Genomic DNA, 57,671 nt, shown 5'->3' with positions numbered 1-57,671 from the left:
TTTTAGGGAGGCCACTTCACTTAGACGTAGCCCAGCACCATATAGAGTCATAAGGATGCATTTATCTCGCAAGTTATTGCAGGCGTTAAAAAGGGTTTGTATCTCTTCTTTGGTAAGGATGTCAGGCAGTTTGTGTGGTTTACGGTGGCGAGGGATTTGCCTATGGTTTAAGCTGGCATTCAAAGTTACACCATACAAAAAGCGGAGACCGCTATTGTAGGTATTTACCGATTCAGGAGCAAGCTTCTTAACTGTAGTGAGATAATGAAGAAACTTTCTAACATCTTCAATACCAAGCTCGGTTGCAGGTTTATCAAAGTGATCCTGAAATAGTTTAGCTTTTGTAAGATACTCATCCTGAGTGGACTTGCTTAAACCCCTAAGTTCTACGTCGAATTTAAGCTTGGCTAAAACTTCTTCTTTAGTCATGGTACAAACATCTCCTTTAAAATAAAGTAGCTATATTGTAAAGGAGACCAATAAAAAAAACTGAATCTTTACAGATCAGTTCGGGAAAAGCCGATTTGGGAATATTGGAACCACCGCGACAGCGGTTTAGTGCTATGTCTATTAGCGGAAGTTAATTATATAGTTATTTAAACAAGTACCCCGGAGCAAATCTGAATGATGTGAGGTAAACATGAAACCAGAACTTGAGAGCTTAGTTGACAAAGCGATTGGGTACTATAATGCAGGTGACTTCGAGAAGGAAATTGAACAATGGAAATTAGTTATTAAGCACGACTCCAAAAACCCTCTTTGGGTACATAATTTAGCATTGTCCTTAATGAATAATGCAGATTATAACGGATCATATATCTTATTTGAATATTTACTGCAAAACTATCCTGATCTGTCACGCGTACATAATAATTTTGCAGTATTACTAATCCGTATGGGTGCTGATAAACAAGATCTTATTCCCGTATTAAAGAATGCCCTAATCCTTTCGGAAGACGTAGAAGAGTTCATTTCGCACTTTATGAATTTGTGCAACATTATAGCATATGGGTTTGAAGGCGATGCATCTATACTATTTGATGAAATAGAAACATTACTTCCAGAAATAATGGAAAAATTATACGAACCTAAGCGAGTAGATCAAAATTTGATCTCTATGACGCAAGTATTACAGGGAATGCGCATAGTTTCAACTTATAGAAGAAATTTTGCAAATAAGAAATGGAAAAGTGCTGAAGAATCCTTACAGCAAGCAATATGGGTATTTTCAAATCTTGGTTTAAATAATTTTGTAAATGGGATAAACCACTATGTTAAGCCTCTCTTCCAATTATGTAAAGAAGTAATGCTTTTATTAGAGGAAATAGGAACAAATACGGAGCTTTCACCTGATGTTGCTTTAAACAAATTTAAATGTTTGTTGGAATTAGCACAATCATCTGAAAGACGTCAGGATTCTGTTAACGTAAGGTTATTAGACATGTTGGGATGGTTCATGACTAGTTTTGTAAATAATCTTGTATTTATAGCTGATCCTAAGACACCTTATAATCAAGATACCTCCCCACAACAGGCTATTATGTATTTATCTGCTAACTACTTTAATAAATTGGGGAGTGATTTAATTTCTATTCTCAATTTTGTTAATAATCAATGTGCAAATTTAAGTGAGCATGCAGACAGAGTGTTTAGCAAGAAATTGATAGAAGAATATAGAAATACTGTCTGGAGTAAAATATCACTTTTTTGTAATGGTTTGGTTTTGGATTTTTGCGATGTTGATTTAAAGCTGTCTCGAAGTATGTTGGGATGGGATAAAGACCCAATTAATGTTTCTATGAAAGAGATTCAGGAATTTAAATCTTTGGTTGAACGCCAAACATATGCTGATATATATGTTAATGGCAAACCTCAGGAAAATATTGCACGAGCCCTTTTACAAACTTTTTTAACATCTAGGAGTTATAGGGAAGTTTTAGTTCGAGGTGGGAGGTCGGATTTACTATCTTTTACTAAGAATGGTCGATTTTTATATGAAACTAAAATTTGGCGAGGGCAGGATTATTATATTCAAGGCCTAGAAGAGCTAGAAGAATATATTATAGGAGAAGATGATGAAAATTTATTAGGTGTATTTTATGTTATTTTTGACCCTACAAAATCAGGAAAGGCTAAAAAACATATTAATAGTTATATTAAAACTGTGGGTAGATATCATGTAAACGTAATAATTATACATATAAAACCTCAGGTTCCCAGCAAGAAGGGAAAAGATAGTTTGTAAAAGAGATAAGAGATAGTATTTTAAAAGGGTAGTGGTATGTGTAATTATTAATTTACCTTCCTATTATCCATAAAATATACTCATTAGGCTAATAATGGGCAGTTACGAATTATGTGTGTTATAGCAATTAGGCGAAGTTCGTATGGGCTCAATTATGGCTATAATGTCAAGTTTTTAAAAGCGGCAGATAATGATGATAGTGTGATTGGTTATCGTCGAAGGTGAGGCAATAAATGAACCATAGTAACCTTTCCGCTCATAAATTTAAAAAAGGTAAGTTTGTAACACCGTGGAATGAGATTATGGATTCATTAAGCCGTGAAGAATCTTGGTTTCATGGACGCTTGCCTGAGTATATATGGCTCGGATTAATTATAAATGAATACGGGCGTGAAGACGGGTTCAAAAAATGTCATGACATTTTGAACAAACTGCATAATCTACTGCCTACACAATATGTCCCTCGATTTTCTTCTGTGCTAAATATGGAAGAGCAGAAACAAAAAGAATTTTATTTATATATTATGGAAATAATCCCTGCTACAGTAATATCTCCATTAACTACAATATTTACTTTCAGTCAGTTCCCATACTTTTCTACAACTTTCGCATTAGGACGACAAAGTATCAGTGAACGGCATAACAAAATAAGCTTAGTTCTGGATAAAGCAAGTGATCATCAAACACATTTTTCTACCGATATTCGATTTTTGGTATTGTACTTTCAACTTTTATCTGGAAGATTGCATATGCCAAAGGAGATATTAGAGCTTATTTTGGAATACCCCCACCTGTCCCACGAGGATAAAAAAATGCAAATGGTCCGTCCAACGGTACGTTCAATGGAAATGTCACACAACATGATTGAACCACCTGATGCAAACTATATTGATATGTTTTGGGAGGCCGTCAGTCGAATGAGCGATTGCAAAATCATTAAGCTTGATTATGAGTTGGAAAAGAGTGATACAAATCTTTATATAGATAAAGTTGAAGCAATTCTACGATACTATTCGGAATTGCTTAAATCGAGCAGTCCTTTAGATAATAAAATGCTTGTACTGTTTGGAATCACAACATTCTCTTACAAGCGTCTGGTTGAAGTGGTTAAGCACAATTTATATAACGCCATTGCAGCCAGGAGTGTTGTTCGTGTTTTGGTAGAAGACTACATAATGATTAAATACTTACTCAAAGAAGAGACGACACACACAGATATTTGGACAGAATATCAGTATTACGGTATCGGTCAGTACAAATTAGTTGTCGAACGAATTTTGGAATACGGAAAAGATGACGGTGACAGCCATGTCAATGTCAAATACCTCGATGCACTTGTTAATGAGTACCGTGATAAAGAATTTATAGATATGGATACATCTTATTTTGATAAAAAGAATGTGCGGGAAAAAGCCATCTATGTGGGTGAGAAAGACCTGTTTGGTCATTATTATGACTATGACTCGGCTTTTGAACATGGGCTTTGGGGGGCAATAAGAGAAAGTTCTTTGCTAAAGTGTATGTCCCCTGCGCATCAGTACCACTGTGTTCCTGATTATGAGGGCACACAGAATATGAAAAGTGTATGGCACGACTGTGTTCAGGTTATGAATAAAACCCTATCCGTTCTGGAAAACACATATGGTCTACCTAGCTATTTGAAAATTGAGGATCAGTAAAATGCAATACGCCGATTGTGCAATGGCCGAATTAGAAGAACTACAGAAAAAATATAAAGATGTTCTTGTGAAAGCGAAAGACAGCATTACACAATCGCGCTCGTCGGCGGCTGTGGACGAAATTGGTGTCTTTTGGTTTGAAAATAAAAAGTTTGTTGAATTTATTTTGGCTCAATATTTTGCGCCATATAGCACATATGTCTTTACTGCCGTTACGATGATGGATATTAATGATAATGAACATTATCCCTTTTCTGTGTTGGGTCTACACCATGTTTATGACGACCCACTCTATAAATACATTAATATTGCGAATCAGATCGAGAATCCCAAATTTGATGAGGAGTTGCAACAGCATATTAGCAATGCTATTGAGGATAACATTAGAATTATCGATTCTTGCTCCGGCATTATTTCAGTTTTACCTGTTCGCTACTTTGCTAATCAATCAAGTGATCTGGCGTACAGAGCTGCGAAACAGGCTTTTTTCAGCATGTTTAGCGATAAGACTGACCAGAAAACATATAAGGACAATTATATTACTATAGAAGATGTAGTGGCTGGATTAGCACCCCATGCAAAAGATACAATTATATTTGATACATATGATGAGGAAAATCTTGACTTACAGAGCCGGTTTCTTAAATACAAACAAAACACTGTACTTCCCATTTCAAAGGACATGAATGATGCTCAAATTTTTCAATTTGCAATGCAGGGATATTTTTATCAGGCTTTTGAAACCCTACTTATGTGTGCAGAGAATCGGTTAATTCCATATATCAGATTTGATGCAGCTTTTCACTATATGCATATGTTATCCGGTAATTTAGGGAATAGCCCTGAATCCCTTGATATGATTTACAAAGGCATAGTTGCTCATGTACATCATAATATTTTTGATAAAGAAAGGTTTACGAAATTGAAATTTAGAGAGTATCACACGGTCATGCAAGAAAGTAACTATGATGCTCGTCTTTTTGAATCATTAGAAAAACAGGGTGTGAATAAGCGTACCCCATCTGTGAAAGCTATTGCCGAAACTTCGGAAGCCATATTGGAGTCTATATTACTTAAGTATAAGATATAGACTACTGATTGTCCATATAACCTAAACTTAAGGCAAGATTTCGAATTGCACGTAATGTTTATTATCCAAAGAAGTGAATTGTGCATCATATGCCCATTAGGCTAATAAATCGGAAACTTATCGATGGTATTAATCTGCTGATGATTTCGTCTGACAATTGAACTACTATCCCAGCAAGCGGGATTATTGGTTGTGTCATATGTCATAAGGTAAGATATTCTGATATGTTTTACTTAATGGAGGGCGATTTTATACTGCCGGACGTTTTAAAACCAAATCTCAAGGTGGTTTTTTGTGGTACAGCGGCAGGAGATAAATCCGCCATGAGGAAGGCTTATTATGCTGGACCGGGGAACAAGTTTTGGCCCATACTATATCGTATTGGATTGACCCCAGTCCTGTTTGAACCAAAAGATTATCAAAGACTCTTGGATTATAATATCGGACTCACTGATTTAGCAAAGGGAGTTTCAGGGGCTGATTCAAAACTCAAGAAATCAAATTTTGATGCTGAATCTTTAAAAGACAAAATATTAATGTATGAGCCAAATGTATTATGTTTTAACGGAAAAAAAGCTGCTCAGGAATTCATGGGTAGAAAAGATATTGATTATGGTTTGCAGAATAAAAGAATAGGAAAAACTCTGTTGTTTGTTGCCCCGTCAACTTCCGGGGCTGCGAACGGTTTTTGGAATGAAAAGTACTATATTCAGTTAGCTGTTATGCTTCAGTGTTGATTAGATCAAAAGTTTTTCAGATGCCAGCAAAGGTACCGAGTAGGCTTTTTGAGTCCCCCTTGATTTCTAAGGCCGCCGAATAAAGAACAATGATTAAAAATATGTAAAACTATTTATTACGAGTAATAGCAATTACTGTTGACAAGCCAGGATTTAACCTTCTTTTTTGCCGGGTGGTGATATTCTCGTGAAGATGTATGTTGGAGTTACAGATTATGATTGGTTTAATATTTTAAAACGGGCCAATTGTGAGGAGGTGAATTTTTGGAAACCTGGTGGCCGTACAAATTTTAAGGCTTTAGATGAAGGCAACCTATTTCTTTTTAAACTACATAGTCCAAAAGATTATATTGTAGGTGGAGGGTTACTCCTAAAATATTCTATTTTACCCTCCTCATTAGCTTGGGATGCTTTTGGTATTTCCAATGGTGCAAATAGCCTTTTGGAACTCAACAACCGGATTTATAAATACAAAAAAACCAATCGCTTGTCTGATCCTGATCCAAGCATCGGATGTATTATCCTATCCACACCTTTTTATTTTGATGAGCAGCATTGGATTCCGGTTCCCCGGGACTGGAGCAGCAGTATTGTCCAGGGTAAAACTTATGACACTGAGGAAACAACTGGACTGGCACTTTATAAGCAGGTGCAAGAAAGGCTCAGGTTGCAAAGTGTGTTGCAGTTAGGGGTTAGAGAAAACAGTCAAAAATATCGTTATGGGAAAGAACAAGTTGTTACACCAAGGATCGGTCAGGGTGCTTTCAAAGTGTTGATCACAGACGCATACCATAGGAGATGTGCAATCACGGGAGAAAAAACCTTACCAGTTTTGGAGGCAGCACATATAAAACCATACAGTTTAGAAGGACCACATGAAATTAGTAACGGGTTGCTGCTTAGAAGAGATTTTCATACTCTGTTTGACAGGGGTTATATCACGGTCGATAAAGATCTTACCGTAGAAGTTAGTCATCGTATAAAACAAGACTTTGGCAATGGAAAAGAATATTATGCCCATCATGGGAGCAAATTGGTTATTTTGCCGGAGCGGAAAGAACAGCTTCCAGACACACGTTACCTGGAATGGCATAATGAGAATGTTTATCTTGGGTAGAATATCTAAGAATATGTAGATACAATACCATGATTTGCACAACCCATGTTTTTCTTTGAAATACAGCTGACATCAAGAAGAGGAGCAAATATCTCGTGTAGTATCGGTGCCTTGATACTAGGTTCGCTCAGCTGTTTATGCTTACAGTGGCTGCGGGATTAGATATAAACAATGCTGCCGGGGGATTGAATATGTGGGGTTTAAAAGGCATGTTGCATTGTGACAGTAAATTGGAGGAGCATTACCGGAGAAAGTAAGACAGTTACTCCAGCGCTTATTATATCAACTACCTTAGATATGGGAGGGGTTTGATATGAGCTTTAAATTTTCGGTACTGGATATTGAAACAACTGGGTTATTCCCTGCCAAACATGATAAGATCATCGAAATAGCAATTATCAATTTGGATTCGAAAGGAAATGTGCTCAGTGAATTTGAGACCTTGATAAATCCAGATAGAGATCTTGGACCAACTAATATACATGGTATCTCAGGAAGAATGGTTCGAAACGCCCCGCGATTTGAAGATATTATTGGAGATATTTTTGATAACTTGGCAGGAAACATACTAGTTGGTCACAATATAAGTTTTGACATGAGATTTATTAAATATGAATCTGAGAAAATGGGTTTCAAGATACCGGATGCGCCACAAATATGCACTATGCGGCTTTCAAAAATTGTTGATCCTACTGTTCCTAGCCTACAGCTAGGCTCCCTTTGTAACTATTTTGGCATCACCACCGAGAAGCATCATGCTGCCTACTTTGATTGCCTTCATACGTCAAGACTATTCATGAAGCTTTTACAAGATTTTGGTTCAGACAATTTACCAAATTTGACTTGTGCTCCTGTAGAAAAAGACTGCTGGCCCTATGTTCCTAAATCAAATAAATATTATAAGCGTGAAAATTATAGCCTGCAAAAAGAAGACGATTTTATAAGCAAAATTATTAATCGTTTACCGAATCTAGCTGAAAGCGGAGAAAATGGGTTTATTGAGTACCTTGGCTTACTGGATGAAATTCTGGCTGATAGAAAAATTACATATGACGAATCCGAATCTCTTTTTGAGTTAGCCAGTCAATATAATATAACCAAGCCACAGGCTATTTCCTTACATAAACGCTATTTGGTAAATGTCACCCGCATTGCGTTAATGGATGGTATAATAACTGATTTTGAAATGAAAGATATTATGCAACTAGCTAAACTGCTTCATATTGCCCGGGATGATTTGGATGTAATAATTCAAGAAGAACAAAAAAATATAGTTTCCAATGGTGTAGTGAAGCCTGAAATAAAAAACGACATTGTAGGAAAATCTGTTTGTTTTACCGGAACATTAACTGCTTTATATAATGGGAATCCCATGGCACGCGAGATGGCGCAGAAAATGGCAACGGAGCATGGGCTGATTGTGAAAAAGAGTGTAACCAAAGATTTAGATTATTTGGTAACTGCTGACCCGGATTCAATGTCCGGAAAAGCGAAAAAGGCCAGGCAATATAACACGAAAATTCTTGTCGAGCAGGCATTTTGGAACTTACTCGGCTTAAATTCTAAGGCTACTTCTATACATAATCTTAATTAATTGCATATTCCGTTACCTGAGTGAGACTTGACCGTTTGATGTTTGGCATGGTTCCGCGAAGATTGTGTATAGCTTGTTATTTCCTAATCCTGTCCACAGAATCAGCGGCCTTGCTTGGTGTACTATACCTAACTCTTTATACTCGAGCCTCCAACATTGTCGCATCACTTGTGAAGCACGACCAGAAGTCTAATCCCACGTTATTGTTAAAAGCATAAAATGCATCCGAATAGTGCATTGAAACGGTGTTTTCGCTCCAGCCCGGGTGAGCAGCACTTAGATATGCTTTAAATTCACGACGTAACTTTTCAATTTGCTGTAAAGGTATTGTTGCATCCATCTTTATCTCCTTCAAATCATTCTATATCAGGCAAACCCAATTTATTAATAACTTTAAGAAATTTCTTCCAGTGGGGCGGGAACATATTGCTGCCATTGCATTTCAGAGGTTTTCTATCAATGAAAGTGATTTCAAGTCCCCACTGTGTCCCATCAAGTATACCGGGATCAATGTAGTGTTTTTTCCAGTCGGGAATGTAACAACGATATAATCCATGTACAAACTCAAGCCATTCTTCTGTACTTAACTGCTTTTCAATTGACTGCATATAAGAGACACTTAATGGAGGGGTATAGGTAGCAACAGCACCTGTTTCGGCTTTAGCTATTGATAAGGAGTGGTATCCACCGAAATAGCCTCCAAGGCTGAAATTGAAACCGGTAGTGGCAAGTTCCATATCCGTTGTCAGATAACCAAAATCTTTTTTACACTTATTGCAGTGGTGGGTAGGGGCGTTCCCTGTGATGCAGCAGCCACCAAAAACAATTTCTTTTTTATTGAGTTTTTCCTGCAACTCTTCGGTAAAAGCAGGCATACCCCATAGGATTTTTGCTGTATTTCTGGAGCCGCAGCGTGGGCAAATTCGCCTTGGCATAATGATCACTCCCTACCAATGCTATGAGAACCTTTGTTAATGAGCATCTGGTAAATTGTTCTTTATATATTTGATACATCCTCCTTTAAAAGTGCCCTGTAGCTATTTTTCTAAGTGAAATATATTTACTATAATACGTTAAGTTGATACCTGGTAAATATTAAGGCATCGTTTAGACAATAAGGGTTAGATAAGAATATAATCAACTCAACTTTTGGCCTGGGATAAGGATTGGATAAAACGCGTGGATGTTATCATTTCATTAGGCCAAAGCGACTTAGCGAACCTTTCCTCATGTAAGCCCGTCTAAGGATATGAAGAGCTTAAAGAAAACAATAACAACATGAGGTGAAATGAAATGAGCATCAAATCTAAAATGGTTTCACTTTCCGCGGCAGCCGTACTGACACTAACATTTGCAGGACATAGCTTTGCAGCGGCAAATCCATTCACAGATCTGACGAATGTAACTGCAAAAGAAAAAATAATTGCACTTCAAGAACAAGGATATGTAAAAGGCGTCGGCGATAACCTATTTGCCCGGATGATCCAATTACAGCGGCTCAAAGCATTCAACTTATTGTTAATTCGCTAGATTTAAATCTTGATCTGGTAAGATTCTTTAAAGAGCCTAAAGCGACTGATTATTTTGCCAAGGCTGATAATGATGCCTGGTATGCAGATGCTCTAATTGTTGCTTCTGTAAACGGGCTTGAACTTCCGGCTGATTTAGACCCGAATCAAGAATGGACACGTGAAGAGTTTACTTATCATCTTATTCAAGCGATAGAAAACCATGGCAATCTGCCAATGATCAATCTTGTTCCGGTTGAGATCGCCGATCACGATCAGCTGACAATTAGTTATGATGGTGCTATTCAACGCGCGCTCTTTTATGGCGTTACTAAGCTGGATGCTGAAGGTAAATTCAATGCGAAAGGTAAGATTTCCCGTGCAGAAGCGGCAGAACAAATCTACAATGCACTTGAATACCTTAAGGCACATCCGGCGCCGGCTGCAACTGAGTAAATGATCGTGTTATGTTACTGTCTAAGTTTAATTAATAAATCTCGCCTCAAGTTTCAAAAAACTGATCAATTTGTGCTCCTAGCTATCCAGAGATTGAAACCTATATTGAAGAATAGAGGTTTTGTGCTTCTGTTAGTTAATTCAGTTGTAAAATTGTAGTACAATACCATTGTCTCTTTCCATAAATAATAATCAAACAAATCGCAATTAAATGGTGTGGGGATAACGGAATCAGGTAATAATTCAGCAGGTTAATCGGCCGTCTTGATGACAGTAAGAACTTTTAAAATGGAGGTCTACCAGGTGAAAATAAACATCACTAAGAAAGAATACGTTAAACTGCTAGACATGTTCTATATTGCAGATTGGATAATGCATGCATTTTGCTCTGAGGAAAGAGTGGAAACAAAAGAATACAGGGACTTGGAACAAAAGTTTTTTTCGCATGCTAAGGAGTTTGGTGTTGATGACCTAGTTGAGAAGTACCCTAGTGAAGGAGAGTTTTATCCAGCGAGGAAGTTTGAAGATGAAACTCCGGCAATGGATTTTATTGATGAATACAATGAAGAGTCATTTTGGGACGAATTGATTGAGCAGCTCGCCCGAAGGGATATGATCGAAAAACATGGCCTTGACAAAATGAAATCTATTTTCGAGGACGAAGATATTTTCAACGAGTTAGAGGATCTCAAAGATAAATATGCTAGAGAATTTGAAGAAAATGGAATACGGCGACTACGGTTGTCTTAACTGGTACAGCAGTCAGGCTGTGAGTTATTTGACAGAATAAAACTATGCAAGCTATCATAACAGCTCATGTAATTCCTGTGGTATGTTAATATGAAAACTTATAAAACTTCACAAATCGCAGAAAAATGCAGAGTTCATCCCAATACGGTCAGGCAGTACGAGGAACTTGGCTTCCTGCCGCCGGTGCCAAGAGCGGATAACGGCTATAGACAGTACGGCGAGCTGCATCTTGAACATGTGCTCCTGGTAAAAACGGCTTACAGAAGCACATGGCTCGGGGGTGTCATACGCCAAAAAGCTCTGGCTGTTCTCAGTCTGTCGGCTGCCGGCAGCTATAAAGAAGCGATGCGGGCGGCGCAAGAACACCTGGCATTGGTAAGTGCAGAACGGGAGAAAGCCGAGATTGCGGCCTGGTTCCTTGAGGAATGGGCGGCCGTAAGCGATAACCTGACCGGTTCAGACTTGCGGTCTTGGAAAACAAAAGATATAGCCAATCGGTTGGATATTACCCTTGATATGCTCAGAAGCTGGGAGAGAAACGGTTTGATTTCCGTTCCACGTAACCAGGACAACGGGTATCGTTATTACGGGGAGCATGAAATCCGGCGGCTATATGTGATCCGGGCTTTACGCAAGGCCAGGTTCAGTCTGATGTCTATTTACAGTATGTTTTGCCATTACGACAGGGGTATAAGAGAAGGGCTGACCGGTATACTAAATGAGCTGCCGCCGGATGAAGAAAACATTTTTTACAACACGAATGAGTGGCTTACCAAGATTAGAAGCATCGAGCAATCAGCACATGAGCTAATCAGCCGGTTGACTGTTATTAAAAATTTGTGTTCATTATAAAACCCTCCATTAGTGCACCAGGGTTTAAAGTCTGATGTATTATTGGACTGGAAAACGTCAGGTACAAGGAGGGTTTTTTTATGGCCAATTTCAATCAGAAAGGGTATGTGGAACATTGCATTAACAGGCTGTCTGTTGAGATCGGGGCACGTCCCGCCGATTCTTTAGGGCACCTGGCGGCAGCGGATTTCATTGCCGGGGAAATGAAAATGGCGGGGTTTGATGTGGTTTTACAGAAATACCCTTGTCCTGATTGGCGGGATTTTTACAGCGAATTGACAGTGGGGGGAAAAAGGGTACCTGCGGCGGTGAATACTTTCTCGCCTTCATGTGATGTGGAAGCCAAACTGGTTCCGGTTTCGTCAATCGAAGATCTCAGCCGTCTTGATGTGACAAATAATAGTGCGGTTGTATATGGAGATATAGCTTCTTCCAGTTTTTTGCCCAAGAACTTTGACCGCCGTTATTACGTGGTTGAAAGCCAGGACCGCTTTATGGAACTCCTGGAAAATATGAAACCCGGCGCGATTATTACCGTAAACCACTATGACAGACCCCGCCCGGTACTGCTTGAAGACAGTGAATTATCCATTCCGTCCGTTACGGTATCCAGGCAGGACGGGCTGTTCGTGGTACAAAATGCCGGCCTCAAGGGCAGGCTCAAAATAGTCAGCGCCAGAAGAGAAAGCTACGGTTCCAACGTGATTGGACGGCGGCCCGGCAATAGTGGTAAAAAAATTGTGATCTGCGCCCATTATGATACAAATCCCGCCACGCCGGGAGCTATGGACAACGCTGCCGGTATTTCGGCCTTGCTGTTAATCGGCCGGTATCTAAAACAGGTGGAAACCAAACACAATATAGAATTTGTGGCCTACGGCGGCGAAGACAGCTGGTTTCCGGGAGACGCTTTATACACCAAGGAATATCCCCCGCAAAACACTGCCGCGGCGATTAACATTGACGGCATAGGATTTAAAGAAACACAAACCTCCATAACCTTTTTCGGATGCCCCGAAAAACTGCAGGATAACATAATGAATACAGCCAAAAGGTATGGAGACTTTGTTAGCGGGCAGTTTTACGAAAGCGACCACGGCTTTTTCTGGCCGCTGGGAATTACGACCCTGGCTTTTACAAGTAATGAGGTTATGGGGCTTTTAGGTAAGATTACTCACACCGAAAACGACACCCCGGATATCCTGGACAACCGAAAAATTGAACAAACGGCAACCCTTATACGTGATGTTATTTTGATGCTGGAGCAAAAAAGGTAGGCGTGCAATATATAGACGAGGCTGTAAGAATGCTTTTGGATAGCAACAAGAATACCTCGCCTTTGGTTTGCCTCACTAGATTCTTGGCGCCACCTCAAATACTGGGTGCAGTGCATCTTCTGGATACTCAAGTTCGCGAATTGCAAGAGCCACGCCGAGCTCACCCTTATATAGGCTGTTCTCAAAAGCTCGATCACCGTTCAAATTTACTTGCGAGACGGCGCGCATGGCGCGCTCCTTCGCGCGGTACAACCATGCCGGGTCTCCCGAATGACGATACATGCTAAGCAGGGCAAAAACGCGACCTGCCTCGCCACAACAGATACTCGCGCCTCCGCCCGCGAAATCGAAGGTGCTCCAGGCGGCCTTGATCGCCATGTCATAGTATTCTCGCGAACCTAAGATCCGATGGGCGGCATTCCACAAATGAACATGACCTGGGGCTCCATGGCACCAGCCTCGCATAACCTCCCGGTATGTGGACCTTCCCTCTATAGGCCAAACTAACCCCCGACCTTCCGGGAGGCATAGCGACGCAAGTTCGAAGAGCCGCCGCTCAACACTTGCTGGTAGAGGCGCTCCGGCCACTTCTGACCACATCAGAGTTGCATACAGGAGTCCGGCCCATCCGTGAGCAACTCCTGTATATCTCACACTTGACTCATGTCCGACTGGACCACAGCGATCTAGCTTCTCCCATACGTAGCGCAGAATTTTGTCCGCATGAGTATCTAAATCGCTCGATGCTTTAGAGGTAATATCGGATTTGCCCTCGGTGTTTTGGAGCGCGCGGGCTAGAAGCGCCGATCCAATCAATACACTTGCACACCCCAGCGTCGGGTCAATAGCCGCGCATGGTCGGCCTGTGAGCTGGATAAAGGCACGAACGGCCATTACGAGTCCGCTTAAATCGTTCCGCGCTTCCGCGACCAAGCCGCGCATCAGTGCGATACCGGCGTCCGTATGGAATGGTGATATTTTGCCAATCACGCCTTCTGTTGCTCCGGAAGAAGGGTCGTAGATTCCGCGTTGGTGTGCCGCCAACTGGCCAGCTCGTTCCGTCCACTGATCGGCAGCAGCCAACAGGTCAGGGCTGGCGGACAATATCGCTATGCGGAGTAAATAATACGCAATTCCCGCCGCTCCGGTCATTATTGTCGCGCGTGGTCCTGCTGCGACGCCCTGTGAGTAAATTCGTTGACCGACATGCAGTCTTCGTTCGACCTGCGCCACAAATGGTGCAGACGCGCAGGCCGAACTCCGGGACATTTCCGGAACTGGTAGTTTTGGGAGAATATTGAGTTGAGCGATGCGCGTGGCCATATCGGAGGTAGAGGTGAATCTCAAGGCTGGGTCTTTCGACAGCGCCTTGACGAGAATCTCTTCGAGTTCAGGCCAAGCTGGAGTGCCGTGCGCTGTAAATGGAAGTGGAGTTAGCTCGACTACAGCTTTCAGGAATTCGCCTCGCTCCTTTGGAAAATTCAGGTAAGCGCAACCTGTTGCTAACTTATAACATAGTGCCGCCAAAGAATATTGCTCGGACTGTATTGTTGTCTCTGGACGAGGCCCATCGTCGAGGAGCGCCTGTGCAAGTTCCGGGTCCATGTACTCGGGCACACCACCGCGAAGTAGCTTCTCCCTTGGTTTGCCAATAAATTGCGCAAGGCCAAAATCGATTAGGCGAGTACGCCCATCGCTGTCGACAATAGCATTCTCAGGATGTACGTCACCGTGTAGTACCCCACTGCTGTGGATCGATGTATAGGATTCCAGCAGGCTGACCAGCAGCTGGTGAATCTGACATCGTGCGACCTTGGCCGGCCCCTCATAGTGTGGTCGGGCCGCCGCCGTAATGGGCACGCCGATGCACCACTCCATCATCAATACGTGTCGGCTACCTTGCGCCGTTAAATCGATGAAGGCTGGACTAGGTGAGCCGCCGAGGTGCTGCAGGATGCAAGCCTCAGCGCTTAGGAGGGCGCCAGCGTTCGGAGTAGAACGTTCATCAAGTATTTTCACCGCGAGGTATTCGCCAGCGCTTGAGCGAGCTTGATAGACTTGAGAGTCCTCGCGGACGCGCAGGCAACGCAGCAGCGTCAATCCAGCCAAGTTTGCGCCGTTCGAATACCAGGGATTCAGCGGCGTTGCCAATAGCGACCCTTCGGGAACTAACCATTTTGCCTGAATGAAGCGGTTGAGCGGAGGCCAGACTTCGTCGAGCAGCTCTTGCGAGTCCTTTTCCGCGCGCTTTCCGTAAGCTATCACTGCATCCACGATGCGTGTTCCGCCACGGAATTGATCGAGTAGTTGGGCTAGGGCGTCGCTGACGACCGATGAGGGGCTCCTCGAGCCTGGACGGGTCAAGATCCAGTCGTCTTTGTCAAACGCGATGCCAGTAAGGCGTTCCTGGTTGATATCTGTAACTCGCGTCAACTCGACGTCAGACGGAAGTATCAGCTTTTCCGTTATGTCCACATCAATCACCTGGTCCTGTTTTCCCGAATAGGGGTTCAGTCGGCATCCAGCGGTCAATATCCACGCCGGTAGTCTGGAGGCGAAGAAGAGCCGCTTCACATGCGCGTTCGCCACGCAGTCCTTGTTGCCGCGACTGCCAAAGTGCTCCAGCAATCCTGTCTGCGAGCCACGTACGCCAACTTTCCGATAAGGATGCCCCCGGACCACCTGAGAGTCTTGGGGGATCCAGCCCCCAAGACAGGAGCCCATTGCCGCCAAGCTCGGCTGTGAACGGGACTCCGTGACTTGGGACTCCGTCCAACCTCTCTTGAAGCCGGTCGCCAAGTGAGAACAGGGGAGCCGTGGACTCAAAGTACACAATGAACTTGTCAGGGCGGAGAAGACCGGAGAGGTCATTGCAAACTTTCCAGCCTAAAGCGTCTTCGAGATTTAAAATGTCATTGAGTCCGCTCTCCAGACAGTCCACAAAATATTCTGGCTTTGGGCTAATGTACAGCTTATATACTCCGAAATCATCCGCGCTCTTTGACGTGAGAGTAGATCGAGTATAGGTCGACCACGTTGGCCCTAAAATCGAAGCGTTCCACGTATGAGGGGGAACGAGAGCAGATTGGATGATAGATTCAATGCGTGCCTTAATGTCCTGCCTAGTCCAGCGTCGACGCCATCTTGGCCCGACCGGGATTCGGTTGTAGGCGTATAGCCGATTAGATATCATTACCGGGCTCGAAAGCTGTAGGGCTTCGGCATACGCGATCGCGTCGAGAGACATACGCATCAAATTACCTTGCGGTAGGGATGGCTTCGAACGCTTACGCATAGGCATTGCTGCCAAGCCAGTTCTAAAGGTCCCGTTCGCCTTGACCTCCAGTATCTCTGCGGCGACTAGATCCCAGAGCTGAAGCTCGGCAGCTCCCGAATTGCATTCACTCGGTAGGGGGCGCCCTATCGCAAGATCTCGGAAGAGCTCGGCCGTTTCGTGGCCTACTAGCTTGATCGTTAAAGTGCCTGGCGCTTTCGGGACAAGGACGCCATAAAAAGAAGGGTCGGCCACGACTGAACCGAGCTTTGCACGCTCATCCTGATTTAGTTCGTCAAAACTAAACAGGGCGTAACGCGGGTTCGACCTATAGATCATATCTCCGCTGTTCCAGACCTGCCCAATTGGAGTCGCTCGTTACCCCTCCTCTGAAGTCCCCGAACGCAGGAGCGTGCTCTTCTGTTGCCGCACAGTCTCGAGTGCTTCAGCCAGTCTCCGCTCGACGAACTCTGCCTCTTCAAAGCTCTTCGGTTGGTTCTGTTCTCGCGTCGCGGCCTCCACCGCCTCAACCTGGGCCAAAGCAATCTGAAGCTCGCGCTTCAACGAGGCTAAACTTTCCGCGCTAGCAGCAAGCTGCATTACGGATGTTAGAGGACACGTGAGAGGACCACAATTGACTGTGGGTAGAGGACAGGAGATAATAGAACAAGAGCCACAGTGAGGTCCGGCCATAACATCGTCGCGGAGAACAGTGATCATAAGGTCTTTAAACATGAAACGCATCGTAATCCTCCTTATTAGTAACGTCCTGTGGCAGACAGTCTTTGGTCTGCCAAGCTGTGACCTACGGGTCTTAACTATTCTGAGCAATGCTGTATAGAGTTCCGAGAGGATGACACGACAGTCCGTGTTACGTCAATTGCGATTTTGGAGAATGGTCCTGCGTCTTGGAATAGCCGGACAGTTTTTGTGCGCAGCCAGCCTCGATGATTGATGCAGGGGCGGCGTAAGTGGGGAGGGCCAAGCTGTTCGGCTCGTCCGACTCGGTGCGACCCCCTGGCCAAGCGCTCGCGGTGGCCCGCGTAGGCCGGACTAACCTCCGGGAGCGGCCGCATCATTGTCCGATGTTACCCAGCGGATCGCCTCGGAGACCGCTTCCTCGCCGAGTCGTCGAGTTGAGCGCCGATGTCCGCAACGGCCTGCCTCTCTCCACGACGCGACTAGAGCCACGGGTGGCGCACTACAGACTGGTGGCAACCGTTTGAACTAGTTGCAGAAACGGTATCGCGCGCGGCCCGCATCAAATGACCGGAAGCGCTGAAACTGCCCAAAGTGAGAATTGGCTCGCCCTCTATGACTCGGTATAGCCTTAATAGGGTTAGAGCAGGCTCAATAGTTCATCAGTAAAATTGTCTCCATTTTAAACTGGGATATGCACTATTCTGTAATAAAAATTATACTACAGCTTATAAGCTGCCCATGATTCCCTACTTTCTCGGGCTAAATGGATTGGATGACCAGTATTGATGCCTTTAAGCGTTTTGTTAACAGGGATCAAATCTGCTTTGGAGCAGATGTAGTAACGGAAAAGAATTGGCTAAGAGTATATCAACAGCGCATGCGGGGATAGGAACCAGCTTGCCACGAATTGACGCGCGGGAAAAAGTACTGGGAACAGGCCAGTATGTTGATGATATGCATTTTAAAGATATGCTGTACGGCGCCATGCTGCGGACGAAATATCCCCGGGCTTTGGTAAAGAGCATTGATGTGTCGGCGGCCCGTGCCTATCCGGGAGTGGAAGCAGTGCTGACGGCGGCAGATGTGCCGGGTGAGCGCTACGGGGGGGGTATTTTTAAGGACTGGCCGGTCTTGGTGGCCGCCGGCGAAGAAACCCGATGCAGTGGCGCTGGTGGCGGCCCGCTCCAGGAAAATCGCCCGCGAAGCGCTGGCATTGATCAAATATGTCTAATAACTTACACTTTTCTTTTATCTTCAAGCCATGCCGCTTCAATAGCGGCCGGAAGATGGTTATGAAATCAGGACTTTCTAGTATGAGTATACGCAAATAAACCGGGACTCTACTTAATTAGACTGAGCATGGCAGTAGTCGCAGCCAGTGTAATATAGTTTCGGCGGCCAGCCACTGTAATAATTCACCGTCGAACTGCGTCTGCCCGAAAATCTTGACATATTGGATACCATGAACAACGCTGACCGAAGATAGCCATTGTTATGTTGCGTATGGCGCAGGTTTGCCTTTGTTTAATTCAGGCCGTAACTGAAAGTGCAAGAGAATACTTGGGGAGCTAATGAATAAGGCCTTTATGGAACTGGTGAACATCTTTGTTGGACATGCCGGTGATGACGCTTTAGTCCTGGTAACTGGTTATTCATATTTCTTGGAAAAGGACGGTTTGAAGAAGACTTCTACCCTACAATAATGGTTGATTTTAGCCTTCTTTAAAGGTAATATTAACTAAAGGAGGTGTTTTTATGGATCAGGTTGAAAGAAATTCTATCAGAATTATTGAGACCTATGTCAAAAAACATCCTGCTAAGAGCAAGCAGACGGTAGAGGCGTCCCGTCCAAGTTTAAAAAAATCGCCTGAAGGGATAGTTTCTGACCCCAAAAAGACTGCTAAAGCAGCCGGATAAAAACATGTCAGAGATTAAGCTGGATTCTTTATTTTTTAGCCTGTTGCTGGTAATACCTGGTTTGCTGTCACAATTAGTATTTAACTCAATGGTGTCAAGAGGGAAAAAGCCGGATAGCCGTCAGTTGGAGTTGTACCAAAGCTTGCTCCATTCGATGGCTATTTACGTGATAATCTACCCCTTGATTGTTTTGTTTTTAGGGGCTGATGCAGTTAATATCCAGGCGTTAAAAAGATTGGCGTTGAAAAATAACTGGACTCCGTTATTATCCGTATTAGCGGTTGCTGCTGTTAGTATTTCCTGGGGGTTGGCTTATTCCAAGTTTTACCGCAGCAACATGCTTGACAAGTTTTTACGACGCTTCGGAAAAGCTGTTGTATAATGCCCCCCGTGTCAAGAACACAGATATAAAAAATTAAGTTTTCTCCTTCCCATGTTGATATGTATCAAGCAGCTTCATTGAGCTTGCTTTTGAGGTAATAGGATACTGGGCTGGCGCCACCCAGCGAAGAATGAGGCCGGCGGGTGTTGTAAGTCTTCATGTAGTCATTCAGCATAATTCTCAACTCTCGAGGTGTTTCGTACTCACTTATGTAGATTCGTTCATATTTCAAGGTGCGGAAGAATCGTTCCGTTCTGGCATTATCCAGACATTGGCCCTTGCCATCCATAGAGATCTTTACTCCATTATCTTCCAACAACTTGATGTAGTCTGGATTAGTAAAATGGCTGCCCTGGTCAGAATTGATAATTTCTGGCTTCTGGCAACTTAGAGCACGCTTTAGACATCTCAGGACAAAGGATTTATCCAATGTACTTGACAGCTCGTAATCTACAATATAGCGGCTATACCAGTCGATGATGACAAACAGATACATGAACCCTTTCTTCATGCGCAAATACGTTATATCCACACCCCAGACCTGGTTTGGCCTGATGATTTTAAGGTTGCGCAGCAGATAGGGGCGGATATATTGAGCATGGTAGCGTTTGCTCAGATTGGGCTTGGGATACAACGTATAAATACCCATATCACGCATAATTCGGCGAACTCGTTTTTTGTTAATCACAAGTTTATGTTCTCTTCTGAGAATGGCCGTGATGGTACGGTAGCCCCAGGTCGGTTCATCTGTATGAATTTTATCAATCAACCGCATGATTAATAACTCCTCATCACTAATTGTCCTGACGGGAGGTTTCCTATATGCGCTACTCCGATTGAGCCCCAGCAACTCAGCCTGACGCTTTACCGTGATATTTTTATGGCTAAGCTCAACAAAGGCCTTACGGTCGTTTACGGTTGAGGATTTCGTCAGATTTTTTTTTAAGCCAGTCAACTTCATATGTTAACTGACCAACTTTACGCTCCAGTTCTGCCACATGTTGTTGCTCTTTTTCAAGAGCCTTTTCGGCTTCTGAGGGGCCTTTCTTGAACACCTCCGAAGCTCGGTCTACAAATTCCTGCTTCCAGCGATTGACCATCACAGGATGAATGCCATATTTAGACGCTATCTCATTGACAGTGGCTTCTTCCCGGAGAACTTCCAGGACTACCTTGGCTTTAAACTCGGCTGAATACTGATTACGCTTTTTCATGCTCCCATTGTAACTTATTTTTATTATCCTGTGTCTCACCTCTTGGGAGCATTATATTGAACCGCCAAATATCTTCTTTCGGTTGTTTTCAGGGGAGATAGCCAACAGTGGTTACTGGCTTACGATCCGGATCGACAGTAACACCTACCTGGAAGGGTACCTCGACATGGATTCAGTGGGTACCAGTCCCCGGGAAGTATACCTTAAAAATGTAGTATATTTGGACTCAGAGAGGAACGAGAAGCTAAGTTTAGGAGAGGATACCGGTGTTGTTGTAAACCTTGATGAGTATAACCTGGTAGAGATCACCGAAATACCATTGAATAATTAGCAGTTGATTTGGGAAGAAATACTTATTGGTGATCTTCTATGGACGAAAAAAACGATAAAAAATCAGAAGTAAAAATCATTGATACATACGTTAAAAAGCATGAGCCTCCGCCTGAGGGTACTCGTCCATCGAGCCAGGACAAGGGGCAATGTTATCTATAAAATGGTTTTGTGCCTACTGGTTCACTATGCAAATAAACCGGCATTCACGGTGTTGGCCTGCCCTTTAATCCACATAGGCTGCTCTATACTAATATTGTTGCCGGAGTTCTACTGCCAGTTGGACAATGTTTTTATAACGGTTAATATCGCCGGCTTCAAGATAGCGTATAAGTTTTTCTTGCCAGTAGAGTTCATTTTCTGTGCGGTGTAGATGATCAGTAGATAAAACTTTGTCATTTGATAAAGGCGAATCATTTAATAGGAATGACGAGAGAATTGCCAGCTCATAATCTCCCATCCGTTTAAAGATGGCTGTATATTCATGGCCAAAAATACAATCAGCACCGAATACATCTGTCAAATCTTCAATATTATGAATCTCCCTTTCAATTATATCAGCCTTGCCTTCACCATCTTGACATTCCATCAGTTTGTCAATCACTGCCCGGAGCTGTTCGTCACTGAGTTTTTCCCCTGGTTCATAATATAGCGTGCTGGAAGTAAAGGTTTCTATTGTAAGTACTATTAGAACTGAAAGGGAGTTTTCTTTAACAGCCTTTATTAATTGCGGGCAGAACACATCGGTAAATGGCTGAAAATACTGCTGCACAGCAGGATTTGTAATATCAAGCTGGGTAAAAACTGTATTCATAGCTCCCTGCAGCATTTCGGGAAATTGTTCCTCAGTTAACATTTGCATGCGGCTTTCGAGTAAGTCACAGTCATCTTGGTTAATAGTCAGAATATCTGCTCTCCTGCCGCTTAAAACTAAACACAGCGCGTTTTTCAAGATTAACTCAGAAATATTGATAAGCGGCTGGGTGCAATCCAAGCCGTATTGCCGGCCATAGCCTTCTAAAAGCAAGTTAATATCTTCCGGATTAAAATGGCTGCACAGTTCATTTTCAAGTTTCAAATGCTCCAAATACCGTTTAATATAATTTATACCTGTCCAGCCAAAATCATCAAACAGCAAAGGATAATCGATAGAAGCTGCCGTATTCTGGGCATCAAACTTAACGTCATAACTCTGGAAAAACTCCCCAAGGCCTTGATTGATGGTATCATTATAAGCAATGATGGATACTGGAAGTCTTGTATTTTGCACTTCCTGCAAAAGATTCTGTGCTAGTTCTAAATCACATTTCACAAGTTCTAAACCCTGTTTATATATCTCAACTATATTTATTTGTTGTATAGCCTCAATAGACTGTTCAAGGGATGAAAGCTTCATGAGATAATAATCAATACTGTAGAGTAAGGATTGCAAAATACCTTGGGCTGTTTCAGTTCTTACAGAACTACTTTCGTATTTGGTATATTGGGAAATGGCTTCACCTAACATGGCGATAATTTGTGCCTGTATTTGTTCAACTTGAGCCCCTGTCAGCATTTTTGTGCGCAAACCTTCGTTTAAGAGAGATAATGTTAGTTGATGGTAATCAATATTTTCCGTTTTAATCTGATTATTTTTGATTTGTATAAGGCTACGGTTTTCCATTTAAAACTCCTCCTCATCTAGAACTTCATCATCAGATTCATCCATATTGGCATAATCAGGCACACCAAAACGTAAATTCCTGGCCAACTTTTCTAACTCTCTGTGTTTTAAAAGTTCTAATGAGCCTCTGCAGCGGTTTTCATAATAATTTCTCATCAACTCAATTAACTCATCATCGGAGATTAAATCCAGCGTCTCGTTTTTCATGTAGTAAAAGATTTCCAAAAGTTCATTTAGAGTATCTGCATAATCTTGCTGATTAATATAGGATGAGTGGTAAAAGGTGGTAATCATTTTTCTTATGGTCTCACTGCCAATTTCTATTCTCCCGTTTTCCCGAAGGGCTTCGCTTCGGGTTTCTACTAATTGGACAGCGTCATTATATGTCAAGACAAGTCCATATTGGGTTGAATGTTCATTGCACTTTATAATTTGCTCAATTTCTGTTCGGGTGGAAAGTATATCAAATGGCAAAAGCGAGTGTAGAACCATTGAAAATCCTCCTCAACAAAAAATTCTATACAGTATTGACAGCGGCAACAAATTGTGATATGATTATATGGGATTTTATAATTAAATCTATTATACTCGCAAATTTTATTGTACCGCTGATCCGGCAATAAGTCAACGGTATTTTATTTATGCATTTTTGTATGATAATGGTGTACTGTTTCCGGCATAGTAACCATTTCTGCTCCAAAACTATAGCGAGGCAGCTTGCTTGACGTTGTTTGATTTGAATAAGGCGATTAAAAAAGGTTGGGTGCTTTGACTCTCAACCTTTTTCAATAATTTTTTATGGATATTTGCCAATTGCCTAACTCTGGCCGAGTGTAGTTTGCAGGAAAATTATTATCTCCATTTCATACTATCGGGTCAATGAGTTCTTTAAATTGCTATGGTATCCCACTGATATGGTCTTGCCGGCAAATAATATAAACCCGTAACAACAAAAAAGGGATTGTTGCAGGTCTTTTAAATGTCCTTTATAATTATTTTAAAAAGACTTTGGAGGCAATCTTATGGAAACCCTGGATTTGACTACTGATATTCAGCCAGTTACCGAATTCCGCGCCAATACTTCTGAAATTCTTGAAAGCTTAAAGAAAAACCGCCGTACGATTATTTTGACGCAGCATGGCCGGCCCGCCGCCGTGCTTGAGTCTGTGGAAGAGTACCAGCGAAAATTGGAGGAGTTGCGCTTTATGAAGGGACTTGTGGCGGGGTTGCGGGACATTGAGTCCGGGCAAGTTGTAGAAGGGGAAGATTTTTTCCAGGGCTTAAAAAGCAGAATGGCTGATGGTAAATAGCAAATGTTTCAGAAAAGGTTTTTTCTTACTAAACAGGGTGCTTTGGATATCCAGGAGATAACGGAGTATATTGCCCGGGATAGCATGGAAAATGCGATTAGGTTTGCGGATGAGCTTCTCGCCGTATGCCGGAGTATACCGGATTTCCCGGATAGGGGCAGGATAGTACCGGAAGTAGGGCATTCCCAAATCCGGGAGATAATCCACAAAAATTATCGTCTGGTTTATACGGTTCGTAAGGAGAAAGTATTTATTCTGCAAATTTTTAATGCTGCTAAGCTCTTTCGTATGCAAGACATTGATTTTGAATAAAGCAACCCGTACTTTCTTATATTTACAAAAAAAGGAGGAGCGATTTTAGCTGAAATATTCTGCAACTCCTCTTTTCATGCAGGTTTTTACTTTTTTGAGCCCGAATAAAAATAAGAAAGGCAACAGGGAAGTGAATTGTCGACAACTTAACTTTGGAGGTCAGTCATGGAATACGAAAAGATACTTGCCAGGATCACCAGCGGGTTGACCGGAAACAGTGAAAAAGATGTACCATATTTAAGGGAACAGGCTGATATCTACAAGTCTCATGAGCTGTCAAAGGATATTTTGCGCGCCATAGGAAGGCTCCTGTACGATACTTTGCCTGAAGAGCAGAAGGTACCGGTCGCATCAGATTTCTACAAAGATGGTAAACGCATAGACGTATTGTATGATGAGGTTAGATACCTGGTTTCAACAAAACAATATAAAAAAGCCACAGTCATGATGGACTCTTTGATCCGGTTCTGTGAGGATTTTCTTGAGGCAGATCAAGAGAATGATTATTTTAGCTTTAAAAACATGTTTCAAGCATATCTTTATCAGCATTTTTTCAAGCCAACGAAAAACTTTAAACCGGCGCCCTATGATTTCAGTGATATGTATATCATCCGCGGATTCCTTTATATGCAGGAACATAATATGAAGGCTGCCATACAGGCGCTGAACCAGGCGGTCAGGTGCAACCCGGTAAATTTATATGCATATTTTCAGCTGGCAGAAGCCCATAAGCTGACCGGTGATCTTGATGAATATCTTAATTTGACCAGGCAGGCGCTATCCTTTGCCACCACCAAAAAAGAGATAGCCAGGTGTTACCGAAATATGGGCTTCTATTTTATTGAAAAAGAAAACTATGCTGATGCCATCAACATGTACCATTTGAGCAGTGATTTTGAAAAAAACGATGCGGTGGCCTCCGAACTGTTCTATATTTCTCAAAAAACCGGCAAAAAAATAGAGTCCCCTGATCAAGAGGCGGTGCTTAAAACCATACAGGAGCACTTCATCCAAGTCGGCGCCAGCGAGCCCGTGCTGGGAATTGCGGCAGCGCTGGGCAAAAAGGCTTTTGAAGATAAGCAGTTCGATATGGCAAGGTATTGCCTGGGATTGGTCTATGACCTGAGTGAAGATAAAGAGGCTAAAGATTTGCTTGATAAAATAGCGCAATTAAATTAATAGACTTCACGAAAGAGATTCGGGCCGGGGAAGGGGGATAATCCCCTTCCTGTGGGTACCGGCTGATTATTGATAAATCGCATAAGTTTTAATAAGCATTAATGGCCGCAAGACCTACGGAGGCTTCCCACAAAGTTCCATGACGTTTTTAATGAGGATTGCGTTTATCTGCGCTAAGCGACAGACCCGAAGACAATTTAGATTCAGGACTGTTGATAAAAGTATATACATAGTTGTATAATTTACTAAATATTTTCGGAATAATATACCAACTGTTTTTAAAGGACAGTCCGCTCCGAAAGGGTGGGACGCAAAGCTATGAGTCTCTATCATTTTTGGCTGAGGTGATTGTCTGGTTGCAAGAAATGGTCTGGTAATTTCTTTTTTTTTACGCCCTTTTCTAGAACAGCTCAGGAAGGGGTATGTCCTTTGCTAAACGAGCTTAATAAGTTGATGAAGGAATTAAATACTTTGTTTAAAAATAAGAGAAAGGGGGTGTTTGCAACTTGCATACTGAAACTGTTGATCCCGGAAGAAAAGCACTATTTTCAATGAAGATAAGCGAGTTTGAGATTCCACCAATTCAGGATGTGTTGCTGATCGGGAGGAGGGCTCCCATAGGCCCGGAAGCTGTAAAGAGAACGGTAGATTTAATGTGTCCTGGTCAGTACGAAATAAATATTATTGAAGAAGGGCCTCTGGAAGCGGTAGTTGTCCGCAAGTCACTATCAAGAATGATCAGTAATGAAAGATTACTGGATATTATTTTAGGTGAAGCAAATAAGGTCGCATCTGAAACGACTTTATTAAAAGCGCATGTTGACATTGTACTTGCAATTAATCTAGAGGTGGAACTCTGATGTCCGGCATTTCTAATTATATGAGGACCCCTGTCATTACGGTTGATATTCTGGACAGTGTCGCACAAGCCGTCTTATTAATGGAAAAAAACTGTGTTGGCGGACTTCCGGTTTTGGAGGACGGTAAACTGTGTGGAATTATTACCTCAAGAGATACCCGGCGTTCTCATATGAACCGTATTGTGGCAGACGCTATGTCCAAAAACCCGGTATGTATTTGTCCAAACACTTCACTTTGGGATGCAATTAATCTAATAGAAGAAAAAAAGGTTGAAAGGTTGCCTGTAATAGAGAACGGCAAACTAGTAGGGATTGTCACTAAAAAAACCCTTCTGACTGAGGCAAGTAAGCATGAAGATACGTTAACCGGCCTTAAAAAAACAATTTATTTAAGGTACCTTGTGGAAAATATTATTAAATATGGGAAGGAAGCAACAATTATCTTCTTCGATATCAATAATTTCGGAGATATCAATAAAAAGTACGGTCACGTCAGGGGAGACACCTGCCTGAAGATTATAGGAAGATTACTTTCGGAAAGTACGGAAAATGGTGTTTACTTTCCCGGGCGTTATGCGGGTGATGAATTTATGGCGGTTACCACGGAAGATATTGAATGCTCTAGAGAATGGGCCATTAAGATAATTAACAAAATAGAAGTATCAACAAAAGAGCGTGGAGTACCGATAACCATTGTTGCCGGTATAGCAAGAGGACATAGGGTCGGTACATCAGACTCTTATCTTACTACTGCTGTTGATAATTTAATAAATATGGCCAGCCTGGCCAGTACCCTTTCCAAAGAGAAGGGTATACAAATCACATACGTAGAGTAAATTGAACCCGATAATCCTTATCTAAATAAAGCCCTTTTATTTTTAATGTTTTGGCTCGTTTACCAGTTCCCTGCGATCTACAGTTCTGGGCGGCTCTTCGTACCAGCCGTTGTCAATAAGGATATTGATACCGTCTTCAAGATAATTGGCCACTTCAGCCAGAGCTTTTGTGTAATGGCCCGCTAAGTCATGCCGCGGGCTTGTTGCCATTGACGCGGCGTAGTTTAATATACCGGCGGAAATAATCAGCGTGGTATGATACATCATAAACTTATCTGAAAAAACCGGGGTTGTTGAATCCGTAACCATGAAATCCCACTGCACTGGATCGGGCACATCTTCACGGGTTAGAGATGAGCTGAAAGTATCTATTAATCTGCTTGACAGGTTTACTCCCCGGTCCATAAATTTTCGTACCTGGCCGGATCTGGCCGTCTGTCTGAATCCCATTAATAACCTTTTGCCGATGTTATTGGTGATAATGCCATAAAAAAGCGCCGATATTTCCTGGGCTAGAAGACTCCTTCGCTCACCCAGGAACCCGCCTAAGAAATTTTGTTTCTTTACATAATCGACTTCTTTTGAAGTGGTTACGATAGGCGGCCTGATATATATGCCTTTTGATAATAGGAGGTTAACCGTATTGTTATATAGGTGGATGCTTGAATTGATACAATGATCATAGAAATCACGAATATCAGCGCGCCCGGAGGTTACAAAAGACAACCCGTTTATCCCGATCGCGATTTTATTCGCGTTAACCATATAATAGAGGTAATAAGGATCCGTAAAAAGCCGGGGAGCGTTCAGATTCACGTCGTTATCGGTAAAACCGGATGGTATGGGCAGGTTTTCATTATTAAAGAGTTCAATAACCCTGTCTACTCTCTTGCTGCATATATTAACAGCGTCCTCCATTATCATCCTTACTTCATTATCCTCAGTTGTCTGGCTGAAGTGTTTAAAGATCCAGACAAACATCGTATAATGCATATACGTATTCCAAAGTGCGGCGAGTTCTGTAGCATTTAAAGGGACGTTGTCAACTATATCGATGGCTCTCGACTCCATTTTACCGGGATCATAATAGGTTCCCCTCATCATATAGCCCTCCGGATTGAATATTAGTGTTAGCTTTCCCTATCTGCTTTTAGATATTCAGCGCTTGGGTTCTTTTTTCGAGCCGAAGGGTGCGTCAATATTCCTGAAGCGGCCATCTTATAGCAAAAACTGTCCAGTTCGCGGTTAGCTTACTGGAATGCTTTCAGGGAAGGTTATGCGCCAGCGTAATAATTGTTATCTCGGGCCGGCACATGAAACGGACCGGAAGAACTGTTGTCCCCAATCCTCTATTGGTATAAAGTATTAACTCATTTATCTTGTAAATACCGGAGTGGTATTTTCTCCCCAGTCCCGTGGTGATTACCGGACCAATGAACGGAAGCCGTACCTGGCCGCCGTGGCTGTGGCCGGAAAGCTGTAAACTTACCGGAAATTTGCTGATTGCATCAGCTATATCGGGTTCATGCGCCAGTAGAATGTTGCAGGCGGCTTCAGGTATTCCATGAATAGCTGTTTCCAGATTAGGCTTGCCTTTCGAAATGCTGTCAAGCCCGGTTAGAAATAACCTGTCACCGTCTTTTTGTATTGCTGCATGCTTATTGATAAGCACGTGAAAGCCGCCCCGTTCCAAACCATTGATCACATGATTTGGACCTGCCATATAGTCATGGTTTCCCAAAACAGCATACTTTCCAAAAGGAGCTGTCAATTCTGCCAAAGCTGCAACCCCTGACTCAAGCGCCTTCAAGGAAGAAACCGAGTTTAGAAAATCACCGGTAAAACAGATCGTGTCCGGGTTCAGTTCATTAACTACCTTTACAACTGATGATAGATCTTTTCCCGAAAAGAAAAAACCCAGATGAATATCACTAAAAAGCGCAATACGGAATTCCGAGAAAGATGCCGGCAGTCTGTTAAGTGGAATTCGTAATTTACGAACATCAAGCCAAAGTCGTTCGATTAACTTCGAATAAAGCACACATCCCGAAAAACCGGCGGTTGCCGGTATCCATTCCAAACTAAATATTTCTCCCATTATATATATTCCTCAACAATACTTTAGAAGTTAAACGATGTTTTAACCGGCTCCATGGGACAATAATGAAAAACCATATGATTTCCACTCCTTATTTTACCGGATTTTACTTTCCGCAAAATCCCCTAATTATATCAGGTTGAAGCGCAAGCGCAGTGTTATGTCCATCTATATGGCAAAGGTAGTATGAACCGGCAGATTATATATATGCAGGGAGCTTTATGAACTTGAATCTAAGGACATTTATGAAAGGAGGCGGCGCGTGATCTCCAAAGAGGTCCAAGCAGCAGCGGGAAAATAAGCTTAATCGATTAATTTCTTGCCGTATCCGCTAAGGAGCAGGGAATTGGTCACCACGGATACAGAGGAAAAGGCCATCGCCAGCCCGGCCCATTCCGGCGGCAGGAGTTTTCCGGTTATGGGATAAAGGACGCCGGCTGCCACAGGAATGCCAATCACGTTGTAAATCAAAGCCCAGAAGAGGTTTTGTTTGATTTTATTTAAGGTTTTCCTGCCTAAGCGGATCGCCCTTTCCACATCAAGGAGGTCATTGCGCACCAAAATAACATCGCCTGTTTCCTTGGCCACGTCGGTGCCTGACCCGATGGCGATCCCGATATCGGCTTTAGCCAGGGCGGGGGCATCGTTAATGCCATCGCCGACCATGGCCACTTTGAGCCCTTGTTCCTGATATTTTTTCACGGTATTGATCTTATCCTGGGGCAGGACCTCGGCGGCAATCTCATCAATACCGGCCTCCTGCCCGACTACATGGGCCACCTTCTTATTATCCCCGGTGATCATGAAAGTCTTAAGGCCCAGTCCGTGCAGGCGTTTGATCGCTTCCCTGGCGCTCTCTTTAAGGACGTCGGCCAAGGCAATCAACCCGATAGCGCGGCCGTCAAGAGAGACAAACATCGTCGTCTTTCCTTCTTGCGCCAGGCGCGTGTATTCCTCTTCGACAGCGCTTACATCTATCCCGTGTTTCCGCATGTGCTTGATATTGCCTATAAGCAAAGGCTGCCCCTGGTAAGAGCAGGCTATCCCGTAACCGCTCTCCTCTTGATAATCCTTCACTTCCAAGATTTCTACTTCTTCTTTCCTGGCGCGACTTGTGACCGCTTGAGCCAGGGGATGGATGGAGGGGTTTTCTCCGGCTGCCGCTATTTGTAAGAGGCCTTTTTCTTTGAAGGGATTAACCGCAATGATATCCGTAACCTCAGGAGTACCTTTTGTGAGTGTCCCGGTCTTGTCAAAACCGATGGCCTGTAAGCTGGAGATGGCTTCCAGCACCGCTGCGGATTTAAAGAGAAGGCCGCGGTTAAGGCCGACGCCGCTGCCGACCATGATGGCCGTCGGAGTCGCCAGCCCCAACGCGCAGGGACAGGCGATGACCAACACGGCAATCGCTGCTGTAAAGGCGAAAACAAAGGTACTGTGCAGGGCAAAATACCAGATCAGGAAAGTGATCAGGGCCAGGGTTACCACTGCGGGAACGAAATAATTGGAGATCGTGTCGGCCAAGCGCTGGATTGGCGGTTTAACCCCCTGGGCGTCCTCCACCATTTTGATAATCCCGGAAAGCACCGTGTCTTTGCCTGTTTTGGCAGTTTGCACTTTAATGCTGCCGGAACGGTTAATGGTAGCCCCGATGACAGGATCCCCGGCTCCCTTGTCAACGGGAATGGACTCCCCGGTCAGCATGGACTCGTCGATGCTGGCTTGTCCTTCTATAATCTCGCCGTCAACCGGTATTCTTTCACCGGGTTTAACAATTACAACGTCGCCGGTTTTTAGATCAGCCGCGGCTACTTCCTTTTCTTCGCCGTTTATCAGCAGGCGCGCTTTATCGGCCTGTAACTCCAACAGCCGTTTTAACGCCTGACCGGCGCGGCCCTTTGCTTTAGCCTCCAAATATTTCCCGAAACGCACAAAGGTAATCAGCAAAGCCGACGTGTCAAAGAAATTTGGCCCTTCGAAGAAAAGGTTGGGAAAGAACATGTGCAAAGTCGTCATCAGACTATACCCGTAAGCGGCTGTAATCCCCATGGCAACCAGGACATCCATATTTGCCGAGCGATTTTTCAAGGCGTGGTAAGCGCCGCGATAAAAGGTCCAGCCCGCCGTAAACTGCACAATGGTGGCCAGGGTGAGGATCGTATACATTGTGGGCCTCGACATGGGGAGAAACATGAGCGGCATAATAGGCACAGATAGGATCACACTGAAAATGAGCCAGTTGCGCTCTATGATCGCACTGCGATCGTCCGGGTCTTCGTCCTTGTTCTTCAGGGGAATATAGCCGGCGTCCCTGACCTGTTCAAAGACATCATTTAAAGTTAATGTTTGGGGATCAAATTCTACAGTCACCGTCTCATTGGCAAAGTTTACTGCAGCCATGTGTACACCGGGAGTACTTTTTAGTTTCTTCTCGATGGTCAAGGCACAATTGGCGCAGGTCATCCCGCTTACTTTAAATTGCTGTTTGCCGCCTTCACTATCCTCACTTTGGGCCCCATAGCCCAGGTCTTTAATCTTGGCCAAAATATCCTCTTGTGAGACAACAGAGGGGTCTAATTCCAGCGTTAACTTTTCTGAAGCAAAATTAACCGCTGCAGATTTCACCCCCTTCATCTTGCCCACGCCTTTTTCTATTGTTAAGGCACAGTTGGCACAGGTCATGCCGCGAACTTTAAACTGCTTTTTTTGAGCATGGTCGCCCGGGTCAATTGAAGGATTGTCACTGACAGTCTCAGGAAGTATCAATGGGTCAGGCAGCCCGGCTGCTTCTGGTGGGGGTTGTTCCGCTGCCGCTTCTACTGGAGCAGGCCTGGTCGAATATCCGGCTTCTTCAATCGCCTGGGTTATGTCTTCCGTACTAACCTGATTTCTGTCAAAATCAAATAGAGCTTTGCTGTCAGCCAAAGAAACCCGGATATTTTCCACACCCGGTAATTTCTCAAGCGCTTTGGTCACCCGCCGTACACAGTGCTCGCAGGTCATGCCGTAAACAGGGATCGTGATTTCTTCCTGGCCTGTCGCGGGAAGGGGGATGTCGGTCGAATAACCCGCTTTTTCAATCGCTTCCCGTACTGCTGACAGGTCAAGCTGCTCCGGAGCAAAGTGAAAAGTCGCCTTGGCGTCTGCCAAAGACACCTGAACGTCAGCCACACCAGGAAGCTTCTCCAAAGCTTTGACAACCCGCCGTACACAATGTTCACAAGTCATACCATAAACGGGGAGTTTTACCTGCGCCAAAGCCACAGTTTCTTCAGTATTAGCCATCGTATCACCTCCACACCATGATCGAAAATTTGGCCGTTACCTCAATCACCTTAGTTTTTGCTCTATCTCAACGAAAAAGCAGATAAAATATGCAGCCGTCCTATTTTATCAGTTTGAAGATAGTTTTTAGAACTTCATCTACCACTTGTTCATCACCGGCCTGAAGCTGTTCTGCAACGCAGGATTTCATATGCTTTTCCAGTAATAGCCTGGCTACTCCATGCAAAGCCGACTGGGCAGAGGAAATCTGGTTCAAAATATCATCGCAGTATACATGCCGCTCGATCATGCCCCTGATGCCGCGCACTTGTCCCTCAATCCGGTTCATCCTGCTGACAAGTTCGCGGATGGTTTTTTCGCTATGATGGCTGCGCCGTTCGCTGTTTCCCGGACTCTCATGACAAGCAGGGCAGGGGACTTTGGCCTCGTCCATGTAGACACCACCTTTAGTGAAATAGTATGGCAAGGTCCCGCAAAATTATAGTATACCCCCCTATGGTATTTTGTCAATTCATTCTTATTAACAGTAACAGGAGACTTAGCAAAATGTTTCCGGCAGGTATGCAATTGCCCCGGCATCAACGTGACCGGGGCTTTGTTTTGACGATCTTTTCGTGTTCTTCAGCTATTTTGGGGTAATAGTGTTTGATTAACTCCCTGACCGTTAAAATCCTCCTTCTCACCTCTGTGCTGTAGAATAAAACCATTTCCCGCACCGGGGTTTCTCCATTGACGAGCAAGGCCAGGTTGTTTATTTTTGCGGCTTCGTCATGGTTCACTATCCAGCGGTAAAGCTCCATTATTTCATATATCAGCTTTTCATGTCTAACCGGGCTAAAAAAATTATTGCGCAGCATTATTTCCAGGTTGTTTAAGCCCACTCTAAAGACCCAACGGTCGCTATCAATGAATAAGTCCTTATCTTCCATGCAATGCGTCTCGTTTAAAAACTGAAGCAAGATGATCTCCTTAAACTTTCTGTCTTTACATAAATCACTGGCCCTGAAAAGCGACCAGGTTAAAACACCGCCGAATAGGGCGATCAGTATATGATTATAAGCAACGATCGTTTCCAGCAGGGATTTGATGAATTCCAAGATGAACACCTTTTTTTAAGCAATTAAGAACCATTATCCCCACGTTTCTTCATTCTTATCACTGTTTATTGCTTTTCCAGGAGTCACCAAACTGGTTCTCAAAACTCCGCATCAGGTTCGGAGGGTTGATTTACCGGCCGGGTTAGTTTTTCTTTTTTGGCTTCCACGTATATGATTATATTTGTGTCGATTACAACCAGCTGTACTTTTAATTGATAATTGGCGCCTTCAAATTCGACTGCTCGATTATCTATAATCTGAGGGACAAGTGAATAGTTCAGTTTGTCTACCTCTTGTCCCTTGACCGGCTCCAGCCACTGCCGTACCTGTTTTTCCAGGACCAGGATGGTGTTTTTTTCTTCAAGCCTGGCCATATTCTCACCAAGAATTGAGATGTGAGGCTCAATGCCGGTTACCACTTTTTTCTCTTTTTCTCCCAGACTTTTCTTTAATTGATTCAACTCATCCCGGCAAAGTTCCAGCTGCTGGCTGAGAAGTTGATTATTATGTGTTATTTCGTCTACCTGCCCACCTAGAGTAACGGTTACAAGCACGCCTCCTGCCACCATACCCAGGAAAAATAGCGCCATCAAACGGATAGCCTGATTTTTCATTTCCCTTCTCCGGCTATTGCCAGGACGATCAAGTAACCTAAATGGGTTCCTGCCATGGCGCTTACGATGTAAAAGAGTTGCTTGATTACCGCTATAATTTCACCTCTAAAGACACCCGACTCCAAAATCTCTATGGTTGAAAAGGTTCCACCGATAGCCGCCACCACTGCCCATATCTTCATTTCTCTGGCCAGCCTGAGCATGACGCCGAGCGGCGGCTCCCGCACCATCACCGCCGCCAGGGAGCCAACCAGTGCAGCGCCGAGCAATACACCCATGGCAGTAAAGAAAATAAGGATAAAATTTTTTTCAAAAGGCACCAATCTCTCCTCCTTTTCCACTACCCCCTGTACATTAAAAAATTCGCTTTTCTGACGAATTATCTTGGTTGCATCCTGGCAGGGGCTTATTATTAGCCTATTAGCAAAATTTGTGAATATGACCTGTTTGACGATACCACAGCACGGAAATAGTGCTCTACCGGACGAGCGTTGTCCTGGGGGGACAATCCAATGGCCGAATAAGTCTAAAACACACGTGAAATAAATAAGCCGCCAATGGGCGGCTATATCTTTGATACCTGCGTATAAGACTACGGCTTGCCTCAAGCCTCTTGGATCGCCTTCATCGGGCCATATCACGCACTTTCCGCACATTATACATTTTTCATGATCGACAGTTGGCGCGTCACAACCATGCTGCAGTAAAGCTCCGGCCGGACAAACCCTGACGTATCATTATAAATATTGCCTATCTGTGACAATGTTACTGAAGGATTTTGGTTGACGGGATATGATAACAGCAAGACCAAAGCAGGAAGGTGATAATAATGTCTGCTGTCAATCTCAATCGAAGTCAAATAACTTATGAGAAGAAATATGTTTCATCGTGATGCTCTACCTCACGGCCGGCTTCATTCAACCTGTTATATTCGTTGGTGATGAACCTGTCGGTCATACCGGCGATGTGCTCGATAATCCTTCTGATTAGGCAAAGTATATTTGCTTCACATGTCTTTAATGCATCAAAAACCGTCTCCGGCAAAGGTTCCTTCTCGCGCTCTACAATTGATTTTTTAATATAATTGTCAATCTCGTTAGTTACAGCGTCTTCGCCGAGCGGTTTATATGCCCGTAGCCTTGACCAGACTCTTTCGTGCATAAGTCTGGGATTTTTATAATATAGCTCGAGCAGCGCCGTAATTATTTTGTTTCCCATATAATTCATCCTGGCAATACGGTATCCGTTGTGCAGTCTTTCACGTATCAGCTTCTTAAGGCGATAGTCAAGGGAAGCTGCATAGTTGTCATAAATTATGACCCTGTTTATGTCCGGGTACCTGCCCTTTTTACGAAAAGTACAGCTGCCGGTACATCCTTGAATAGGGTAATTTATGTATTTGCAATTTCCTGTCCTGACACCGGGACATATCTCTTTATATCCGGTGAAGTAAATTTTTATTTGTTTTAATGGAATCCATTCTCCTGTATCTTTATCTTTGTCATTATCGTCAAAAACGAGTTTAACATACTCCGTTATTTCCGGATCTTCGAATTTGTTGAGCCAAATGACTTTGCTGAGCTTCCGGTATTCTTCGGCATAATTTTTCACCAAAACAGGGAGATTCGCGCCGTTAGTTTCCAGGATTTCTTTGTATGATTCATTCATGAATTTCCTGAATTGACGATTTGCTTCCCCGTTTTCGCCTTGAAACTTGAAGCAGTGGAGCTCATTAGGCCTTGCTTCATAATCAAAAAAGTCCCCTTCAGTAATTATGATCCCGTCAACAACTGCAATGATAACAAATATTTTTTCATTTACCTGGTTTTCTGGTTTAACTTGGTTTTCTGCTGTCTGGTCATTAATATGTTCCCGAATCTCTTTACTGATGTCGTAATAATTCGTTGACTGGTACCCGGCATCCAAAGCCATCTGTATACGCCAATAAGAATGCTCAATAATGTTGGCAAGCAACAGGCCCCGGAGAAATGCAATATAAATATATGAAGGCAGTTCCTGTTTTTTATTATCAGCTTTTTTATTATCATCGCTTTTAACATTATCGATAATGCCTAGCAGCAGCTCCAAATATTTTAGTATTCTGCATTTTGATAGCCATTGATCTTCTTCTTTCATTGCGTTCAAGTATTCTTCACTTCGCCACATATGCAGGACAAATGCAAGGTTTGCAGCAAGTTCAAATTTGTTTCTGTATTCTTCATCCTCTTTGTATTTTCTGTTTATCTCATTTTGCATTTGCTCAACAATTTCTTTATTTTCATAGTTGAAATAGGCAGGCAGGTTTTTATCACTCTTACCTATCATCTCCACTATTTGGTGAATAAAAATCTTTGGAACGCGGATACTTCCCTGCTTTAAATGATGCTCTAAATAAGTATTCGTTTCATCATATTCAAATATTTTTTTTGATAAAAGCGCATCAAAGTATTCTTTAATAACGGCGCCTATATTGTTCTTATTAAGAATTCTCGATCTCAGTCCATCCTCCAGATCGTGGATCCTTTGCGCCAAGTCATCGGATATTCGGACAACTTGTGCTTCAAGTGAACCAGGGAAAAACAGTCCCAGATCATTTTTATCTTTCATCATTTGTTGAACGGCTGCTTCAAAGTTTTCATCGAAGGTTGAATTGCGGTGAATGTGTCCTCTAAAGCCCATACCGGTGTGGGTAAGAAGACCTTCACGAACGCCTTTTGTAAGATTAATGCCCCAGCCGAAACGTTCGGCGTCAGTCCTTCTGTCCCAGTCATATCCAGGCTCCAGGTAATCCACATTTTCAACAGAATGATAATTATGACAAAAGCAGTAATTCTGGTTGAATTTTTCGTCGCTATTTTTGAGCCAGTTATTTATTGCCTTTTCCGCTTCGTGGCCATAGGGAGCGTGTCCAAGATCGTGCCCCAGCGCAATTGCTTCAACGAGGTGCTCATTCAGCCGCAGGGACCTGGCTATATGTCTGGCGATTTCCGATACTTCCAGGGAGTGTGTCAGGCGTGTCCGGTAATTATCGCCTTCATGTGTGACAAACACCTGGGTCTTGTATTCAAGCCTCCGGAATGCCGTGCTGTTGGTTATTCTATCCTTATCTATCTCAAAGGGGGTTCTATACCGGCTGCGGCTGCCATGCCGGTCCAAATGATGCTCCGGAGAATCACTGTTAAACCGCTCTGTATACCAGGGGTCATCGCTATGCACGGCATAAGGGGCAAGGTTCTTTTTCTCCCATTCAACCCAAAACTTGCTGTATACACACATCTTTTTTATGGCGCCTCCCATTGGTAGCTGTTGTAACCGGCAAATGCCGTATAAGTGAAACTTTTATCTAAAGTATATACCATTATATTCCTCCCGAGTCAATAAATTAATGAAATTGCTTAAACTATCAGCTCTGCAGCCAACCGTCCTTTTAACACCCGGACAATCAAAAGCAGCCGTAGATTATGCTTTCGGCTGCGTTATGAAAATATATTAACATAATCGGGTTCATAAAACCATTGCCGTGACAGTAAGGCTTCAAAGCTTACTTACTCATGCGGGGCCAATTCAGCAATGCGCTGGTCCGGGTTATCCCTATTTAAGCCGCCATGACAGCAGATCACTGCCGCAATATCGTACCGGGTGAGCTTTTTGAGTGGTTGAATTGCCAGGTCGTTTTCATTTCCATCCATCTCCCCATAAACAATTTCGGCCTGAATGTCTTACCAGTGATTGCGGTGTACCCTGGCAGCATCGTAGCGTGAGCCGGCGCTCTTTACCTCAGCCGGAAAGCCGAGCGCAATCGCCGAAACTGGAATCACATGTTCCGGCAGCCCCAATAACCGGGTCAAACCTTTCATGCGATCGTCTCTGGGGTATACTCCGAGCCAGCATGCTCCTAAGCCCTTGTCCCGGGCAGCCAGCAGGATGTTTTCCGTCGCCGCCGCACAGTCTTGAACCATGTAGCTCGAACCGGGATACTTATCACATGTTCGGTCCGCGCAGACGATAATCGCCACGGGCGCCTGCTTCAGCATTTGAGCATGTGTATGAATTTCAGTGATGCCGTTTAGCAGGTTGCGTTCCGTAATGACAACAAAGTGCCAGGGGCGTTCGTTTCCAGCTGACGGGGCGCACATGCCCGCTTCCAAAAGTTCGGTAATGAGTTCTTCAGGAATTGCCTGGTCCGTGTATTTCCGGATACTGCGCCTGTTTAAGATTGCCTCCACAGCATTGTCTCCCTTCATTTCAAATCATTAAAATACTGCTGATTTTCATTCTCTGTTGGTGCGTGGAAAAGCATGGCTAAGTATTTATTCCCACTAATTAGCATTATACCCTGTTTTAAGCGTCACTGGAACGGTTCTTTTGACAACCTTGACAAACTTCGGCAGCGCCTGCATGCGCCGTCTTTCTTAATGCAAAGCCGGTGTGTTGCAGCCAAGCTAAAAAGCGGGCTTAACTATGCCACCTTATGTTTCCGGGTTGACCAACCCATCAGGTCATAGACAATTCAGTATGCTAAAGCTGCCTCAATAAAATTAAACATGGCAAAAAGAAAAGCCGCAACTGCCCACCATCCGGTTACCGTGCCGGATAAAACCAACCAGAGCGTGTAAAAACCGATAGCAGTCCGGATTATCCTGTCAAAGGCGCCCAAATTTTTCTTATAATCAAGTATCAATTTTTATACCCCCTCGTCTTAGAATCTCTCAAGAGGGGGTATTTATTCGTCTGTACTGTTTTGTTGGAATTAATTTCATGTAAGATTTTAAGTGTTTTTTCAGTTGGCACTCAGTCGGTTTTAATATGCATAATGCATAATCCATAATACAACATCAGCATATTTCTCTAATAAAAATTGACCTTGAAAGGAACTATATTAAGATGAACAGTAAGACTCCATTAAAATTAGCTCTCGATATCGTCATGATTGTTTTGTTTGTTATATTGCTTGATGCCTTTGGTACAGGACTTGTGTTCCATGAAATTGCAGGTCTGTTGATCTTTGTCCTATTTATGATCCATATCATATTTAACTGGTCATGGGTTAAAAACGTCACGAAAAACCTGTTTAACCCAGGTTTCAAGAAAAAGGCCAAGCTGATGTACATCTTGAATGCAGCATTGTTAATTGGTATCAGCGCCATTATAATTACCGGGATTCTCATTTCACAAGTGATTTTTAACTTTGGAGCAAATGGCAACAATCATATACTTGTTGCCGTACATAAATGGGTTTCTTATGCCTGCGCGGGACTCTTGGCAATCCATCTTGCAGTGCATTGGCGTTATATTCTGGTATCTGTACGCAGAACATCTGCAGCTTTTGAAGGCGGTAAGATAAGGAGAACAATCGAAACCCTCGGAGCAGCAGCGCTGCTTTTGGTCGTATTGTATTCTCAAATCATGCCCAGTTCGGATGAGGTGGCCCAAAATACCGTACCGCCAAAAGGTTCATCACAGGATACAATCACCACAAGAAGAATTGATTCCAGCAAAAATAGTGGGGTCTATGATCAGGATTACACAATTTTACAGGACACGCAAGCCGGTACGGCAGTAACTGTCAGTTTATCGGATTATCTTGGTAATATGTTTTGTACAGCCTGTGATAAACACTGTCCCTTATTAAGCCTGAAATGTGATCGGGGCAACCCGCAGTTGCAGGCTGCTAAAATTCAATACCAGAAGTTATATAGCTAAACAGCGTCACGGGCAAAGCATCTGCTTCTTTATATTTTTTCGAAGCGTTCCCCTATAATGGGGCGCTGGAAGGATGTGGGGGAGTTTATGGAGAAAGAACCATAGCAGCAGGTTCATTGTTAAGGGTGAGGCAATTCCATGCATTACATTGGAATGATCAATGACGCCATACAATATATAGAGGCTAATTTGCACCGGAAGCTTTGCTTGAAGGAACTCTCGGCCATGTATTATATATCACCCATGCATTTTTATCGTATCTTCCGGGCCGTGACCAATCAGACAGTTAAATCATACGTTCTTGGCCGAAAGCTGTCGGAAGCTGCCATAGCTTTGAAGAATACCGACTATAAAGTAGTAGACATTGCCTTCCGGTATGGTTTCAACTCTCATGAACAGTTTACCCGGAACTTCCTCAAAATGTTTCACGTTACCCCAAACCGCTATAGGAAAGAAAATGTCTCTGTTCCTTTGATGGATAGGATCGATGTCCTTGAGCGGGACTTTAGAAATGTCAAAAAGGACGTTGTTATTGATTACTTTTGCCGGGAGCTCAAAGAGATAAAGTTATTGGGAAAGGATGTTCTTTTTCATCCGGAGGACGTAAACGAAGTGACAGAAGTGTTTCGTATGGTGATTAGTTTTAAAGAAGAATTCATTATCCGAGGCACTGCGGGGCGGCTGTTCAGCGTCGTCCGGGCCGACCGCGGCGATCCGTCCCGCATTTATTGTTTCGTCGGTATAGCAGCGGAAGAGTATTGGGGAGACAGGTCCGGGTTGGCGGATCGGAGTATTCCCGCGTCCAAGTATGCAGTATTTAAGTATCCCGGGAAAATGGGATTAATTTTTCATACGGTGATGAAAGATTTATATAAATGGCTCGATGCAACAGGACTTGAAATCAATGTTGGCGCCGGGATTGATATGTTTGAACTATTTCCGGAGGATTACGCGCAAACCGGGAAATTTTATTTGTACGTACCGGTGCTTTGAATGAATTGCTGTAAAAAACCTCAAGATTTTACCTTCCATCCCGGTTATCTTTTAGATATATAGGCTAGAGAATTTTTAACGGGTAGGGGGGCAACCATGAAAGAGTTCAAGGATAAAGTTGCTGTCATCACGGGTGCTGCCAGCGGCATTGGACTGGGCATGGCCAAACGCTGTATACAGGAGGGCATGCGGGTAGTGCTTGCTGATGTGGAACAAGCTGCTTTGGACCGGGCTGAAAAAGAGCTCTCAGCTATGGGCGGGACAGTTTTGCCGGTGTTGACGGATGTTTCAATGCTGCATCAGGTCGAAGCTTTGGCTAAGAAGACGGTCGAAGCCTTTGGGGCGTGTCATCTGCTTTGTAACAATGCCGGAGTTAGCGGCATGGAAGGTTCTATTTGGGAAAACAGCCAGACCGACTGGGAATGGGTTGTAGGCGTAAACCTCTGGGGAATTATCCATGGGCTCCGGGTATTCATCCCGGTGATGCTTGCCCAGGATACCGAATGCCATGTTGTCAACACAGCTTCTACCGCGGGACTTTTACCCTACCACCCGGGCGCGGCCTATCATGTCACCAAGCATGCGGTGGTGGCGCTGTCCGAGCATCTTTACCGGTCGCTGGCAGAAAAGGGGGCCAAAATAAAAGCTTCTGTTCTTTGTCCGGGTTTTGTTAAGACAAGAATTCTCAGTTCCTCACGAAATCTGCCGTTGGAATACCAGGGCAATCCCGCTGCAAAGCCCATGAGTTCCGGGTCGGAAGAGGCCGCGTGGAATTACCTGGTGAGAAATGGATTTAAGGTGTTGTCTCCTGACGAGGTGGCTGATGCCGTTTTTGCCGCAATTAAGGAAGAAAGGTTTTACATCCTTACTCACCCTGAGTTCAATGAGCTGGTCAGAAAGCGCATGGAAAACATTATCCAGGGACAAAATCCACCGCTTGGTCCGGTATCCTTCCGGAGTTAGTCAAGTGGACATCTCCTGATTTATACGGTTCATTAGAGATTATAAAAAAATGCTTTATACCCCTCGTCCCGGAGATCTCTTTGGAGGGGGTATTTTTTTAATTTCAATTTTAAGTCTGCTTTAAGTTAACACTCAGTTAACATTAAGATGCATAACTTATAATGACAGCATGAATTTAAAGCAAAAAAATAGAGGTGACATTATGAAAAAACAAAAATTCAGGCACGAGTTAAAACATTATATCAATATTTCTGATTATTTCACCATAAAAAGCAGGTTAAAACATATTGCAAAGCTGGACAGATTTGCCGGGAGTGACGGGACATATAAGATCCGGAGCCTGTATTTTGACAATCCTGATAACAAAGCGCTCATGGAAAAAATCAACGGGATCAACCATCGTGAAAAATTCAGAATAAGGTTTTATAATGACGACCCTTCATTCATCAAGCTGGAGAAGAAAAGTAAGACAAACAGCCTGTGTTCAAAGGCCGCGGCAAGAGTTACCCGGGAACAATGTGAAAGGCTGCTGGAAGGCGATATCGAGTGGCTTATCGCTTCCGGCAATAAACTGCTGCAGGAGCTGTATGCCAAGATGCAATATCAACTCATGCAGCCTAAAACCGTTGTTGATTATTTCAGAGAAGCATATATCTATGAGCCTGGCAACGTGAGAATAACTATTGACAGCAAATTGAAAAGTGGTTTGGTTTCCAAGGATTTTTTCAATCCGAACCTGCCGACCATGAATATAACCGCAAGCGGTCAAATCATTTTAGAGGTAAAGTTCGATGCGTTTTTGCCTGAGTTGATCAGGGATATAATTCAGACAAACGAGCGGCGCAATACGGCAATTTCAAAGTATGCGGCCTGCCGCATCTACGGCTAGCTAAGAAAACGGAGGTAAATTAAGTGAACGGTATTGATCAATTGAATTTTAACGACATCTTCAAGTCAAATATTTTGGATAAGGTTACATCGTTTTCGATGTTGGACGCGGTAATAGCGCTTGGTCTTGCTTTTGCGTTGGGGCTTTTTATTTTTTTAGTATATAAAAAGACCTTCAGGGGTGTTATGTATTCGGCAAGCTTTGGTGTTTCCCTCCTTTCCTTGACGCTTATAACAACACTGATCATCATGGCGATCAGCTCCAATGTTATTCTCTCTCTTGGTATGGTCGGCGCGTTGTCTATTGTAAGATTTCGTTCGGCTATCAAAGAACCGATTGATATCGCCTTTTTATTCTGGGCAATCAGCGCGGGCATTGTTTTAGGCGCCGGGTTAATCCCACTTGCTGTATTTGGCTCATTGTTCATCGGGGTAATAATGGTTTTGTTTGTGAACAAAAAGAGTACGGATAACCCTTATATACTGGTGATTAGATGTGACGGTGATGAGAGTGAAAAGGACGCAATGGACTATATAGTGAAAAGCGTTAAGAAACATGTCGTGAAATCAAAGACGGTAGCCGCCGGCAGCGGTGTTGAGCTGACTGTTGAAATAAGGCTAAAAGATATGTCCACGAAATTTGTAAACGAAATCAGCCGTATCGCAGGGGTTAATAATGCTGTGCTGGTAAGCTACAACGGAGAATACATGTCTTAATGGTGGTGTAAACAATGATAGAAGGCAAGCGCATAAACTTGATAATTGCAATTGCTATGGTAATTGCTGTTATGTTTACAACCGCTTTAATCCTTTTCCCCGGCATGCTCAGTACTTCTGCTGCCACTGAGCCCGAATACGTCAGCAAGGTATTTAACAAAGACGAGGTAACACAAATCAACATTGACATTAAACAAGAGGATTTTGACTGGATCCTTGAAAACGCAACCAGGGAGGAATATCGCAGCTGTGATATAACTGTAAACGGCGCCACCTTTTACAATGCCGGTATCAGGCCCAAAGGGAATTCAAGCTTAAGGACGGTTGCCGGAAACGAAAACACTGATCGATACAGCTTCAAAATCGAGTTTGACACCTACATTGCGGGGCAAACCTGTTTTGGCTTAAATAAACTGGCGTTAAACAATATCATCATGGATAAAACCTATATGAAGGAATATATCGCTTATGACCTGTTTGATTCAATGGGGGTTGTTACGCCCAAATATGCTTATGCCAACATAACGGTAAACGGCGAACCGTGGGGGCTGTACCTCGCCGTTGAAGTGATGGAGGAGAGCTTTGTTGAGAGAAATTACGGCAGTTTAGACGGCTGCCTATATCGTCCGGAAGGCTCGGGCGCAGACCTTAAATGGACCGGTGAAAGCGCCTCAAACTATTCAGGAATTAGAAACAATGCCGCCTATGATGTTACCGACAGCGATTTCGACAAGGTAATAAAGATGATATATAACCTGAATAATGGTACCGACCTTGAACAATATTTAGACGTTGATTCGATCCTGCGATATTTCGCGGTCAATACCTATCTGGTCAACTTTGACAGCTATACGGGGAATATGAAGCATAATTATTATTTGTACGAGGAAAACGGTGTATTTACGATTTTGCCATGGGATTTCAACCTGGCTTTCGCAGGCCACGAGATAAATAATGCGGAAGCGGCGATTCATCACCCTATAGATACACCTGTTACAAGTAGTCTAAGTGAGCGCCCTCTTATCGGAAAGCTGCTTGAAGTGCCGGAGTATAAGGAGCTTTACCATAAATATTTAAGTGAAGTTGTTTCAAGTTATTTTGACAGCGGGGTATTCGAAAATAATGTGCAAAAGGTAGACGCGCTGATTAGCGACTATGTCAAAAACGACGCGACTGCTTTTTACACCTACGAGCAGTATGAAAACACACTTCCTGTTTTCCTGGAGTTTGCCAGTCAGCGCGCCGCAAGTATTACAGCGCAGTTGGCGGGAACTCTGCCTGCGACCTCATCGCAGCAAGTAGACAATACTTCTAAGCAAAATACCACAACTGCCGGTATTGATTTGAGCGCGCTTGGAGGTATGGGCGGCGGTATGAGAGGTAACGGCGCGGGTGGCATGCCGGGCGGTGAGGGCCGGAATAATAACCAGGGTATCCCTGCTGAGCAAAACAACAATAGAGAGCCTCAACCTGCTAATAGCGGCGGCCCCCCCGGCGACAGAAATATGCAGAATCAAGAGAATATGGCTGAGATAATGAAAATTATGCAGGAAACAGAGAATGGCGAGCTTTCAGCTGAACAGATTGCCCGGCTAAAAGAATTGGGCCTGGACGATGACAGGATTGAGAGAATGAAAAATATGCCTGCCGGTATGCAGCAGCCCGGCAGAGCCAATGCCCGCCCCGGCGCCGCGCCCGGCAATGAAGGGATGAATCCATTTGGTAACAGGGGCACAAGCAATCAAATGTCTCCTGTGCAAATAGGCTATATTTCGGTCAGTGCAGCTGTTATTTTACTCGGATTATTGTTTGCCTGGAAATTCAGAAAACGAAAGTACAGCAGTTAATTTAAAGTGTAAAGCCTCGTTCCTGATCCGTGTACTTTGGAGTTATTGCGGGGACGGCTCCTTTGACGTCACTACCAGTCTGTCAAAGGGGCCGTCCCCGTGACAGCTTATGCCATACTCATCGTATAGTCATTATGTCGCCGGAAAGAATAAATTTTGAGTTGTATTTATTTACTTTTCCACTATAATATTATTTTGGGCAGAACATCTTGTCCAAATTTTGATTTTCAGGGAGTGCATGACTTGGAGAAGATCAGGCCTGTTCCTTTGAATCAGAAAAAAATCCTCACGCCAATACAGTTTATTGTGCTGGGGTATCTGCTTTTTGCCTTTCTCGGGTCGGTTCTGCTCAGCAGTCCCTTCGCACTACAGCCGGGGGTTAAACTTGAGTTTATTGACGCCCTTTTTACAGCTACCAGCGCGATCAGCGTAACGGGACTTACCACTGTCGTAACGAGGGACACCTTTAGCCTGGCCGGACGAACCATACTGGCTTTTTTAATCCAGTTTGGAGGCATCGGTATCATGTCTATGGGAACTCTGTTTTTCGTTATGCGGGGCAACCAGATCCGTCTCCGGGAACGCCTGATGATCAGGGCTGATCAAAACCAGATATCCCTGCAGGGAATGGTCAAACTAATCCTGTTTATTTTAAAGGTAGCCATCCTGTTTGAATTATTGGGCGCGCTGATTTTGACCATCCATTTTATATATAATTACCAGGCGCCCTTTTTAAGCGCGCTGGGCATGGGAGTGTTTCACGGAATATCCGGTTTTACAAATGCCGGATTTGACCTGTTCGGCAACAGTCTTTTGGATTTTCAACAGGATTATATTGTGAAGGGTGTCATCGGTACTTTACTTCTGGCCGGCGCCATAGGTTTTCCGGTGCTTCTGGAGTCTTATTCCAACCTCCTCTCCTGGCGCAAGCAAAGAAAGCTGCGGTTTTCTCTTTACACAAAAATTACTACGATCACCTTTGGCATTCTGGTTATTGCCGGGTTTTTCTTTATATTGCTTTCCGAATATTCAAGCACTCTGGCTGGAATGCCGTGGAGCCAAAAAATAGCGGTGGCGCTTTTTCAATCACTAACCACGCGAAATGGCGGTTTCAGTTCCATTGATATGAATATTTTCAGTTCGTCAACACTGTTGTTTTTATCCCTGCTGATGTTTATCGGCGCTTCTCCCAGCAGCTGTGGCGGCGGCATTCGCACCACAACCTTTGCTGTGCTGTTGCTTAGCCTAAAAGCTTATCTGGAAGGAAGCAATCATGTTAAAGTGTTCCAACGGGAACTTTACCAGGAAGATATTGTGAAGGCGCTGCTGGTGTTCTTTTTGGCGGTGATCCTCATTTTTGTCTCTGTAGTCGCTCTGGCGGCTATTGAAAACTTCTCAACCACAGAAATTATTTTTGAGGTTTGTTCCGCGTTCGGCACAACCGGTCTTTCCATGGGTATCACCGGCGAACTTTCCAAAGCGGGGAAGGCCATCATCATTGCCGTCATGCTGATTGGCCGTATCGGTCTCATTTCCTTGCTGCTCTTATTCCGCACCCGGCGGCCTGAAGATAGTTTTCATTATGTGAAGGAGCATATTATTATCGGTTAATAAGAACCATTCCCGCGATGTGCTTTTGAATTTCTTCTTAATGTTGCTCCTGGCGCCTGCGTCCTTTGCGTTTGTAAATTTTCGCGCTTTCTTTGATTTTGGTTTCCGGCTTACGCAGCCATACTCCGCGCGCGCCGGAAAGAATTTTTTTTCCTGCTTTCTTCACATCATCACCGCTCTTCCCGTTCGTAGGGCAGTCCAAGGGCCTTGGGTGCGCCGAAGCGGTGGCGGGTTGACTTTCTGGTGACCAGCACCAGTACCAGTAAAGTAAAAAGGTAAGGCAGCATTCTCAAGAAGAACGGGGAAACCGTCACGTTCATCGCCTGCAATCGCAGGGAAAGCGCGTCGATGCCGCCGAACAGGTAGGCGCCGGCCAGGGCGTAAAGCGGGTTCCAGGCGGCAAAAATAACCAGGGCTATGGCAATCCAGCCGCGCCCCGCCGTCATGTTCTCCAGCCAGGCCGGGGCGTAGGCCAGGGAAAGATAGGCGCCTCCGGCGCCGGCCAACATCCCGCCCGCTATGGTGCAGGCGTAACGGGTGAGGGAAACGCTGATGCCGAGCGCGTCGGCCGCGCCCGGGTTTTCGCCCACCGCGCGGACAGAGAGGCCTGTTCTGGTCCGAAAGAGCAGGTACCACAGGGCCGGAGCGATCAGGTAGCCCAGATAAACCATCCCGTCCTGCTGAAAAAACACCGGCCCCAAAAAGGGGATGTCGCCAAGCAGGGGGACTTTGGAGGCTGCTATTTTTACCGGGAGGGGGATGCCGACCAGAGACTTGCCCAGATAGCCGCTTAAACCCGCGCCAAATAGAGCCAGGGCCAGCCCGCTCACAACCTGGTTCGCCTTTAGGGTGACGCAGAGAACAGCGTGCGCCAGGGCCAGGGCGCCGCCGGCCAGCATGGCCCCGGTCACCCCCAGCCAGGGGTTGTGGCTGAACAGGGCTACGGCAAAACCGCTAACTGCGCCGACCAGCATAACCCCCTCCACGCCCAGGTTCAAAATCCCGGCCCGCTCTGTAAGTATTTCCCCGAGTGAAGCGAACAGAATCGGTGTTCCAACCATTACTGAGGTCGCCAGTATAGCGATGAGCAGATCGTTGGTCATGAGTTGGCTCCCTCCTTGATAGACTTACTCCGCCAGGACAAACGATAGCGGTAAAACAACTCTCCTCCCAGCACAAAAAACAGCAGCAGTCCCTGGAGCATGGAGACGGTGGTAGCCGGCACGCCGCTGGTCTGAACGGAGTAGCCGCCCACCTGCAGCCCACCGAACATAAAGGCGACTACAGGCAGGGCCAGGGGGTTCAAACGAGAAAGCCAGGCCACGATAATGGCCGTATAGCCGTACCCGGGGCTCAAGCCCTCCTGCAGGCGGCCTGCGATACCGGAGACCTCCGCCATGCCGGCCAGGCCGCAGAGGGCGCCGCTGAACAGCATCACCAGCAGGATATTCTTTTCCAGACTTATACCGGCATAACGGGCGGCGCTCTGGCTTTCGCCGATCACTTTTATCTCAAAGCCTGTGCGCGTGTTCCGCATGACCAGGTACATCACCAGCGCGGCTGCTATGGTAAAGATCAGTCCGGCGTGAATCCTGGTCGTTCCAAAGGCAGGCAGGATTGCCGACGGGACAAACTGCGCCGTCAAGGGGAAATTAAAACCTGCCGGGTCCCGCCACGGGCCGTGCACCAGGTAGTCCACCCAGAAGATGGCTATGTAATTGAGCATGAGGGTGGTTATGGTTTCGTTCACTCCCTGGTAGGCCCTCGGCACAGCCGGCAGCAGGCCCCATAAACCTCCGGCGATAAAACCGGCCAGGAACATGGCCGGGAGCATAATCCAGCCCGGCAGCTGGGGGTGAAAGAGGGCTACCCAGGTGGCAGCCATAGCCCCCATATAAAACTGACCCTCGCCCCCGATATTCCAAAGCTGCATACGGAAGGCCAGGGCAATACCCAGTCCGCACAGGGACAGCGGGATCGCCTTGACCACTGTCTCGGAAAGTCCGTAGGCAGAGCCGAAGGCTCCATAGAACATTGAGCTGTAAACGACAGCCGGGTTTTTACCGGAGAACCAGAAGAACAGCGCCCCGGTAAAGAGCGCCAGAACTACTGAAACGACCGGTACCAGGAAAGCCGCCGATCTGGACGTTTCCAGCCTTTTTTCCAGCCGCAGCGCCGGTTTGACACTCATGATACCTCTTCCTCTCTTTGTGCTGCGCCGGTCATGAGCCGGCCAAGGATTTCCATATCGGTATCACCGGTATTTGGGAATACAGACTGGACCCGGCCGCGGTATAGAACGGCAATACGGTCGGACATTTTGAAAATTTCTTCCAGGTCGTCAGATATCAGGAGTACCGCCGCGCCCGTTGCACGGAGGTCGAACAGCAGGCTGTGGATCGCCTCGGTCGCCGCGATATCAAGTCCCCGCACCGGGTAGACGGCAACCAATAGACGCGGTTGGCTTGAAATTTCACGGGCCAGCAGCAAACGTTGCAGATTGCCGCCGGAAAGAAAACGGACCGGCAGGGCGGGGTCGGCCAGCCGGACAGAAAACTTTTTGATTAAATCCCCGGTTTGTTTCTGTACATCGCTGTGGCGAATGAAGAAGCCCCGGTTGCTGCCCGGTTTCCGGTAATTTTTGAGGATCATGTTGTCGGTGGCGCTTAGGCCCGGCACAAGTCCGGTGCCGAGGCGGTCTTCCGGCACATAGCCGATACCCCGGTCGATCCGCTGCCGGACCGGGAGCCCGGTTACGTCCTCATCACCGAGAAAAATGCTGCCCCCGCTGATACGGCGCAGCCCGGTGACTGCTTCGGCCAGTTCTTTTTGCCCGTTGCCGGCCACCCCGGCGATACCGAGGATTTCCCCTTCCCGTACGGCAATATTGACACCTGCCAGGGCTTCGCTGCCACCTTCTCCCCGGACATGCATGTCTTTTAGTTCCAGTACGGTTCGTCCCGCCGCAACCGCTGTTTTAGCCGCCGGCTGCGGCATTTCCCGCCCAATCATCAGGGCAGCCAGGTTGCTTTCAGATATTTCTTCCTGCAACGCCGTCCCGGCCACGACACCGTCACGCAGCACCGTCACCCGGTCCGCCACCGTCATTACTTCGCTGAGCTTGTGGGTGATCACCACAACAGCCTTGCCGCTCGCGGCAATTTTTTTCAGAATCGTAAAAAGATCCTTGACTTCTCCCGGTGTAAGTACTGCCGTGGGCTCGTCCAGGATCAATACGTTGGTCTGTCGATAGAGCATTTTGATGATCTCCACCCGCTGCAGTTCGCCCAGGGAAAGACGCCATACCGGCGCCGCCGGGTCCACGCTCAGGCCGAAATCGGCGGAGAGCTGCCTGATCTGTACTTCCAACCCCTTCATTTTCAGCTTAAACGGTGTTTCCCTGGAGCCGAGGGCAACGTTTTCCGCTACTGTAAAGGGTTCCACCAGGCGGAAATGCTGGTGGACCATGCCGATGCCTGCATTTATCGCATCCCGCGGCGAAAGAAAATTCACCTTTTCCCCACGGATGTAGATTTCTCCTTCATCCGGCCTGTACAGGCCGCTTAACACACTCATCAGGGTACTCTTGCCCGAGCCGTTTTCCCCCAGGAGGGCGTGGATCTCCCCTTGGAACAACTGTAAATGCACGTTCCGGTTGGCCGTCACACCGGGAAACCGTTTGGTAATGCCCTTCATTTCCACCAGTAAAGTCTTTGCCATAAAACCTCCGTCAAAATTGAAAGGTCCGCCGGCAGATAAGCCGGCGGGCCGCTGCTTATTACAAAAAGCTTGCTGTTACTGGGCGGGAATGGTTCCTTCCACACCTTCGACAAACCAGTTCAGTTGCAGCATATCTGCATCACTCATTTTCTGACCTTCGGCCACTTTGACAGTTCCCTGTTGGTCTTTGATCGGTCCGGTGAATACGTCGAACTTGCCGCTCAAAAGCTCTTGTTTCTTTGCTTCGACCGCTTGTTTTACATCATCGGGAACCGCCGGGCCGTAGGGAGCCAGACCTACGATATTATCTGAAATTGGACCCCAGTACTGGTCATTTTTCCATGTGCCGGCCTGGACTTGCTTGACGGTGTTGACATAATAGGGACCCCAGTTCCAAACTGCCGATGTCAGCACGGTATTGGGCGAGACCTTGCTCATGTCGCTGTTGTAGCCGATACTGTATTTGCCGCGTTCAGCAGCCGCCTGCTGCGGGCTGGGTGTATCCTGATGCTGGGCAATGATGTCGGCGTTGCCGTCCAATAACACCACTGCGGCGTCTTTTTCTTTGGGCGGGTCATACCAGGTCATGGTCCACATTACCTTAACTTTGGCGTTCGGGTTGACCGAGCGGACGCCGAGGGTAAAAGCGTCGATGCCGCGGATTACTTCCGGAATCGGGTAAGCGGCCACGTAGCCGATGGTGTTAGTTTTGGTCATCTTGCCGGCCACTATACCGCTTAAGTACCGGGCCTGGTACATGCGTCCGAAATAGGTGCCTGCGTTAGGGGCTGTCTTGTAACCGGAGCAATGCATGAACACCACATTGGGGAACTTCTCGGCCACCTTGATCACGCTGTCCATGTAGCCAAAGCTGGTGGCAAACACTATCTTGTTTTCCTGGGCGAGTTGGGTGATGACGCGCTCGGCGTCGGCTCCTTCCGCGACAGATTCAACTTTGGTTGTGACGACGTTGGACATTTCCTTTTCCAGGTATTGACGCCCCTGATCATGGGCGTATGAGAATCCCTCATCGCCTACGGGCCCGACGTACACGAAGGCCACCTTGATTTTCTCAGCGTCGGCAGACGGGGCCGCTCCTTTTGGTGTCTCTTTGCTTCCACAGCCGGCGGCCAGTAGAGCCAACGCGAGAATGGCTGTCAGAAGTGTTAATTTTACAATTTTCAAAAAAAACTCCCCTTCCTTTGTTAATAAGTGCAGACTATCCTCCTTTATTCCGTATATATGTAAAGTTAAAAAACAAAACAAAGAGTTAATTAAATATAATTCGAAAAAATCCTCCTGCATGGGAAAAAGTTATATGAATAAAATCATTTCCAAAAATCCTCCCGTGACAATCCCTTCCTTAGATTGTGTAACTGCCTTAATTAAGTTATAGTGGAAAAAATAAAAACAAGCGGCTTGATGCCCGGTTGCTTGTCCCCGGGCTGCCCTTGCCATTAAAAGAAAGGAGAATCACAAATTGATTATGGTCAGCTCCTGCCTGCTGGGTATGCATGCGAAGTACGACGGCACTTTTACCAATAAAAATGACTTATTAATGAAATACAGCCACCTGGGGAAGTATTTGCCGTTCTGCCCGGAACAATTGGGTGGACTTGCCACTCCGAGGCCGCCGGTAGAAATAATTGACGGCTCAAAAGCGATAAATAGTATGGGTGAGGAGGTAACCAGCCAATTTATAAAAGGAGCTGAACAAAGCTTATATCTTACTGAGATTTTTCCAGTTAAGGCTGCCATATTGAAAGAAAGAAGCCCGTCATGTGGCGCGCATAAAATTTATGACGGCAGCTTCAGCCACGTAATTAAGGAAGGAAAGGGAGTAACTGCAGCAATGCTTGGCGCGAATGGAATACCTTTATATTCAGAGGAAGAATTAACCGATGAATTACTCCGCGAGCTTTTGGAGTTGAAATAACCGGCATAACTTTGCTTGCGGTGAATCATACTATATTTGCTGGTATTTAAGGAGGTAGAATCAAAAAACGGGTTCGTTTTAAAGATTGCTTGTCAATCCACTCCAATCTTATAGTGGGCAGGCGGAAAAAGATTTCCGCCTGCCGTCTTTCATATCAGTTCAGGTACATAGTATATTCTTCCGCGCCAATGGCGGGGTGCAGGGCCATGGAAATACCGCCGGCGACAGTCTTGGAGGTGCTGGCGATAAGCGAGTCAATTTCCTTGGGAGTCACTGTCAGGTTGCCGCCAAACGGGGCTAAAACCTGGCTGATAGCCTGCTGCATTAAACCCGGGTTGAGGTTCTGGGAAAGCTGAACAAGCGCCTGGTTGTTTTGAATCTGCTCCAAAAAGTGTTCCAGGGTAACCTGAGCGATGATCGCCGCGTTGACAACCGTTGGAATGCCGATGGCGATGACGGGGACACCCATGGTGTCTTTGTTGATACCTGTGCGCTTGTTGCCGATGCCGGAACCGGGGCTCACCCCTGTGTCGGTGATCTGGATGGTTGTGGCAATCCGATCGACACTGCCGGCCGCCAGGGCATCTACCACGATTATCAGTTCCGGCCGGATTTTTTCAACTACTCCCTTGATTATTTCGGCGGTTTCGATGCCGGTGATACCCAGCACGCCCGGGGAAATGGCGCTGACGGAGCGCATACCCGGTTTGATTTCCTCGGGGGCATAGTTGTACATGTGCCGGGTGACCATACTGTGTTCAATGACTTTTGGCCCCAGCGAGTCTGGCGTAGCCTGCCAGTTGCCCAGCCCTACCAGGAGAATATTGGCGTTTTCCGGCAGATTTATCATCGACGAAAGTTTTTTGGCCAGGACATCAGCCACTTCTTGATGAGCTTCGCGGCTGTTGTCCCGGAGAGCCGGGGCTTCTATGGTAATATAATTGCCCCTGGGTTTGCCCATGATCTGCTCAGCGTAATCCTCGACAATCTTTACAGTCGTCACCGTGGTGTTACTGTATTTCTCCCTGTCGACGACGACTCCGGGGATCTCCTGGCCAATCTGCCCCCTGACAATATCGCGCGCTTCTACGGCCAGATCAACGTTTATGTTGTTAGACTTATAAAAATCAAGGTTCAATGTGTCACCTCCCTTTAATTACAACCAACAATAGGTTATCCTGGAGAGGCAGGAATATGCAAATGTCCTAATGTTTCAATGAAATTCCTAATTAAATCGATTTTCCTCTATAATTGTGCTATAATTATGGATTAAAGGAAGGGATCTGTATTTTACGTGTGATATCCGGGTCAGCCAGGAACCGGAAACTCAAAGTTCCAGGCGGATTGACAGTGCGGCCAACAGCTGACCGGGTAAAAGAGGCGCTCTTTAATATCCTTCGCGAGCATGTACCGGGTTGTTGTTTTCTGGACCTTTTTGCGGGATCCGGGAGCATCGGCATCGAGGCGCTGAGCCGCGGCGCGAGCGTGGCCGTCTTTGTCGAAGCAAATCATCGACACGCCGCCATAATCAAAGAAAACCTTAAAGCTTGCGGCTTGGAACCAAGCGCTCGACTTATTACCGCCAAAGTGACCGAGGCGTTGCACCTGTTAGCACGAGAAGGACAAGCTTTCGACCTTGTTTTCCTGGACCCGCCCTACTTGAAAAGCCTGGAAGCAGTCACACTGGCTGATATCGACCGGTACCACCTGCTAAAACCGGGGGGCATGGTTATTGTTGAAAGCAGTAAGAGGGACTGCCTGCCGCAGTCTGTGGACGGTTTGAGGCTCCTACGCGCTGAAAAGTACGGTGATACTATACTCTCTTTTTTTCGCAGATAATGAAACACCGGGGTGATAACGTATGCGAACCGCAATTTGCCCGGGAAGTTTTGATCCGGTGACCTACGGCCACCTGGACATTATAGGTAGAGCTGCTCTGATCTTTGACAAGCTGATTGTTGCAGTTTCCTACAACCCGGGTAAAAATCCGCTGTTTTCGATTGAAGAGCGGATTCAACTACTGCAGGGTGTTCTCTCTAACTATCCCAACATAGAAGTGAAGGCGTTTTCAGGCCTTACTGTTGATGCCGCCATTGAGTGCAAAGCAAAAGCTATTATCCGGGGCTTGCGGGTGGTTTCGGATTTTGAAAACGAATTCAGAATGGCCCTTACCAATCAAAAACTGGCCTGCCACATAGAAACAGTCTTTTTGATGACCAAGGCAGAGTATTCTTTCATCAGCTCCACTACAGTTAAGGAGGTAGCCTCATTTGGAGGTTCCCTGCGGAGCTTGGTGCCGCCATTAGTGGAGGAGAAATTAAGAGAAAAGTTTAAACGTTGCCATGAGGACTAAGGAGGGATATAACCGCTGTGGACCTGCTGAGCGCCCTTAATGAACTTGAAGAGCTTATTGAAACCAGTGGTAAGATTCCGTTAACCAGGAAAGTAATGGTAAATGAGGACCGGATACTGGACCTTTTAGACCGTATCAGGACTACCATTCCCGAGGAAATTAGACAGGCGAAGTGGATTATCCAGGAACGGGAAAAGGTTATGAATGATTCCCAGAAGGAAGCGATGCGCCTCCTGGAAGACGCTCAGAAGCAAGTTGAAAAACAGGCTGACGAAAGCGAGGTAGCACGTAAAGCCAAGGACATGGCGGATGAAATCGTGGCCAGGGCTGAAGACAATGCCAGGGAACTGCGCGAGGGAGCACGCAGATATGCCGACGATGTCCTGACTAATCTTATGGAAAGTCTTGACAAGCTTTCGAGCCAGATTGAGCAGGGCCGCACTGAACTGAGGTCAATGAAGTAGCAGCCTATTGCAGTAGTTTAAGCACGTTGCGCCAGTCAACGTGTTTTTCTATGTTGTCAACCGCAGTATGAATGGCTCTCTCGTCATTGGCCCTGATTTTCCTGGTGATACTGGACGCCTTCTCAATGGTTGTGTAGGTGTCGTAATGTACCAGGATAACAGGAACACCCTTATCCTCAGCCCTTGCCGCCACTTTCACGTCCGGATATAGTCCGCCGGTAAGTATGAGAGCGGAGGTGTCCGTTTCCAGGGCGGCCAGGGCTACATCCGAACGGTCCCCACCGGTTATGACAGCTTTATTGGCGGCGCGGCGCAGGTAGCCCAGGGCGCTTTCGATGGACATGGCTCCGATAACCACGTCCTCGACCACACGGTCCATTTTCTCTCTGGCGGCAAGGATCTCGCCACCCAGGACCTCGTAGTATTCTTTAACGGTCGGCGCAGTCATTTCCTGGTTTTGGGGGATGACGCCCAGGGTTTGAAAACCTCGCTCCGCAAGAATAGGGCGATAGATTCCCTCTGTCTTGGCCAGTAGGGGGAGCGGCACGTTGTGAAAGATGTTGCCCAGGACATTTAATCCTTTACAGGCCAAATAACTGTTAATAAAAATAGCCTGGTCGATGCTGAAGTCATCCGTTATATTGATGGTAAACAGGGGCGCGGCCTTGAACTCCAGGGCCAGACTAACGGCGTCCAGTCCCAGGCAGCCCATGATGTGCGGAAAGCTTGCCCCCCCGATAATAACCAGTTCCTTATCCTCTGCCACGGCCTCATAGGCCTGCCGGATGGACCTGAGCGATTCACAGGGGTTTCTGTAGCCGGAAAGGTAGGCAGGACCTGCCAGGTAGGGTACAATCGTCTCAACAGGTTGCTCCATGTGGAGTACTTCCTTCATCAGCAGGCCGTCTTCGTCCAGCTTTGATCCTGTTCCAACGGCATTTCCCACAGGTTTGAAATAGCCCACACGGTATCCTTCCTGGCGGAATTTTAAAGCCAGTCCCAGCGCAACGCTGGTTTTGCCGCTTCCGGCAGTTCCCATGACAAACAGGTTTTTCACCTTTTGCACCTCACGATACAGTAATTTTGACATCGAGCGCGCATGCGCCCTGGTTGTAGGCAAAGACCGGGTTAATGTCCATTTCCGTTATTTCGGGGAAGTCGGTAACAAGCCGGGCCACACGCCCGATAATCCCTATAATGGCCTCTATGTCGGCCGGTTTCTCGCCGCGGTAGCCCCGCAAGAGGGTATAGGCCTTTGTTTCGGCCAGCATGTTTTCGATCTCCCCGCGGTTCAGACCGCTGGCCAGCCGGAAAGAAACATCTTTTAACAGGTTTACATAGATGCCTCCCAGGCCAAAGGCGATTAAAGGTCCAAACTGGATGTCCTTGCTCATGCCTATAATCAGCTCGGTTCCTTTGGGCATCATTTTTTGTACTTCAACGCCGTAAACGGCAGCGTTGGGCAGGTAGCGGTGGACATTATTCATGATTTCCAGAAATCCGGCGCGCACCCTTTCAGGGGAGTCGAGCCCTATGAGTACCCCGCCCACGTCGCTCTTATGCAGTATCTCAGGCGAGGCAATTTTTAAGACTACCGGGTAACCAAGCCGTCCGGCGCTTTCGGCCGCCTCTCCCGGGCTGGCCGCCAGGGTTGTCGGAGCGGCGGGAATGCCGTAAGCTTCCACCACCTCAGCGGCCTCACTGCCCAGCAGGACCAGGCGCTTGTCTTTTCTTACATCGTAAAGGATAGCCTTGACGTTTTTTAAATTGGAACACTCGTAACTCAAGTCCTGCTCGTTGGCGGGCAGTTCCCTGGTGCGGGCGTAGCCGGTCAGGCCGCTGATCGAGGAAACTGCCGGCTCGGGAAAGGTAAAACAGGGTATTTTAGCTTCCTCCAGGACCTTGACTCCCTCCGCCAGTTTTTCTCCTCCCATGTAGGCCGCAAGCAGGGGCTTTTCAGGGTGAGCCGCTCTCATCTCAACCAGAGCTCTGGCTGTCTCTACCGGTTCTGTCACGGCAGTCGGGCAGACCAGTACCAAAGCGCTGTCCACCCCGGGGTCTGACAGAGCTTTGTCAAGGGAGAAGCGGAAACGGTCGG

The 57,671-nt window shown here is 45.4% G+C and carries 58 protein-coding genes, 1 pseudogene and 1 riboswitch (2 of these 60 cut by a window edge); of the genes and pseudogenes, 32 read left to right on the top strand and 27 right to left on the bottom strand.

Annotation, left to right across the window (positions count from 1 at the left end; all coding sequences use genetic code 11):
* Nucleotides 1–429, bottom strand: partial view of a tyrosine-type recombinase/integrase gene (locus tag Psch_RS12910; RefSeq protein WP_190240580.1) — the start only. The gene continues 438 nt to the left of window position 1, outside the view; 429 of the gene's 867 nt are visible here — the first part of the coding sequence; the start codon lies at nt 427–429; the stop codon falls past the left edge of the window.
* A 211-nt stretch (nt 430–640) separates the two neighbouring features.
* Here Psch_RS12910 and Psch_RS12905 point away from each other — a divergent pair, with 211 nt between their 5' ends.
* The 6 genes from Psch_RS12905 to Psch_RS12880 all read left to right on the top strand — a co-directional run bounded on the left by Psch_RS12905 (nt 641) and on the right by Psch_RS12880 (nt 8,462).
* Nucleotides 641–2,245, top strand: a complete 1,605-nt coding sequence (locus tag Psch_RS12905; RefSeq protein ID WP_190240579.1) for a tetratricopeptide repeat protein — start codon at nt 641–643, stop codon at nt 2,243–2,245.
* A 233-nt stretch (nt 2,246–2,478) separates the two neighbouring features.
* The gene (locus tag Psch_RS12900; protein WP_190240578.1) at nt 2,479–3,924 is read left to right on the top strand and encodes a DUF5677 domain-containing protein; all 1,446 of its coding nucleotides are present in this window, start codon (nt 2,479–2,481) and stop codon (nt 3,922–3,924) included.
* Between the two features lies 1 nt (nt 3,925).
* The gene (locus Psch_RS12895; protein ID WP_190240577.1) at nt 3,926–5,014 is read left to right on the top strand and encodes a hypothetical protein; all 1,089 of its coding nucleotides are present in this window, start codon (nt 3,926–3,928) and stop codon (nt 5,012–5,014) included.
* A gap of 224 nt (nt 5,015–5,238) precedes the next feature.
* A complete protein-coding gene (locus Psch_RS12890; RefSeq protein ID WP_190240576.1) occupies nt 5,239–5,751 on the top strand; it encodes a mismatch-specific DNA-glycosylase in 513 nt (170 codons plus the stop codon).
* Nucleotides 5,752–5,944: 193 nt separating this feature from the next.
* Nucleotides 5,945–6,868 carry an HNH endonuclease gene (locus Psch_RS12885; RefSeq protein WP_206663788.1) on the top strand — a complete coding sequence of 308 codons (924 nt, stop codon included), beginning with the start codon at nt 5,945–5,947 and terminating at the stop codon, nt 6,866–6,868.
* A 313-nt stretch (nt 6,869–7,181) separates the two neighbouring features.
* Complete coding sequence (locus Psch_RS12880) at nt 7,182–8,462, top strand: exonuclease domain-containing protein (protein ID WP_190240574.1); 1,281 nt, start codon at nt 7,182–7,184, stop codon at nt 8,460–8,462.
* A 136-nt stretch (nt 8,463–8,598) separates the two neighbouring features.
* On the opposite strand, the gene Psch_RS12875 is transcribed toward Psch_RS12880, so the two are convergent.
* A complete protein-coding gene (locus Psch_RS12875; RefSeq protein WP_190240573.1) occupies nt 8,599–8,802 on the bottom strand; it encodes a hypothetical protein in 204 nt (67 codons plus the stop codon).
* A gap of 16 nt (nt 8,803–8,818) precedes the next feature.
* A complete protein-coding gene (locus Psch_RS20980) occupies nt 8,819–9,337 on the bottom strand; it encodes a hypothetical protein (RefSeq protein WP_206663775.1) in 519 nt (172 codons plus the stop codon).
* Between the two features lie 418 nt (nt 9,338–9,755).
* On the opposite strand from Psch_RS20980, the gene Psch_RS21205 reads away from it, so the two are divergent.
* From Psch_RS21205 to Psch_RS12850, 5 genes are all read left to right on the top strand, one after another.
* Complete coding sequence (locus Psch_RS21205) at nt 9,756–9,992, top strand: hypothetical protein (RefSeq protein WP_243124101.1); 237 nt, start codon at nt 9,756–9,758, stop codon at nt 9,990–9,992.
* Nucleotides 9,993–10,207: 215 nt separating this feature from the next.
* Nucleotides 10,208–10,426 carry an S-layer homology domain-containing protein gene (locus Psch_RS21200; protein ID WP_243124100.1) on the top strand — a complete coding sequence of 73 codons (219 nt, stop codon included), beginning with the start codon at nt 10,208–10,210 and terminating at the stop codon, nt 10,424–10,426.
* 303 nt (nt 10,427–10,729) lie between these two features.
* Nucleotides 10,730–11,176, top strand: coding sequence for a hypothetical protein (locus Psch_RS12860; protein WP_190240572.1), 447 nt, complete (start codon nt 10,730–10,732; stop codon nt 11,174–11,176).
* A 90-nt stretch (nt 11,177–11,266) separates the two neighbouring features.
* On the top strand, nt 11,267–12,028 hold the full coding sequence (locus Psch_RS12855; protein ID WP_190240571.1) for a MerR family DNA-binding transcriptional regulator: 762 nt from the start codon (nt 11,267–11,269) through the stop codon (nt 12,026–12,028).
* An 80-nt stretch (nt 12,029–12,108) separates the two neighbouring features.
* Nucleotides 12,109–13,305, top strand: coding sequence for a M28 family metallopeptidase (locus tag Psch_RS12850; RefSeq protein WP_190240570.1), 1,197 nt, complete (start codon nt 12,109–12,111; stop codon nt 13,303–13,305).
* Nucleotides 13,306–13,380: 75 nt separating this feature from the next.
* Here the strand turns inward: Psch_RS12850 and Psch_RS12845 are convergent, their stop codons facing one another.
* Nucleotides 13,381–15,789, bottom strand: a complete 2,409-nt coding sequence (locus Psch_RS12845) for a lanthionine synthetase LanC family protein (RefSeq protein ID WP_190240569.1) — start codon at nt 15,787–15,789, stop codon at nt 13,381–13,383.
* Complete coding sequence (locus Psch_RS12840) at nt 15,782–16,246, bottom strand: hypothetical protein (protein ID WP_190240568.1); 465 nt, start codon at nt 16,244–16,246, stop codon at nt 15,782–15,784. Before Psch_RS12840 ends, Psch_RS12845 begins: the two co-directional genes overlap by 8 nt.
* A gap of 1,920 nt (nt 16,247–18,166) precedes the next feature.
* Here Psch_RS12840 and Psch_RS12835 point away from each other — a divergent pair.
* The 4 genes and pseudogenes from Psch_RS12835 to Psch_RS12825 form a co-directional block, all read left to right on the top strand.
* A pseudogene (locus Psch_RS12835) lies at nt 18,167–18,503 on the top strand (selenium-dependent xanthine dehydrogenase); the annotation flags it as partial.
* A gap of 349 nt (nt 18,504–18,852) precedes the next feature.
* The gene (locus tag Psch_RS21440) at nt 18,853–18,984 is read left to right on the top strand and encodes a hypothetical protein (RefSeq protein WP_282432466.1); all 132 of its coding nucleotides are present in this window, start codon (nt 18,853–18,855) and stop codon (nt 18,982–18,984) included.
* A 52-nt stretch (nt 18,985–19,036) separates the two neighbouring features.
* On the top strand, nt 19,037–19,198 hold the full coding sequence (locus tag Psch_RS12830; protein ID WP_190240567.1) for a hypothetical protein: 162 nt from the start codon (nt 19,037–19,039) through the stop codon (nt 19,196–19,198).
* A 4-nt stretch (nt 19,199–19,202) separates the two neighbouring features.
* Nucleotides 19,203–19,580: a hypothetical protein gene (locus tag Psch_RS12825; protein WP_190240566.1), complete on the top strand. Its 378-nt coding sequence runs from the start codon at nt 19,203–19,205 to the stop codon at nt 19,578–19,580.
* A 64-nt stretch (nt 19,581–19,644) separates the two neighbouring features.
* On the opposite strand, the gene Psch_RS12820 is transcribed toward Psch_RS12825, so the two are convergent.
* Nucleotides 19,645–20,794, bottom strand: a protein-coding gene (locus Psch_RS12820) for an IS3 family transposase (RefSeq protein WP_190239463.1) whose coding sequence is annotated in 2 segments (ribosomal slippage) — nt 19,645–20,524 and nt 20,523–20,794 — 1,152 coding nt in all. Because the reading frame shifts where the segments join, the coding sequence is not laid out codon by codon here.
* A 16-nt stretch (nt 20,795–20,810) separates the two neighbouring features.
* Between Psch_RS12820 and Psch_RS21790 the strand changes: the two genes are divergently transcribed.
* Complete coding sequence (locus tag Psch_RS21790) at nt 20,811–21,125, top strand: DUF6338 family protein (RefSeq protein ID WP_345789094.1); 315 nt, start codon at nt 20,811–20,813, stop codon at nt 21,123–21,125.
* 249 nt (nt 21,126–21,374) lie between these two features.
* Here the strand turns inward: Psch_RS21790 and Psch_RS12810 are convergent, their stop codons facing one another.
* Entirely contained in the window at nt 21,375–22,787 is a 1,413-nt protein-coding gene (locus Psch_RS12810) for a DUF6179 domain-containing protein (protein ID WP_190240564.1), read from the bottom strand.
* On the bottom strand, nt 22,788–23,279 hold the full coding sequence (locus Psch_RS12805) for a DUF6323 family protein (RefSeq protein ID WP_190240563.1): 492 nt from the start codon (nt 23,277–23,279) through the stop codon (nt 22,788–22,790).
* Between the two features lie 530 nt (nt 23,280–23,809).
* On the opposite strand from Psch_RS12805, the gene Psch_RS12800 reads away from it, so the two are divergent.
* The 5 genes from Psch_RS12800 (at nt 23,810) to Psch_RS12780 (ending at nt 27,284) form a co-directional block, all read left to right on the top strand.
* Nucleotides 23,810–24,097, top strand: a complete 288-nt coding sequence (locus tag Psch_RS12800; RefSeq protein ID WP_190240562.1) for a type II toxin-antitoxin system Phd/YefM family antitoxin — start codon at nt 23,810–23,812, stop codon at nt 24,095–24,097.
* Nucleotides 24,098–24,100: 3 nt separating this feature from the next.
* Entirely contained in the window at nt 24,101–24,409 is a 309-nt protein-coding gene (locus Psch_RS12795) for a type II toxin-antitoxin system RelE/ParE family toxin (RefSeq protein WP_190240561.1), read from the top strand.
* A 165-nt stretch (nt 24,410–24,574) separates the two neighbouring features.
* A complete protein-coding gene (locus Psch_RS12790) occupies nt 24,575–25,588 on the top strand; it encodes a tetratricopeptide repeat protein (protein ID WP_190240560.1) in 1,014 nt (337 codons plus the stop codon).
* Between the two features lie 274 nt (nt 25,589–25,862).
* Nucleotides 25,863–25,952: riboswitch (cyclic di-GMP riboswitch) on the top strand.
* A 142-nt stretch (nt 25,953–26,094) separates the two neighbouring features.
* Complete coding sequence (locus tag Psch_RS12785) at nt 26,095–26,448, top strand: hypothetical protein (RefSeq protein ID WP_243124098.1); 354 nt, start codon at nt 26,095–26,097, stop codon at nt 26,446–26,448.
* The gene (locus Psch_RS12780) at nt 26,448–27,284 is read left to right on the top strand and encodes a CBS domain-containing protein (RefSeq protein WP_134220213.1); all 837 of its coding nucleotides are present in this window, start codon (nt 26,448–26,450) and stop codon (nt 27,282–27,284) included. The genes Psch_RS12785 and Psch_RS12780 overlap by 1 nt, the downstream gene beginning before the upstream one ends.
* Nucleotides 27,285–27,326: 42 nt before the next feature.
* Here Psch_RS12780 and Psch_RS12775 read toward each other — a convergent pair whose 3' ends face one another.
* The 11 genes from Psch_RS12775 to Psch_RS12725 form a co-directional block, all read right to left on the bottom strand.
* Nucleotides 27,327–28,388 carry a DUF3231 family protein gene (locus Psch_RS12775; protein WP_190240559.1) on the bottom strand — a complete coding sequence of 354 codons (1,062 nt, stop codon included), beginning with the start codon at nt 28,386–28,388 and terminating at the stop codon, nt 27,327–27,329.
* A gap of 160 nt (nt 28,389–28,548) precedes the next feature.
* On the bottom strand, nt 28,549–29,382 hold the full coding sequence (locus Psch_RS12770; protein WP_190240558.1) for a metallophosphoesterase: 834 nt from the start codon (nt 29,380–29,382) through the stop codon (nt 28,549–28,551).
* 303 nt (nt 29,383–29,685) lie between these two features.
* The gene (locus Psch_RS12765) at nt 29,686–32,667 is read right to left on the bottom strand and encodes a heavy metal translocating P-type ATPase (protein ID WP_190240557.1); all 2,982 of its coding nucleotides are present in this window, start codon (nt 32,665–32,667) and stop codon (nt 29,686–29,688) included.
* Between the two features lie 100 nt (nt 32,668–32,767).
* A complete protein-coding gene (locus Psch_RS12760; protein WP_134218609.1) occupies nt 32,768–33,100 on the bottom strand; it encodes a metal-sensitive transcriptional regulator in 333 nt (110 codons plus the stop codon).
* 145 nt (nt 33,101–33,245) lie between these two features.
* Entirely contained in the window at nt 33,246–33,764 is a 519-nt protein-coding gene (locus Psch_RS12755; RefSeq protein WP_190240556.1) for a hypothetical protein, read from the bottom strand.
* 98 nt (nt 33,765–33,862) lie between these two features.
* Nucleotides 33,863–34,378, bottom strand: a complete 516-nt coding sequence (locus tag Psch_RS12750) for a sporulation membrane protein YtrI (RefSeq protein WP_190240555.1) — start codon at nt 34,376–34,378, stop codon at nt 33,863–33,865.
* Nucleotides 34,375–34,698, bottom strand: coding sequence for a YtrH family sporulation protein (locus Psch_RS20975; protein WP_345789083.1), 324 nt, complete (start codon nt 34,696–34,698; stop codon nt 34,375–34,377). Before Psch_RS20975 ends, Psch_RS12750 begins: the two co-directional genes overlap by 4 nt.
* A gap of 544 nt (nt 34,699–35,242) precedes the next feature.
* On the bottom strand, nt 35,243–37,654 hold the full coding sequence (dgt, locus tag Psch_RS12740) for a dGTP triphosphohydrolase (protein WP_190240553.1): 2,412 nt from the start codon (nt 37,652–37,654) through the stop codon (nt 35,243–35,245).
* Nucleotides 37,655–37,923: 269 nt separating this feature from the next.
* Nucleotides 37,924–38,067 carry a hypothetical protein gene (locus tag Psch_RS12735; RefSeq protein ID WP_190240552.1) on the bottom strand — a complete coding sequence of 48 codons (144 nt, stop codon included), beginning with the start codon at nt 38,065–38,067 and terminating at the stop codon, nt 37,924–37,926.
* Nucleotides 38,068–38,097: 30 nt separating this feature from the next.
* Entirely contained in the window at nt 38,098–38,604 is a 507-nt protein-coding gene (locus Psch_RS12730; protein WP_205079553.1) for a nitroreductase family protein, read from the bottom strand.
* Nucleotides 38,605–38,888: 284 nt separating this feature from the next.
* Nucleotides 38,889–39,059 (bottom strand): YgaP-like transmembrane domain, encoded by a 171-nt coding sequence (locus Psch_RS12725; RefSeq protein ID WP_134218615.1) that lies wholly within the window; start codon nt 39,057–39,059, stop codon nt 38,889–38,891.
* Nucleotides 39,060–39,262: 203 nt separating this feature from the next.
* On the opposite strand from Psch_RS12725, the gene Psch_RS12720 reads away from it, so the two are divergent.
* The 7 genes from Psch_RS12720 to Psch_RS12690 all read left to right on the top strand — a co-directional run bounded on the left by Psch_RS12720 (nt 39,263) and on the right by Psch_RS12690 (nt 47,100).
* Entirely contained in the window at nt 39,263–40,081 is an 819-nt protein-coding gene (locus Psch_RS12720; protein ID WP_190240551.1) for a DUF4405 domain-containing protein, read from the top strand.
* Between the two features lie 138 nt (nt 40,082–40,219).
* A complete protein-coding gene (locus Psch_RS12715; RefSeq protein ID WP_190240550.1) occupies nt 40,220–41,074 on the top strand; it encodes a helix-turn-helix domain-containing protein in 855 nt (284 codons plus the stop codon).
* A gap of 96 nt (nt 41,075–41,170) precedes the next feature.
* The gene (locus tag Psch_RS12710; RefSeq protein ID WP_190240549.1) at nt 41,171–42,037 is read left to right on the top strand and encodes an SDR family NAD(P)-dependent oxidoreductase; all 867 of its coding nucleotides are present in this window, start codon (nt 41,171–41,173) and stop codon (nt 42,035–42,037) included.
* Between the two features lie 202 nt (nt 42,038–42,239).
* Nucleotides 42,240–42,926, top strand: a complete 687-nt coding sequence (locus Psch_RS12705) for a polyphosphate polymerase domain-containing protein (RefSeq protein WP_134220370.1) — start codon at nt 42,240–42,242, stop codon at nt 42,924–42,926.
* 41 nt (nt 42,927–42,967) lie between these two features.
* A complete protein-coding gene (locus Psch_RS12700) occupies nt 42,968–43,642 on the top strand; it encodes a DUF4956 domain-containing protein (protein WP_190258840.1) in 675 nt (224 codons plus the stop codon).
* A gap of 14 nt (nt 43,643–43,656) precedes the next feature.
* The gene (locus Psch_RS12695; RefSeq protein ID WP_190240548.1) at nt 43,657–45,489 is read left to right on the top strand and encodes a CotH kinase family protein; all 1,833 of its coding nucleotides are present in this window, start codon (nt 43,657–43,659) and stop codon (nt 45,487–45,489) included.
* A gap of 243 nt (nt 45,490–45,732) precedes the next feature.
* Nucleotides 45,733–47,100: a TrkH family potassium uptake protein gene (locus tag Psch_RS12690; protein ID WP_205079580.1), complete on the top strand. Its 1,368-nt coding sequence runs from the start codon at nt 45,733–45,735 to the stop codon at nt 47,098–47,100.
* 37 nt (nt 47,101–47,137) lie between these two features.
* Here Psch_RS12690 and Psch_RS21435 read toward each other — a convergent pair whose 3' ends face one another.
* The 5 genes from Psch_RS21435 to Psch_RS12670 all read right to left on the bottom strand — a co-directional run bounded on the left by Psch_RS21435 (nt 47,138) and on the right by Psch_RS12670 (nt 51,999).
* Nucleotides 47,138–47,266 carry a hypothetical protein gene (locus Psch_RS21435; RefSeq protein WP_282432465.1) on the bottom strand — a complete coding sequence of 43 codons (129 nt, stop codon included), beginning with the start codon at nt 47,264–47,266 and terminating at the stop codon, nt 47,138–47,140.
* Nucleotides 47,267–47,270: 4 nt separating this feature from the next.
* Nucleotides 47,271–48,203: an ABC transporter permease gene (locus tag Psch_RS12685; RefSeq protein WP_190240547.1), complete on the bottom strand. Its 933-nt coding sequence runs from the start codon at nt 48,201–48,203 to the stop codon at nt 47,271–47,273.
* Entirely contained in the window at nt 48,200–49,291 is a 1,092-nt protein-coding gene (locus Psch_RS12680) for an ABC transporter permease (RefSeq protein WP_190240546.1), read from the bottom strand. The genes Psch_RS12685 and Psch_RS12680 overlap by 4 nt, the downstream gene beginning before the upstream one ends.
* The gene (locus Psch_RS12675; RefSeq protein WP_190240545.1) at nt 49,288–50,820 is read right to left on the bottom strand and encodes an ABC transporter ATP-binding protein; all 1,533 of its coding nucleotides are present in this window, start codon (nt 50,818–50,820) and stop codon (nt 49,288–49,290) included. The genes Psch_RS12680 and Psch_RS12675 overlap by 4 nt, the downstream gene beginning before the upstream one ends.
* Before the next feature lie 75 nt (nt 50,821–50,895).
* A complete protein-coding gene (locus tag Psch_RS12670; protein ID WP_427910109.1) occupies nt 50,896–51,999 on the bottom strand; it encodes a BMP family ABC transporter substrate-binding protein in 1,104 nt (367 codons plus the stop codon).
* A gap of 301 nt (nt 52,000–52,300) precedes the next feature.
* On the opposite strand from Psch_RS12670, the gene Psch_RS12665 reads away from it, so the two are divergent.
* Complete coding sequence (locus tag Psch_RS12665; RefSeq protein WP_190240543.1) at nt 52,301–52,756, top strand: 2-thiouracil desulfurase family protein; 456 nt, start codon at nt 52,301–52,303, stop codon at nt 52,754–52,756.
* Nucleotides 52,757–52,910: 154 nt separating this feature from the next.
* Here Psch_RS12665 and gpr read toward each other — a convergent pair whose 3' ends face one another.
* Nucleotides 52,911–53,894 carry a GPR endopeptidase gene (gpr, locus tag Psch_RS12660; RefSeq protein WP_190240542.1) on the bottom strand — a complete coding sequence of 328 codons (984 nt, stop codon included), beginning with the start codon at nt 53,892–53,894 and terminating at the stop codon, nt 52,911–52,913.
* Between the two features lie 158 nt (nt 53,895–54,052).
* Between gpr and rsmD the strand changes: the two genes are divergently transcribed.
* Genes rsmD through Psch_RS12645 form a run of 3 tightly spaced genes read left to right on the top strand, consistent with a single transcriptional unit; the run spans nt 54,053 to nt 55,573 of the window.
* Complete coding sequence (rsmD, locus tag Psch_RS12655) at nt 54,053–54,595, top strand: 16S rRNA (guanine(966)-N(2))-methyltransferase RsmD (RefSeq protein ID WP_243124094.1); 543 nt, start codon at nt 54,053–54,055, stop codon at nt 54,593–54,595.
* Between the two features lie 22 nt (nt 54,596–54,617).
* Nucleotides 54,618–55,109 (top strand): pantetheine-phosphate adenylyltransferase, encoded by a 492-nt coding sequence (gene coaD, locus Psch_RS12650; RefSeq protein ID WP_190240541.1) that lies wholly within the window; start codon nt 54,618–54,620, stop codon nt 55,107–55,109.
* Between the two features lie 17 nt (nt 55,110–55,126).
* On the top strand, nt 55,127–55,573 hold the full coding sequence (locus Psch_RS12645; RefSeq protein WP_190240540.1) for an ATPase: 447 nt from the start codon (nt 55,127–55,129) through the stop codon (nt 55,571–55,573).
* Between the two features lie 4 nt (nt 55,574–55,577).
* On the opposite strand, the gene Psch_RS12640 is transcribed toward Psch_RS12645, so the two are convergent.
* Nucleotides 55,578–56,663 (bottom strand): phosphotransacetylase family protein, encoded by a 1,086-nt coding sequence (locus tag Psch_RS12640; RefSeq protein ID WP_243124092.1) that lies wholly within the window; start codon nt 56,661–56,663, stop codon nt 55,578–55,580.
* Nucleotides 56,641–57,671, bottom strand: the 3' end of a protein-coding gene (gene acs, locus Psch_RS12635; protein WP_190240539.1) for an acetate--CoA ligase alpha subunit. 1,072 nt of this gene lie beyond the right edge of the window; only the last 1,031 of its 2,103 coding nucleotides appear in the window; the start codon falls outside the window, past its right edge — the gene reads right to left on this strand; its stop codon occupies nt 56,641–56,643. The genes Psch_RS12640 and acs overlap by 23 nt, the downstream gene beginning before the upstream one ends.

The organism is Pelotomaculum schinkii (assembly GCF_004369205.1).
Lineage (GTDB): Bacteria > Bacillota > Desulfotomaculia > Desulfotomaculales > Pelotomaculaceae > Pelotomaculum_C > Pelotomaculum_C schinkii.
The sequence above is the reverse complement of the archived record's forward strand: the minus strand, read 5'-3'. Positions and strand labels throughout refer to the sequence as shown.

Excerpts from the sequence above, each read along its gene's own strand:
- Psch_RS12680 (WP_190240546.1), bottom strand. The coding sequence starts at position 49,291 with ATGAGTGTCAAACCGGCGCTGCGGCTGGAAAAAAGGCTGGAAACGTCC.
- Psch_RS12905 (WP_190240579.1), top strand. The coding sequence starts at position 641 with ATGAAACCAGAACTTGAGAGCTTAGTTGACAAAGCGATTGGGTACTAT.
- Psch_RS12810 (WP_190240564.1), bottom strand. The coding sequence starts at position 22,787 with ATGGAAAACCGTAGCCTTATACAAATCAAAAATAATCAGATTAAAACG.
- Psch_RS12705 (WP_134220370.1), top strand. The coding sequence starts at position 42,240 with ATGAAAAAACAAAAATTCAGGCACGAGTTAAAACATTATATCAATATT.
- Psch_RS12780 (WP_134220213.1), top strand. The coding sequence starts at position 26,448 with ATGTCCGGCATTTCTAATTATATGAGGACCCCTGTCATTACGGTTGAT.
- Psch_RS12640 (WP_243124092.1), bottom strand. The coding sequence starts at position 56,663 with ATGTCAAAATTACTGTATCGTGAGGTGCAAAAGGTGAAAAACCTGTTT.
- Psch_RS12805 (WP_190240563.1), bottom strand. The coding sequence starts at position 23,279 with ATGGTTCTACACTCGCTTTTGCCATTTGATATACTTTCCACCCGAACA.
- Psch_RS12750 (WP_190240555.1), bottom strand. The coding sequence starts at position 34,378 with ATGAAAAATCAGGCTATCCGTTTGATGGCGCTATTTTTCCTGGGTATG.
- Psch_RS12675 (WP_190240545.1), bottom strand. The coding sequence starts at position 50,820 with ATGGCAAAGACTTTACTGGTGGAAATGAAGGGCATTACCAAACGGTTT.
- Psch_RS12895 (WP_190240577.1), top strand. The coding sequence starts at position 3,926 with ATGCAATACGCCGATTGTGCAATGGCCGAATTAGAAGAACTACAGAAA.
- Psch_RS12880 (WP_190240574.1), top strand. The coding sequence starts at position 7,182 with ATGAGCTTTAAATTTTCGGTACTGGATATTGAAACAACTGGGTTATTC.
- Psch_RS12830 (WP_190240567.1), top strand. The coding sequence starts at position 19,037 with ATGGATCAGGTTGAAAGAAATTCTATCAGAATTATTGAGACCTATGTC.
- Psch_RS20980 (WP_206663775.1), bottom strand. The coding sequence starts at position 9,337 with ATGCCTGCTTTTACCGAAGAGTTGCAGGAAAAACTCAATAAAAAAGAA.
- Psch_RS12695 (WP_190240548.1), top strand. The coding sequence starts at position 43,657 with ATGATAGAAGGCAAGCGCATAAACTTGATAATTGCAATTGCTATGGTA.
- dgt (WP_190240553.1), bottom strand. The coding sequence starts at position 37,654 with ATGTGTGTATACAGCAAGTTTTGGGTTGAATGGGAGAAAAAGAACCTT.
- Psch_RS12765 (WP_190240557.1), bottom strand. The coding sequence starts at position 32,667 with ATGGCTAATACTGAAGAAACTGTGGCTTTGGCGCAGGTAAAACTCCCC.
- coaD (WP_190240541.1), top strand. The coding sequence starts at position 54,618 with ATGCGAACCGCAATTTGCCCGGGAAGTTTTGATCCGGTGACCTACGGC.
- Psch_RS12800 (WP_190240562.1), top strand. The coding sequence starts at position 23,810 with ATGGAAACCCTGGATTTGACTACTGATATTCAGCCAGTTACCGAATTC.
- Psch_RS12715 (WP_190240550.1), top strand. The coding sequence starts at position 40,220 with ATGCATTACATTGGAATGATCAATGACGCCATACAATATATAGAGGCT.
- Psch_RS12775 (WP_190240559.1), bottom strand. The coding sequence starts at position 28,388 with ATGATGAGGGGAACCTATTATGATCCCGGTAAAATGGAGTCGAGAGCC.
- Psch_RS21200 (WP_243124100.1), top strand. The coding sequence starts at position 10,208 with ATGATCAATCTTGTTCCGGTTGAGATCGCCGATCACGATCAGCTGACA.
- Psch_RS12885 (WP_206663788.1), top strand. The coding sequence starts at position 5,945 with ATGTATGTTGGAGTTACAGATTATGATTGGTTTAATATTTTAAAACGG.
- Psch_RS12685 (WP_190240547.1), bottom strand. The coding sequence starts at position 48,203 with ATGACCAACGATCTGCTCATCGCTATACTGGCGACCTCAGTAATGGTT.
- Psch_RS12875 (WP_190240573.1), bottom strand. The coding sequence starts at position 8,802 with ATGGATGCAACAATACCTTTACAGCAAATTGAAAAGTTACGTCGTGAA.
- Psch_RS12795 (WP_190240561.1), top strand. The coding sequence starts at position 24,101 with ATGTTTCAGAAAAGGTTTTTTCTTACTAAACAGGGTGCTTTGGATATC.
- Psch_RS12770 (WP_190240558.1), bottom strand. The coding sequence starts at position 29,382 with ATGGGAGAAATATTTAGTTTGGAATGGATACCGGCAACCGCCGGTTTT.
- Psch_RS12825 (WP_190240566.1), top strand. The coding sequence starts at position 19,203 with ATGTCAGAGATTAAGCTGGATTCTTTATTTTTTAGCCTGTTGCTGGTA.
- Psch_RS12850 (WP_190240570.1), top strand. The coding sequence starts at position 12,109 with ATGGCCAATTTCAATCAGAAAGGGTATGTGGAACATTGCATTAACAGG.
- Psch_RS21205 (WP_243124101.1), top strand. The coding sequence starts at position 9,756 with ATGAGCATCAAATCTAAAATGGTTTCACTTTCCGCGGCAGCCGTACTG.
- Psch_RS21440 (WP_282432466.1), top strand. The coding sequence starts at position 18,853 with ATGAATAAGGCCTTTATGGAACTGGTGAACATCTTTGTTGGACATGCC.
- Psch_RS12735 (WP_190240552.1), bottom strand. The coding sequence starts at position 38,067 with ATGGATGGAAATGAAAACGACCTGGCAATTCAACCACTCAAAAAGCTC.
- Psch_RS12855 (WP_190240571.1), top strand. The coding sequence starts at position 11,267 with ATGAAAACTTATAAAACTTCACAAATCGCAGAAAAATGCAGAGTTCAT.
- Psch_RS12890 (WP_190240576.1), top strand. The coding sequence starts at position 5,239 with ATGTTTTACTTAATGGAGGGCGATTTTATACTGCCGGACGTTTTAAAA.
- Psch_RS12710 (WP_190240549.1), top strand. The coding sequence starts at position 41,171 with ATGAAAGAGTTCAAGGATAAAGTTGCTGTCATCACGGGTGCTGCCAGC.
- Psch_RS12720 (WP_190240551.1), top strand. The coding sequence starts at position 39,263 with ATGAACAGTAAGACTCCATTAAAATTAGCTCTCGATATCGTCATGATT.
- Psch_RS12760 (WP_134218609.1), bottom strand. The coding sequence starts at position 33,100 with ATGGACGAGGCCAAAGTCCCCTGCCCTGCTTGTCATGAGAGTCCGGGA.
- Psch_RS12900 (WP_190240578.1), top strand. The coding sequence starts at position 2,479 with ATGAACCATAGTAACCTTTCCGCTCATAAATTTAAAAAAGGTAAGTTT.
- Psch_RS12790 (WP_190240560.1), top strand. The coding sequence starts at position 24,575 with ATGGAATACGAAAAGATACTTGCCAGGATCACCAGCGGGTTGACCGGA.